Genomic DNA, 57,671 nt, shown 5'->3' with positions numbered 1-57,671 from the left:
GGTGAACAACAGATCATGCGCACGTAGCTTGGCAAGCCCGCCTTTCTGGCGCAACTGCGTATCGAAAGTCGGCCGCAGCCCCACCAGGGGATCGCCCTTTCGGCTACGATCGATGACCGGCATGGCCTTTGACGCGGAAGCCCGTCCACTCCGTTTCAGATCGGGGCGCGGCTCGATCTCATCGGCCCATTCGCTAAAATCCTGCTTCTCGCCCAATTCGAGGCTGACCTGCCGCAAAGCCGCGACCGCGGCGAAATTCCGCGATAGCCTCGGGGAAGCTGTCAATGAATCAAGCGGCAGATCCGGCACAAGCGTGGTGGGGCTGACAGCCGCCCGTTGGGACAAGGCCACGATGGACCCTCCCATGACGGCCTCCTGGCCAGCATCGGCACTGATCGAGACGAGCAAGCCCATGGCCAAGCACCATGGTGCGACGATTCCCATTGCCCATCCGACCTGCGACCCGCGCATTACCCATCCCAATTCGATCTTGTGGCGAGGCCACATCATCATCCGGAAATGGTTATCGCTATTTATGCTTGCGAAGCGGTTACAGAGGAAATTGCCGAGAGAGTTTCAAAACGAGACAGATAAGGATTTACGAAATGCGGTTGACACAGAAATCAACGACATCGTTCAGGGCGATTTTCCAGGGCGAGGCAGGAAAAAGCTCCAAAGCATCACGCGCCATGGCGCCATAGTGGCGGGCCCGTTCCACCGTATCCTCGATGGCGCGATGCTTGCGCATTGTAGCGATGGCTATATCGAGATCGCCTTCCTCAATTTCCCCCTTTTCGAGGGTGCGACGCCAGAAAATGCGCTCGTCCTGGGTCCCTCGCCGGAAGCAGAGGACGACCGGCAAGGTGATCTTACCCTCTCGAAAATCGTCGCCGACATTCTTGCCAAGCTTGGCGGAGGTCCCCCCATAGTCCAGCGCATCATCGATCAATTGAAAAGCAATGCCGAGATTGAGCCCGTAACTGCGACAGGCGGCGATTTCCGCCTTTGGCCGTTCCGCCAAAAGGGCGCCGACCTCAGCGGCAGCGCCGAACAGGGCTGCGGTCTTGGCGCGGATGACGGCGAGATAATCATCCTCACCCGTCTCAGTATCCTTGGCTGCCGCCAATTGCATGACCTCGCCCTCAGCGATTACCGCTGCCGCCGTGGACAGAACCTCGAGACAGGCGAGCGAGCCCACCTCAACCATCATCTTGAACGCCTGGCCGAGCAGGAAATCGCCAACGAGGACACTGGCTTCATTGCCCCAGAGCATGCGGGCTGCGAGCTTGCCCCGGCGCATATCGCTTTCATCGACCACATCGTCATGCAGAAGGGTCGCGGTATGCATAAATTCGACCGAGGCCGCGAGCTTGATATGCCCATTGCCGCCATAGCCGCAGAGGCCGGCCGCCGCCAATGTAAGCATGGGACGCAGCCTCTTGCCGCCCGAGGAAATCAGATGATTGGCGACTTCCGGAATCATCGTCACATCGGAGGCAGCCCGCGAAAGAATGGTCTGATTGACGCGCTCCATATCGGGCGTCACCAGGGCAAGGAGCCTTTCGATGCCGGACTCTTTTGCGTCTTCGAGAGGAATCACAATACCCAACTCAGATCTCCGATCGCGGCCCTATTCAAGATCTCAGACCCTCGGCAAAATCATAGAGCCGAGATCGAGATAGCCGATCCTGCCGAGGAAACTAGAACCGATCAATCCGGCCTGCAACCTGAGGATTTCACAATAGTCTGTTGCAGGACTGAGCCTGCCTTGCAACAGGTTTGAGACCGCCCCGGGCAAGGCCGAGGCAAGAGTGTGGCCTATTTACCGCACGTTTTCCGCCGAACGACCTCAATCATCCTTGTCTTGCGGCGAAGACCGGCAATCGGGTCGCTCCGCCGCGTCAGGCTCTACCAAACGCCAGTATTCTCCATCGAAGCCCAGGGCTCCTGACGCGGCAGGGGCTCGCCTTTTTGCAGGATTTCGATCGAAATATTGTCGGGGGAACGCACAAAGGCCATTTGCCCGTCGCGGGGTGGGCGGTTGATGACAACGCCCTTTTTCATCAGCCTGTCGCAGGTCGCGTAAATATCCTCGACGCTATAGGCAAGATGGCCGAAATTGCGCCCGCCGCCATAGGTTTCAGGATCCCAATTATAGGTGAGTTCAATCAGGGGCGCCTTGAACTTTATCGCCCGTTCCATGTCCCCCGGCGCGGAGAGGAAGACCAGAGTATAGCGGCCCTTCTGGCTCTCGACGCGCCGGACCTCGACGAGACCGAGCTTGTTGCAATAAAAGTCCAGCGATTGTTCCAGATCGGTCACCCGGATCATTGTGTGCAGATATTCCATGGCTGTCCCTTTTACGAATTCTTGCCGAAATACGCTTGCTGAAATTCCTTTGCCACGATCGTTGCCTGGCTGTCTCCGACTCTCCACCGCGAAATTGATCCGCCCCCGCAGACTTATGGCACAGCCCCCTGAATCCGGTCGCGTCAGCCATGCTATAAGTCTTTATAAAAGCATAAAATTTATCTTAAAAAGTATATCCACTCCGGTTCGAGGCTGTCGCTCGCCGTTGCGATATTAGACCAAAGATCATAAAAGATGCCCGTCGAACCCCTCGAAATCTTGCTAACCCTCTGAAAAACAAAAACTCGAGAAATAGACCGGGAATCGCCATCTGGCGCTTTCCGATACTATACCATGGGCACCAGAATTCGGCAGGCCGCGCACCGCGATCAACGATCACGGATCCGATATCAGGAGACTGAAACCGTCTCCTGGTTTCGTTCTTAATTGATTTTCCAAAGGTTGGAGAGAATGCGAGAGTGTCTGGACGGTCAGGTCTTGTGACCGATCCTGTGTGAGAAATCGCAGCCATTGAGCTCTTCGCCAAGCAGCCGCCCCTCACCCGCCTTTGCATGAAAAAGCCGCCAGCCAAGCGCCAACGTTATAAAATTTGCAATAACGATTACATAAAATGTCTCCTCCAAAACATGGACCTGTTTTGAGGAGACAGAGGAAACGCGACGGGGTGAGGCACCCTTTCCAACCTTATCTCATTCGAGGTTTCACATTATGCAGGCGAGCGAAGCCACGGTGCCGGCGGCGTCGAGCGATCATTTCAGGACCAAGGAACGCGCGGCCCTGATTTCGGTCGGCGTCAAATCCGCCATGACCATCGCCAAGTTCATTGCTGGCCTCGCCTCCGGCTCCTTGGCCCTGATGTCCGAGACCGCGAATAATTTCTCAGACATTCTGACCTCACTGATGACTTTCGTCGCTTTGCGCATCGCCCATCAGCCAGCCGACGAAACGCATCAATATGGACATGCCAAGGTCGAAGCGCTCGCGGCCCTGATCCAGATGAGCCTGTTGTTCGCCTTCGCGGCCTTCATTCTGATCGAAGCGGTCCGGCGCCTGCTCGATGGGGACGTGATCGTCAACCCGGGCCTTCTCGCCTTCAGTGTTCTGATCATTTCCCTGGTTGTCGACCTCTGGCGCTGGCGCTCCCTCCATACGCTCGCCAAAACCACGAAAAGTCATGCGCTCGCGGCCGAAGCGCTGAATTTTCTGGCTGATGCTGCGGCTTCCTGCATGGCCCTTCTCGGCCTTGGTCTGGCACGGGCGGGTTTCCCGGAGGGCGATGCGCTTGCGGCCTTGATGGTCGCGGGTTTCATCGGCTTCACCGGCTATCAATTGGGGCGCCGGACGATCGATACGCTGCTCGACGCGGCCCCCCAAGGCCTCGCTGAAAAGATTCGCGTCATCGTGGCCGGCGTGCCCGGCGTCATCAAGATCGGCAATCTACGGTTGCGACCGCTCGGTCACCAAGTCGTCGGTGACATGAATATTTTCATCGCCCGGACCCTGCCCCTCGAAAAGGCCGCCGCGATCAAAGCGAATGTTCTCGCCGCCGTCACCAAGGCCCATCCGGACGTCTCTCTCACCATGACCATGCAGCCGATTGCCCTGGGCGATGAAACGATGCTCGAGCGCATCCTCCTCATCGCCGCCAAACGGCATATTCCGATCCATCATGTGACTGTGCAGGAAATCGACGGCAAGACCTCGGTCGGTTTCGATGTCGAACTCGACGGTGCCATGGCGCATGGGACCGCCCATGAGATCGTTTCAGGCCTCGAGGGAGAGATTGCTCGCGAACTGGGCCCAGATATCGAGGTCGAAAGTCATATCGAACCGCTAATGCCGGCCGAACTACCGGGCCAGGATGCGCCGGCCGCCAAAATAGAAGATATCAAGGACCATTTGATCAAGAATGCACGTCTCGACGGCGCCATTTTCGAAATCCACAACGTCCGCGTCCGTGAGACACCGGCGGGCCTTGTCATCAATTATCATTGCCGCGTCGATCCCGATCTGCCCGTCGGTGAGGTCCACCGCCATGTCGATGAACTCGATCATGGCATGCGGAGCGATTTCGCGGATATTTCGCGCATTATCGGCCATGCCGAACCGCTCAAGGCCAGCCTTGGCCAGGCCGAATGGGAAAGTTGAAGGCAAAGATTCGATGATCTTCGGACTTTTGCGGCAGCGCCGCTTCGCCCCGTTGTTCTGGTGCCAGTTCTTTTCGGCCTTCAACGACAATTTCGTGCGCAACATGCTGGCCATGCTGGTCCTGTTCCGGCTTGGCGCCGCCGAGGCCGGGCCACTCGTCACACTGGCTGTCGCGATCTTTATTCTGCCTTCCCTTGTTCTGTCGGGGCTCGGCGGCGAATTGGCCGATGCCCATGACAAAGCGACCGTGACCAAATATCTGAAGGTGGCCGAACTGGGTGTGCAAGCCATGGCGGCGATCGGCTTCTGGTACGGCTCCCTGCCCTTGCTATTTGCCGCTTTGTTCGGACTCGGCACGATCGCGGCTTTGTTCGGCCCCATCAAATATGGCATTTTGCCAGATCTTCTCTCGCTGGAAGAATTGACGGCCGGCAATGCCTTGATCGAAGCGGCGACCTTTCTCGCCATCCTGCTCGGCCTGACCTTCGGCGGTTTTGCCGCCGCGCATGGCCGCGACCCTGAAACCATCGCCTTGCAATTGCTGGCGATAGCGACGGCCTGTTTCGTCACCAGCCTCTTTATCCCCTCGACCGGCGCGGCCGATCCCCATCTTACTATTCACCGCAATCCATTCGTCTCGACCAGAGCGCTGCTTGTTGTGCTGCGCGCCAGTCCCAAACTCTGGCTCGGTGGGCTGGCGATTTCCTGGTTCTGGGTCAATGCCGCTGTCGCCGTTTCCCTCGTGCCAACCATCATTCGGCATAAGCTCGGCGGGGGTCTCGACGTCGAGACGGCGATCACCGCTCTCTTTGCCTTAGGCATCGGCCTCGGCTCGATCTTCGCAGCACTGCTGGCCCATGGCAGGCCACCCTTGCGCTTCGTGGCGCCGGCGGCCTTCGGCATGGCGATCTTCCTCATCGATCTGGGTTTTGCCACTTTGAGCCTGCCCGCAACCGAGGAGACGATCAACCTTGTGGATTTTCTCGGTCAAGGTCTCGGCCTGCGTCTCGCCTTCGACGTCATCGCGCTTGCCCTCTCGGGCGGACTGTTCGTGGTCCCCCTCTTCGCCATGATTCAGGCCAATGCCGAAAAAGCCCTGCGCGCTAGGGCGATCGGCGGCGTCAATGTTGTGACTGCCCTCATGATCATCGGCGCGACTTTGAGCGCCTCCTTGCTGCAAAGCCCTTTGATCGGCCTCTCCGCCTCCCTCGTGCTGATCCTGTTTGGAGTGGCGACTTTGGGCGTAGGAGGCGTCATGGCCGCGAGGCTGAGACGCCGCCGTGCGGAGCAGGCCTCGCTCGAGAATTCAGACGGTCCCATCGAATCGCGTCCGATCCTTTAATCTGTTCTTGTCAGAGGATGTCGCCGACGCCGAAATTGTTCATTTCGAGATTTCACTCTTTTTCTTCACATTCTCGAGCCCGGCGCGATAGACCGCCGTCACCGCCTTGACCGCAGCGGCGTCATTGAACTCGGGCGGCGGCTCCTTTTCGGTGGAAGCACGTGCGAAAGCCCCCTCCCATTCCAGCTTGGTCTTGCCGCCAGCCTCAGGCGCCAGCACCGTGAGGGTCGATGTATAATGCGTGACCGGCAGGACCTTCGGATCGACTTGGACGATCCTGTAGGAATAGGTGAGCCCCGCGGCATTATAATGGGTCAGCTCTTCCTCGATCGTCGCGCCACTGCCAAATGCAAGGGTCCGTTTCGCCTCTTTGGGCGTATTACCGCCCGTTCCCGAGGTCTTGACCACTCCAGGCAGCCAACTCATATCGTGGAAAGTGCCGACGACGGACCACACCTTTTCGGGCGCGGCATCAATCTCGACGCTCTCGACGACTTTTTGAAGCGGCAATTCTTGCGCCGAGGCCGGCAATGGGAGACCCAATTCCAGCAATAAGATTCCGCACACGCGAATCAACCCTGGATATGCTCCAACCATGCTCGTCTCTCCCTTATTGCGATCATTCTTGCGAGTGGAGTTCGGAATCGAGTCCGTCAGACCTTTATCCCGAGAGGGTGATCAGGAGAAAGGCCAAGGTCAAGAGCAGGCTTTGACCAGGCGCGTCGAAAGCCTATGATCCACGCCACCCTGCCAATCTTGGCGCGTCCCGAGCGACTTGTTTCCCATCGAGGCCTTCATGCGTACAGACATCCCTCAACCCGTTCGCCTCGCCGATTATCGGCCCTCGGATTATCTGATCGATCGCGTCGAGCTCGATATCAAGCTGCATGCGACGGCCACGAGGGTGCAATCCAAGCTCTCTCTTCGTCCCAACCCGAAAGGCGTGCCTGGTGCTCCCCTCATTCTCGATGGCGATGATCTCAAAGCCAAATATGTCCTGCTGAATGGCGCGCAGATCGATTCCTCGGGTCTGTTCCTGACGCCCGATCAATTACGCCTTGAAACGCCGCCCCAGGAGCCCTTTCATCTCGAAATCGAGACGGAAATCGACCCAACCGCCAATACGAGGCTCATGGGCCTCTACCGCTCCGGCACCGCTTATTGCACCCAGTGCGAGGCGGAAGGTTTTCGGCGTATCACCTATTTCCTTGATCGCCCGGATGTTCTCAGTGTTTACACGACGCGCATTGAGGCCGATTTTCGCGAGGCGCAGGTCCTGCTCGGCAATGGCAACCGCATCGAAAGCGGCACGATCGAAGGAACCGGCCGCCATTTCGCCATCTGGCACGATCCCTTCCCAAAACCCTGCTATCTCTTCGCTTTGGTCGGCGGAATTTTAGGCTCGATCCACGATCGTTTCGTCACCCGCTCCGGCCGCGATGTCGCGCTCGGCATTTACGTAGAGCCCGGCAAAGAAACCTCCGCCACTTATGCCATGGATGCGCTGAAACGCTCGATGGCCTGGGACGAGGAGGTGTTCGGCCGCGAATATGATCTCGATGTTTTCAACATTGTCGCCGTGTCGGATTTCAACATGGGCGCGATGGAGAACAAAGGCCTCAATGTCTTCAATGACAAATATGTCCTGGCCTCACCCGCAACCGCGACCGATACGGATTATGCGCAGATAGAAGCCGTCATCGCGCATGAATATTTCCACAATTGGACCGGCAACCGCATCACCTGCCGCGACTGGTTCCAGCTCTGCCTGAAGGAAGGGCTCACCGTCTATCGCGATCATGAATTTTCCGCTGATATGCGCTCGCGCGCGGTGCGCCGCATCGCTGATGTCCGCACTTTGCGGTCACAGCAATTTCCCGAGGACGCGGGCCCGCTCGCCCATAATGTGCGGCCGGATACCTATCTCGAAATCAATAATTTCTACACCGCGACCGTCTATGAAAAAGGCGCGGAACTGATCCGCATGCTGAAAGTGCTGATTGGCGACGAAGCCTTCCACAAAGGCATGGATCTCTATTTCGCCCGCCACGACGGCACGGCCGCGACTATCGAGGAATTCATCGCCTGTTTCGCCGAGGCGGCAAAGCGCGATCTCACTCAATTTTCCCTTTGGTATCATCAATCAGGCACGCCGCACGTCGAGGTCGAATCCGCTTATGATAAGCAAGCCCAGACCCTGACGCTCGATTTCACGCAGAGCTGTAAGCCGACGCCCGGCCAAGACACCAAACAGCCTTTTCTCATTCCCATCGCCTTCGGTCTCATCGCGAGCGACGGCGCACCGATCGCGCTGCAAGCCGGCGGGTCTGATCAAGCCAGCGAGGACGAGCTCGCCCGCGGCGTCATCGAGCTCGCCACGACGCGCCGACGCGTCGTCTTCCAATCCGTTCCCACGCGCCCCGTCCCCTCGCTCCTGCGCGGTTTCTCGGCGCCGGTCCGTCTCGGCAATTCATCGAGCGAGGCCGATCTTCTAACCCTCGTCGCCCATGACACGGATTCGTTCAATCGCTGGCAGGCGGCGCAGACCTATGCCACGCGCCAATTGCTGCATGCGGTCGAAGTGGTGCGGTCCGGACGCAAACCCATCTATGACGAGGCCTTCATCGATGCCTTGCTGCGCGTGCTCGAACAAAGCTCCGACCCCGCCTTCATCGCACAGGTCATTACCTTGCCAGGGGAAGCCGATCTCGCGCGGGAAATCGGTGAGAATGTCGATCCGGACGCGATCCATGGCGCTCGCAAGGCCTTGCGTCAGGCCATTGGCGAAGGGTTGAAACCCAATCTGTTACAGACCTATCAGGCCCTGACGAGCAAGGACCCCTATTCCCCGGATGCCACGGCCGCCGGGCGGCGCGCCTTGCGCAATGCTGCGCTCGATCTCTTCTGTGCCGGAAACCCAGAGGAAGGCCTGCCGCTCGCGCTGCAGCAATTCGAAAGCGCGACGACAATGACCGACAAGATCGCCGCACTTTCGATTTTGACAGCCCATGCTGGCCCGGAACGGGAAAAGGCTCTCGAAGCCTTTTACGCCACCCATGCCAGCGAGGCCCTGGTCATCGACAAATGGTTTATCCTGCAGGCGACGATCCCCGAACCGGAAACGCTGGCGAGGGTCAAGAGCTTGATGCAGCATGCGGCTTTTTCGCTCCATAATCCCAACCGGACGCGCTCCTTGATCGGCGCATTTGCCACCGGCAACCAGACGCAATTCAATGCCGCCGACGGCAGCGGCTATGATTTCCTGGCCGGCATCGTCCTCGAACTCGATTCCATCAACCCACAAGTCGCCGCGCGGCTGCTCGCCGCCTTCCGGAGTTGGCGCTCGCTTGAAACCAAAAGGCAGGGTTTGGCGGAAGCTGCGCTGCGCCGGGTCGCCTCCGTCTCGGGTCTCTCACCAGACGTCAAGGATATTGCCGAGCGTTCACTCGGCTAATAGCAAGGGTCGCGAAATATGACGCAAGAATGGTCCATCGGTCATTGCCTATGACCGATGGATAAGATGACACATCAAAACATCATCACGCGAGACGGTCTTCTGGCGTCTCGCGTGATGATAGAGATGAACAAAACACCCTAGCGACTGTCCTTTGTCATGACCGCGTGCCCGCCACATCCAGACGCAATCGATTTATGGACTTGGTCGCTCGACATAGACTCAAAGGAACGCGCTCGCCTCTATGCTTTTCTCAGTGATGATGAAAAAGCCCGGGTCGAACGCTTCGTCCACGGACGCCACGCGAGACGGTTCATTACCGCGCGAGGGGGATTACGGGAGAGATTAGCCTCTTATACCCATGAAACGCCCGCCAGCCTTTGTTTTGCCTATGGCGCTCAAGGCAAACCAAGCCTTGCTGGACAAACAGCCAGCGGCCTTACTTTCAATCTCAGCCATTCGGAAGGCCTGGCGGCGCTTGGTGTAACAATCGGCCATGATATCGGCGTTGATATCGAATACATCCGTCCCCTGGAAGAAGATATCGCCGGACACTGTTTTTCACCGCGCGAATGCGCCGACCTTGCAGCCTTGCCACCCGCCGATCGCTCGCGCGCATTCTTTCAGGCCTGGACACGCAAGGAGGCTTTCGTCAAAGCGCTCGGCGGAGGGCTGTCCATCCCCCTCGATTCCTTCGATGTGTCCTTAAAGCCCGGGGAACCAGCCCAATTGCTGCGCTTGCGTGACGATGCGGAGGCCTCACGTCGCTGGCAGATTTTTCACTTTGAACCGAGTTCCGATTGTATTGGAGCGCTGGCGATCGCATCCCCCCACTGTCGATTATCCTTCAGAACCTCAACCTTCGGATAGGGTGAAGGATTCTGTGTCAGAAGCGGGGAAGGTGGTAATCCTTTCACTGTCGTATCGAAAAATGCGAGAAGATAGGCATCCTTGGCAGTTTTGATCCGCGTGGCCTCGCCTCGGAACCAGAAATGAGAGGATGCCTGTTTCAAAAGGCTATCATTAAAACTCTGGTGATCGCCGCCGTGAATCCAGAATCCATAATTGCCAGGCCGGTTCGTCAAAACCGCCTGCATATGCGCGAAATGGGCGTCGAGATCAGCCTGGTAATGAATGGCTGGATTAAGAGATGCCAAAGACTTTCGGAGCGCATTGGAATGCAGATCAACATCATCGGTTAGGAGAGCCATATAGGGCTTTTCTATTTTTCCATCAGCAGCGGGACCAAACAGCCAGCCGTCCAGATTGACTGCGGAGGCAATGCGCGGATCGTCGATGGCAGCTTGCGCGGCTGTGCTGCCGCCAAGAGAAAAGCCAAAGAAACCAATATGGTCGAAGGTAACCTGTCCTGCCCACTTTTCTCGTGCGCATTGAGTGAAACGATCGAGTGTTTGAAATGCAGCTTGTGCATCCCTCTGGGCTTTTTCTGCTCCAAGCCGGATCGTTTCACGCAGGCGTTCCGCCGAACCGAATTCCAGCGGGATGGCAGGACCATCCTCCAATGCGAGGATGAGATAACCATGACTGGCCAGGAATTCCGATGTAGCCCGGTTTTCCAATTTGTTACCGCCATTACCCGGCGCGTAGAGAAGCAGGCCGAAAGGAGACGGGGCGTCCGCGAGTGCCAAGGAACCGACGAGCTTTTCGCAGTCCTGTTCCACTGATAACGATACGTCTTTCACTGGCGGGTCAGGACTATCACCGCCCTTGGTCGGATACCACAATTGGGTCGTGATGATCCGCCCATCGGCTTCCTTCGATGCCATTTGGAACGTCACGGAGGCGACCGAAAAGGGACCCGTCACACCGTTCGGAAACTGATCACTGACATAAAGATAGGAGGCCTGCGCGAGACGTCGGAACGCATTATCAAAGAGGAGATTACCAACGACCAATGCGACCATAATAGCGATAAAAAAGGCTAGGAAACGCATGCTGGCTTTCCGGTTTAAAGAGCAGAGCCGAGCCCAAAGAATAATTTATGGGTTACTTCGATTGGATCTGAGCCTCTCCGGAACCAAGCGCGAGGCCTCTTCTTAGAACGATAAAAGTCGATACTTCTTTTAAATCAATCTTGCTTTCAAATGACTGAGGCATCGGACACGTTTTATCTTGGATGTCCAATGCTCTCGTCTTGTGCATATCGCCGCCTCACCTGCGGGGATATTTGCTATCCACATCGGCCAGAACCGGCCGCAAATGGTCCGCGATGAGACGCGCACCTTCATCATACAAGATCTCTTCATGGAGGCCAGGGATCCGCCAGACATCCAATTTTCCTTTGGCGACAGTATCCCAGCCCAACAATGGATCGGAAAAATAAGCCGCTGTCTCGTCGCTTTCCAATACGACGACATGATCATTCGTGCGAGGCGGCGTATAATAGGCACGCGCAGTCATCAAATGAGGATAGAAACTGAGATAGTTCTGTTCCAGCCGTTTCGCCGTTTCATCATCGGGTCTAGGCGGCAATTTCGGAATGAGCCGCAAGGCGGCAGCAAGATGCAGCAGCCCTGACTTACGGAGTTTCTGATATCTCACAAGAATTTGCGAAATATTCTCCTCACCCCGGCGCAACCGACCCCAATCCTCGAGCATGTAATTTATTTTAAATTCAAGCCCATAAAGGAAACGGGGCAAAAATTTCAGATGTGGCGTCACCCAATTGTCGACCATGATGACGAGCGGCACGGATTCGCCAGCTTGGCGAAGCTGATGCGCCACCTCATAGGCGATCGACCCGGACACACATAATCCCCCCAGAATATAGGGTCCATGCGGTCGCGCTGCTCTTATTGGAGCGATGTAATCCGAGGCAATATCGCTCAAACTGCGGCCGGACACAGGCCGCGAGCCAGTCATATCTTCTAATTGTATGCCAATCATCGGCCGATCACTGCCGATCATCCGCGCGAGATTGTAATATCGCATCGTATTATTGATGATGATGATCGGTATTTTATCGCCTTCAGGCTGAATCGAAACAATGGTCCAATGATCATCAGGCTTTTCAGGAAGCGATAAATGTTTGGCGAATTGGCGTATGGTCGGCGATTGGAACAAGGTCAATATATCGAGCTTTGTCCCAAATGTTTGTTCAACCTGGACCATCATCCGCACGGCAAGAAGACTGTGGCCGCCAAGCTCGAAGAAATTTGAATCCGGCCTGACATTTTTGACTTTCAAGACGTCTTCCCAGATCGAGGCGAGCTTGGCTTCGATCAGGCCCTGAGCACCGTCATATTCGGCTGCGTGAGAGACGGGTTCCACGGAAGCAGAAGCCGGAGACGGTTGCGGCAATGCCGCAAAATTCACCGACCCATCCGCCAATCGCGGCAAAGTCAGCAGAATACTGATGCCCTCCGGTTGTTCTATTCCCGGAAGCGTCCGCGCCACATAATCAAGAAGCTTTTTGGGAAGAGTTTCCAGAGGGGTGGGTGACCCCATGGAGGGCACGACATAGACATAGGCACGAGGGTTACCGGAGGCACTCGCATGCGGGACAACGACAACGTCACCAACATCTGAATGACGCAACAGCGCTTCGTTGAGATCGGTGAAACGCTCGTCGGCGGCCTGCAATATTTTCGCAGTCTCGCGCAAGGGTGGTTGCAGCACCGACAAATGATCTTGCGGACGCTGGATGATGAGCTCGAAAGTTTTGACCAGAAAATCTAACAGGCCCTGAGCTGTCGCACGATCGAACAGATCCTTGTTATATTCCACGGCCATGCGCCAGCCGCTCGGCCAATGAACAAGAAAGAAGTTGAAATCGTAAACTGTTCCTGCGGAAAGCGATGGCTGCCCTATTAATTCGAAATTGCCGTAACGCTTGCTTTCCATGACGTCAAACAAGACCGTAAAACTGACGGAGATGAGCGGCAAACGGCTCGGATCACGAGGTGGATTGAGAAGCTCGACAAGCTTATTAAACGGCATACGCCGGTGAATGAGAGAGTTTTGGACGACTTTGTTTACATTTCCAACGAATTCCCGAAACGTCGGATCGCCGCTCGTATTCAGACGCATCACAATATTATTGATAAAAATACCAATCATATTTTCGAGTTCTGGCTCGTCCCGATTGGCAATCTGCGTCGCGAAGATGACTTCGTTCTGCCCCGTGTAGCGATGCAGCGTCGCACCAATGATTGCACAGCCCAGACTGAACAGCGTCACATTATAGTTCCGCGCCGTTTCCTCGATTTTACTGCCGAGATCACCAGGAAGGACCGATGCTAAAATCTCGCAATTGGTCGTTGGCAGCGGTGGACGCTTATAATCGGACGGAATCTCGAAATAGCGCATTCCAGCAAGCTGCTTTTTCCAAAAAGCAGCTTCTGTCTCGAATCCTTCGCTAGAGAAATATTCTTTCTGCCAAAGGGAGAAATCGCCATATTGCAGCGGAAGTTCGGGAAGATCCGGCGTCTTATGCGCGTCAATCGCCTCGGCGAATGTCGCAAAATCATTGGCAAGGATGCGGATCGACGAACCATCAAACACGATTTGATGCATAGCCACCAGGATGATGGCATGCGTCGGCGAGAGCATGAGCAGACTTGCTCGAATGAGCGGCAAATTTGCGACATCGAAGGGCAGATGCGCTTCGCGAGCGCCAAGCGCCAGGGCTTCGTCAAGCCTTTTCTCTTCCGGATGGATGGTGAGATCAATGACCGTCAGCTTGAATTGATAATGAGGCGCGACTTCCTGAAAGAGCGCACCGTCTTTCACGAGAAAGCGGGTGCGCAGGATTTCATGCCGGTCAATGACTTTTTGAAAAGCCTGTTCGACAGTATCCCGGCTGAAACGGCCTTTGATCTCCCAACGCAGGGCGACGTTAAGCGCCGATGTCCCTGGGCTCAAGGCGTCTATAAACCAACATCTTTCTTGCGATGAAGAACATGGAAACAACAGCGGTTCTGATGGACCCTTGCCGTCCTCTTGCTTCAGTTCAGGAGACAGTGAAGTACTCATCGAGCAGCTCCAGCGGTATTATTATTTCCACGCCTGAAACTTGCCAAAGAGGGAGATTTCGGTTTCCCACTCACTGTCGTGTGAGCCGCGACTTCCGCCAGTTCCGCAATCGTCGGATGCTGCATCAGATCGGCCGCCGAGAGATTGATGTTCTCCTCACGCATACGCACGGCGATGCGGAAAATTCGAATGGAGTCGGCACCCAAGGCAAAGATATTATCGTGAATGCCAATCTCTTCATCCTTGAGGATTGCCTTCCAAATCGCGACGAGTTGCGTTTCGAGTGGCGTCGTCGGAGGTGTGATCACCCGGTTTTCCGTGTAAGTGCCGGCTTCGGGTTGGGGCAAGGCCTTTCGATCGAGTTTACCGCTCGGCGTCAGCGGAAATTTCTCGATCGCAATCCATAGGCTCGGCACCATATAGTCCGGAAGGTGGCCCCCCGCATAAGCGGTCAACTCTGACGTCGGAACCTTCTGCTGATCAACAGTCGGCACATAATAACCGACGAGACGCGGCAAACCATCCTTTGGTGTATAGACGGCCACGGCACAATCCTGGACACCAGGAGATTGCCGCATGACACTCTCGATTTCACCCAATTCGATACGATATCCCCGCAACTTGATCTGCTGATCGAGACGTCCGAGATATTCAATGCTTCCATCCGGCAAGCGGCGCACGGCATCGCCCGTGCGGTAGTAGCGCTGCGGCGCACCATCGCCCACCGCGAAGACCGAGAAGGCCTCGGCGTCTAGTTCTGGACGCTGAAAATAACCCCGCGCTAGTCCCATGCCTCCAATATACAATTGGCCTGTGACCCCGACGGGCACGAGCTCCCGATGACTATCCAGAACGTGCAATTGCGTATTATAGACAGGCTCACCAATGGAAACCGGTCCCGTCCCAGGGAAGATTCTGCCCGTCGACGCATAAACCGTCGCTTCGGTCGGTCCATAACCGTTCCAAAGCTCGCCTTGATTTTCAAGAAGCGCATTCGCAAGGTCGCGCGGCAAGGCTTCACCTCCGCACAGCACCTTCAAATCGGAACGTGGCGTCAGTCCTGCTTCCAGCAGCATCCGCGCCAAGGTCGGTGTCGCCTGAATGACCGTTGCGTGCGTCTTTTCGACGAGAGACACAAATCCGAAGCCACCTTTGATGTCATCACGGCTCGCGATGACGACGGTGCCACCGACGATCAACGGCACATAGAGTTCAAAAGCCGCAATATCAAAGGAAATCGTGGTGGCGGCAACGATCACATCACCCGCTTTGAAGCCAGGAGCCGCGACCATCGACCAGACCAGATTGGCCAGCGAGCGATGCGTGACTTCAACGCCCTTCGGTGTACCCGTGGAGCCAGAAGTGAACAGGATATAGCAGCTCGAATCCACATTCACTGGCGGCAGGTTCGCATCCATGACTGAAGGTCCGCGAGAAGCGTCAAGACGTATCACGGGTAAGGATCCCGCAAGCGTCGCAATGTGATCGTTTTCGCAGATCAGTGCGGATACATCGGCTTTATCCAGGATCAGCTGGAGACGCGCGGCCGGATGATGCGGATCGAGAGGCACATAAGCATGACCCGCTTTCATGATCGCAATCAAAGCCACCAACATATCGAGTGACCGCTCAACGGCGAGACCGATGCGGCGGCCCTCACCTGGCACTTGGGCGCGTACAATCCCCGCGAGCTGGTTCACCCTTTCATCAAGTTCCCGATAGGTCAGCGCAACATTGTTGAAAACAGCGGCGACCGCGTCTGGCGTCTTTGCCACCTGGGTGGCAATCAACTCGGGAACTGGACGTAAATCAGGTTCGGCCCTGGTCTCGTTCAAGGTCGTCACGAGCCAGTTGCGCTCCTCCAACGAGAGCAGCGAGACCTTGGCGAGCGTTTGCGTCAGATCACGCGTCATGGACACAAGCAGCGTCCGGAAATAGCCAACCCAACGCGCGATTGTCGCTTCATCGAAGAGATCAGTGCTGTAGTCACAATCGATCCGTAATCCTTTGTCGGATTCGATGACATTCATGAAGAGATCGAAATTGACGAAGGCTTTGGCATTCGGTGACATATTGGTGGAAAGACCGGGAAAATTCGCGTTTTCGCCGAGCTTTTCCACATTGAATTGAATCGAGGTCAGTGGCAGACGCCGCGGGTCGCGACGCAGGTTGAGCTTCCTGACCAGGGTGCCGAAAGTGAAATCCTGATGATCGAACGCCTCTCCCGTGACACGCCGAACATTTTGCAAATGATCGGCAATAGTCTTGCCATAATCGAGTGAGTCACGGATCGGCAGGAAATTCACGCAATGCCCGACAAGGATTTCATCATCCAGCAAGCTTTGCCCGGCAGTTGGGACACCGATCACAATTTCACTGTGGTCGGTCAGTTTGCCGATCAAAATTTGGAACGCGGCGAAAAGCGTCGTGAACAAAGTGCAGCCTTGTTTGGCACCAGCCTGCCGCACACCCCGATAGATGCTTTCCTCGATCGTATCGCTATAAGTCGCGCCCCTGAACGACTTCTGCGCCGGACGCGGCCGGTCGAATGGGAGATCCAACGCTTCGGGAATGGTTTTATATTGATCAAGCCAATAGGCCTCGGTTGCAGCCGACCCTTCTCTCTTCGCAGCTTCATTCAAGGCATAGCGTCTGAAGGGCATGGCAGCGGGCAAACCCACATCCAGACCTTCACTGCGCGCCGCATAAAAGGCCGCGAGATCATTGATGATCACATTCGCTGACCAGCCATCGCAAATGATGTGATGAGCCGTGAAAACCAAGACATGATGCTCGGCCGCAAGCTTGATCAGGCCAGTACGAACCAGGGGACCTTCCGCAAGGTCGAAAGGCGTATGCGCATCCTCGTCAATCCAATCATGCAAAGCCGACACAGGGTCCGGCTGTGCGCTGAAATCCAGATGCTGGAGGGGGATCACAAGCTGCGGCGCTATATGCAGATTTTCACCGGTCTTGCCAAAGGAGCCGCGCAAAGCCTCATGACGAGCAATGACATCGTCCAGCGATAGCGCCAAAGCTTTCTCGTTCAGAGGCCCTTTGAAATCGAGACTGACCGATTCATTGAAGGAGCAGGATGCTGCATCGCCTAACTGAGCAGCCAGCCAGATCTCTTTTTGCGGTTCCGTCAACGGCACGTCGGCCGGCAAAGCGGGCGCCGATAAGGCCGGTGACAGAGCCACCGCAGGCTTCGCGCTGGAACCAACCAGAATACCCGCCTTCTGCACAGCTTCCAGGCTCGCGCAGAAAGTCGTGAAAATATGTTCGATGTCGGCGTCGCTATGGGTTGTTGTCAGGAAGCCGGGGAAGCCATCAAGAATATGAACGCCAAGGAGCCGCATATGAATGAATAGCAGCGTGGCCAGATGGTCTTCCGAGCTGAAATTCATGTAGAAGAAGCTGCTGAATGTTTCGACCCGCGTGGCGATCCCGCGCCGTTCAAGTTCGGCATTCATGCGAGCCACAAGGTTGGCTGTACGCGCCGTCAGATTTTCCTGTAACTGCGGACCCGCCGCCTTGAGATGCAAGAGGACGGCTTTGGCGGCGGCCAAAACCAGCGGGTGGCGCACGAAAGTACCAGCGAAAAAGGTCGGCGCGACTTCAGGGAAGGAATCGTCGCCGTAGCGCCATTGCCCTCCATCGAGCGCATCCATGAACCGGGATTTACCAGCGAGGACTCCGATCGGCATGCCGCCGCCGACGACTTTGCCATAGGTCGCCATATCGGCACGAATACCAAAGAGGGCTTGCATTCCGCCGGGGTGAACGCGGAATCCGGTCACAACCTCATCGAAGACCAGCGCCGTTCCCGATTTTTCGGTAATTGCACGAATTTCCTCGATGAAGGCCTTGGGCTGGAAGGCGGGATGACGGCTCTGCACGGTCTCGATGACCACCGCCGCGAGATCATCCGCATTCTGCCGGATCCATTCGAGACTTTCCGGCGTCGCATAAGGCAAGACGACCATATTCTCGACGGAGCCTCGTGGAATGCCCGCAGCGACAGGCAAGGCGCGCGGCGACGCATTCCGGCTCGCACCTTTGACCAGAACCTCGTCGAATTGACCATGGTAGGCGCCGTTAAAAACGACGACCCGATCGCGTCCCGTCACAGCGCGCGCGACACGCATCGCCGCCATGACCGCTTCGGAACCGGTATTACAGAAAGTGACGCGTTCATTGCCGGTCATTTCCGTAAACAGCGTTGCCACTTCGCCGGCCAGCGGTGTCTGAGGACCAATCGCGAAACCAAGTTTCATCTGCTCGCTGACCGCATCGAGCACGAAATCAGGCGCGTGACCGAAAGCCGTCTGGCCAAAGCCATTGACGAGATCGACATATTCGTTGCCATCGACATCCCAGATCTTTGAACCCTTGGAACGGGCGCAAACGACCGGATAGACCATTTCCTTCCATTCCTGCCGAAAGCCGTTGGCGGCGCGAGGATCGGCAAGGACCGGACGATAGGCCTGCGTCATGTCCTTCGAACCGTGTGAACGGGCCGAATAGCGTTTGACGAGATCGTCAATGAAAGCTTTTTGTGTCGGAGTCAGATCGTCGGAATGTGTCGTCGTCCCAGGACGGTAGATTTTGAAGCGCGCAGATGTCTCGCCTTCCTCACTGACTTTGTCATCCTTTGACGCTTTCGACGCAGCTTTTGGGGAGACTGAAGGAATGGAGGAGCCCGCAGGGGCCAAAGAAACATTCGCAGAAACATTTGGCCCGGCTACGCCGAGCCCGCTCGCCGTTCCCCCTTGCAAGACCTGCAATTGCTGCGACAACAGCAATTGCATCGCATGCAATTGCTCCCGGAACAGACCTTCAAGACCCGCGGGAGTCTGCACGCTCTCCGTCTGCAAAGGTATGGGAGATGGACTCATTGGAGCCACCGAGGTCGCAGCAAGAATGGGACGAGGGGCTATCTGCTCAACGACGGGATCAGGAGGCACAATCTCATCAAGATGCGCGACAAGGCTTTGAACGGTAGGGAAATCATTCAGCAATTGCCGGAATGTGACCTTGATACCGAAGGTTTTCTGCACTTGCGTCGCGACTTGCGCCAAAAACAGACTATCATAACCAAGCTCGAGAAAGCTCGTGCCATAATCAGTCTCGCCGATCTGATCCCCGGAAAGGGCGTCAAAAATTTCAACGATCTTATCGGTAAGACGATGAATGCGCGAGGTGCCGTCAGCGCGCGGATTAGTCACCATATTCATCGTCGGCTCCGTGGAACTCTTCAAAATATTCTGAGAAGGCATAAAATCAGTATTTATCGGAATATGAGATTGTAAAGGATAGGAAGAAAGGGGGTATCCGGAAGGCTCAACCCCTTGCTCTTCAACCACCGGTGGCAGACCTTCGTGCATCCTATACTGAGATTGTGGCGCCTTAATCCAATGGCTTTTGCGTTCAAATGGATAAGTCGGCAAAGACACGCGCCGGCAAGGCCCAGCATTCACCGAGGCCCAATCGGGTTCGCACCCTTCCATCCACAGTTTGGCGACGGCTTCGGACAATGCCGTCACATCATCGACACCGCGCGATGCGTCTGGCAACGAAGAGATAGCACCGCGAAGAAGCGTCCCTTTTTGATCCTGCTCTTCCTTTTTCCGCTTGGCGGCAGCTTGATTGGCGAGCGTGGTCAAGGTTTGGCCCGTACCCACTTCAAGCAAAACCGGATTGCCTCTCTCCCGCATTGTCTGGAGAGCATCGGCAAAACGGACCGTACGCCGGCAATGCTCCGCCCAGTATAGGGGTGATGTCACGTCTTCAGTGGTTATCCATTGCCCACTGATACAAGACACATAGGCGATCTTAGGTTCTTGAAAGTGTATGCGTGACGCAGTGTCTTTCAGGGACGCCACGACCGGGTCCATCATGCGGGAATGAAACGCATGCGATGTGTGGAGTTGTCGCGCAACAATATCCCGTTGCGCCAGCAGCGTGGCAAAAGCATCGATTTCTGCAGTAGGACCAGAAACGACACAAAGCTCCGGTGCATTCACCGCGGCTATATCAAGTTCGCGCGGCAGAATCGCCTTCAAATCCATTTCCGGCAATCGCACACTCAGCATGGCGCCGGTGGGCATGCTTTGCATCAGGCGCGCCCGTTCCGCGATAAACCCGAGCGCCTCCTCGAATGTCAAAACCGACGCAAGAGTCGCGGCTACGAATTCACCAATACTATGGCCAATCATCACATTGGGTTGGAAGCCATAGCCTGTGAAGAGATGAGCCGTTGCATATTGAACAAGGAAAAGCGCCGGTTGGGCAAACAACGTCGAGCGGATCGGATGCGGATCTTCCTCATCCGCGGGTCGAGATCCATAAAGCACATCACGGAGATCAGCACCGAGAAGGGGAGCGAGAAAATCCGCGCCCTGATCAATGATTTCACGAAAACCCGGCTGACTATCGTAGAGAGCCTGGCCCATGCCCGCATATTGGGTCCCCTGCCCTGGAAACATGAATGCTAAGGAAGGATTTGGGACAGCAAGCGTTTCTTTTAGCGTTCCCCCCTTGGCCCGCAATTTCACTATGGCATCTGACAGATCGTGACAGACAAGGGCCGTGCGATGATCGAACCGACGCCGCCCAACCTGTAATGTATATGCGACATCATCAAGCGAGAGATCAGGAGCTGATTCCAAATGATCAGCAAGCCGAAGCTTCATCTGCTCGAGCGCCAGTGAACTCCGGGCGGACAGAGGCAGAGTGTAAACGCCATTCGTGACCGTTGCAGGGCTTTGGACCGGTAAAGGTGCTTCCTCAAGGATGACGTGAACATTGGTCCCGCCGACACCAAAGGCGCTCACGCCCGCCCGGCGTGGTTCGTCACCTTTCGGCCAAGCATAGGTTTCCTTGTTGATAAAAAAGGGACTGTCTGCGAGATCGATTTGCGGATTGGGAGCTGAAAAATGGAGAAGCGGCGGTATTGTGCTGTCGCGCAAGGTCATGACTGCCTTGATCAGACCGATAATCCCGGCTGCGGCATCGAGATGGCCAACATTCGCTTTCGCCGAACCGAGGGCACAAAACCCGCGATCTTCGGTCGTCAATCGAAAAGCCTTGACAAGCCCCTCAAATTCGATCGGGTCGCCAAGCGGTGTCGCAGTTCCATGACATTCCACATAACCGATCGACCGCGCATTAATCCCTGCAGTCGCATGAGCAGAAAGGATGACTCCGGCCTGGCCATCGATGCTCGGCGCCGTATAGCCAGCCTTTCCGCTCCCATCATTATTGACAGCGGCGGACCGTATTACAGCATAAATCTGATCGCCATCGGCAACCGCGTCTTCGAGCCGTTTCAACAAAACCACGCCGACGCCGCTACCAAACACTGTGCCTGCTGCGTTGATGTCGAAAGGACGGCAATATCCGTCCGGCGAGACCATGCCGCCTTCCTGATAAAGATAACCGCGCATTTGCGGAAAACTGATCGAAGACCCTCCCGCCAACATCATATCAGCTTGATATAAGAGGAGGCTTTGACAGGCCTGAGCGACAGCCGTCAGCGAGGTGGAACAAGCCGTGCCGATATTGACCGCAGGGCCGCGCAGATCAAGCTTATAAGCCACTTTCGTGGCCATAAACTCCTGGCCGGCCCCGACCATCATCGAATAATTTCCGAGCTGAAAATTATTGGTGAAATCCTCGATCACCTCCCGGTCAGCGCAGACATTGTTCAGGAAATAAGTATTCATGGTGCAACCGGCAAAAATACCGATCGGCTCAGGATAGGCTGACGGATCATAGCCGCCATCCTCCAAAGCTTCCCATACACATTCAAGAAACAGACGGTGCTGAGGATCTGTCAACGCCGCTTCACGCGGATGCATGCCGAAAAAACCAGCATCGAATAAATCGACATTATCGAGGACCGGCCGCGCCTTTACGAAATTGGCGTCCGCATGCACTTGCGCAGAAAATGTGTCATCAAGTTCATCGTCCCGAAAATGCGCAATGCAATCCCGCCCCTCTTTGATATTGCGCCAAAAACCTGCAACATCGGAAGCGCCTGGAAAACGGCCGGAAATCCCAATAATCGCAACTGCCCCTTCGGGGAGAACGGCTCCATCGAGGCGGTGGTCATCGTCTTGCGTCACTGCCTCACCTCCGGTGAGTCTTCAAAAAGGACCCAAATGATTTTATTGATAAGTTTCATTTTTACATAAAGTATCTGAAGTCAAAATATAAGTTTACTTGGAGAAAAGAGAAACTTCATTGCACGAGTCTTCCCGTTCCCCGCCATGACAGTGCTTTTCCTATATAAAGACATATCCTCGATAATTCCACTGGGATTCCCACCCGCTCTTCCATAGGATTTTGCAAAAATGTCCGGGAATTGTACGAAACAGCTCCCTTGCGGATATCTATGGTGTCTTCCTCCCCACTTTTTGCTGGAATCTGCCGAGACTCCGGCTCCGCTGCAAGGCACGCGCCCGGGCGGCGTCGATGGATGACGAAACCTCCTGCCCCTTGTTATCGAGAAAATGAGCCAGGTCCGTGATGGTCGAATGCTGAAAGAGCGTGACGAGAGGAAATTTGCGCTGCAACTTGGATTCGATTTGGGCGTGCACGGCAATGAGTTGCAAGGAATTTCCGCCAAGATCGAAAAAATTAACCTCGGCTGGAACCGCGTCGAGCCCCAAAACCTCGCGCCAGATTTCCACCAGAAGCTTCTGTGTGGATGACAGATTGGTGGCGAAACCCGCTGAAACAATAAGAGGTTTTGGCGCAGGTAACCGCTGGCGATCGACCTTGCCATTGACCGTTAAAGGCATTTTCTCAAGCACGACGATCCGTGCAGGCACCATATAATCGGGGAGAGAACTTTTCAGATGATTTCGAAGGCGGCTTTCGAGATCCCCCCGCTCATCCGCTCCCACCACATAGCCAATGAGTTGCTTGCCGCCGGCAGCATCACGCACGAGAACGATGGCCTCACGCACGCCCTCATAGCGCAGCAAGGCGGCCTCGATCTCGCCAAGCTCAATCCTGAATCCGCGGATCTTCACCTGATGGTCAACACGGCCAATATAGTCCACGTTACCATCGGACCGCCACCGCGCCAGGTCTCCGGTCCGGTACATCCGAGCCCCGGTCTCCTTCGCAAAAGGATTGGCGATAAAACGCTCCGCAGTCAGATCGGGACGCCCGTGATATCCGCGCCCGAGGCTGATACCCGCTATATACAATTCACCCGCAACACCAGCGGGAACAAGATTGAGATCAGCATCTAAAATATAGATTTGTATATTTGGAAGCGGCTTCCCCAGCGGAATATCGGTTTGTTCCGAACCCGCCGCGTTCAAATAAGATATGGCGACATCAGCACATTCCGTCGGCCCATACGAATTCATCAAGTCGATATTTTGTTTCGATAAATGCGCAGCTAAGGTTGCGTCAATAGGCTCCCCGCCGAGAACCACCAAGGAAAGCGTGTGTTCCGTCACATACTTTGAGATGACGTGATATGCTGAAGGTGTACAATTCAAGCGTGTCGGCTTAAACCGTGTTAACGCTGCGACGAAGTGGTCTGTATCCATCAACGTCCCTAATGGGACGATGAGTGTTCCGCCAGCGGCCAGCGTCCCCAACACATTTTTCTGCGTGAGATCGAAACTCAGTGAACTGGCAAGAATCACTCTTTCTTTTCGATGTGCCCTCTCGCTCTCACTGAAATACCAGCCAACGAGATTTACAAAACTTGCGTGGTAATTGTCTGCGCCTTTAGGCCTTCCTGTCGAGCCAGAAGTGTAGATGCAATAAATGAGATTTTGCGGATTGGTGATATTCGGCAAATCCTCCGTGGGATAGGCCGATACTTTGAGCCAATCACGGTCAAGGCAGAAAATCATCGGATTGGATCCGATGCCAGGCTTTGGTTCCCGACCCAGCCAGCCAAAGGCGCCCAGCAACGGTTCCTGAGTCAACAGCAGCCCGATCCCGCTGTTTTCGATCATATAAGCGAGGCGGTCCTCGGGATAGTTCGGATCAAGGGGCACATAAGCGCCGCCCGCTTTCAAAATCCCCACCAAGCCAATGACCATGTCAAGCGACGGCTCGACGGCAATCCCGACCAGAACATCGGGTCCCACGCCAAGCTCGCGCAGATGGTGCGCCAATTGATTGGCCTTGGCGTTCAATTCTCCATAGGTGAAGCTCTGACCCTCATAGAGGACCGCGACAGCATCGGGTTGCTCCCGCACCTGCGCCTCAATCAACTCATGCAGACATTTCCCGCTTTGCGGGACACTCTCCCCGCAGCCCCATTCTTCAAGAATTTGTCTGCGCTCATCCGCGTCCAGAATATCGACACTTCCGATCGTGCGATCCGGCGCATCCGCAAGCGCCTCAAGCACGTGTCGCCAATGCGATGCAAGACGTTCGATCGTCATCGCATCGAAGAGATCTTCCGCATAAGTCAAGCCGCAGGAAAGTCCTTCCTGCTCTCCGTTTCCCGTCGCGGTCTCGACAATATCGAGCGAGAGATCGACCCTTATCATCGTCTTCGCTTCTGCGACACCTTCGATCAAAAGATCAGACAGTTCAACGAGCTCGCCTGGAACCCTCCGCGAAACAGAATTGAATTGAACCTGGAACAAAGGACTATGACTGAGGCTTCGTTCCGGCTGCAAGGCCTGCACCAGCTGCTCGAATGGCAAATCCTGATAGTCCCGAGCCTCCAGCAAGGTGTCACGGACTGCCTCAATGAGGCGCGTAAAACTCCAATGACCATCAAGCTCCGTCCGCAGGACGAGCGTGTTCGCAAAACATCCAATCAGATCTTTCGTCTCGGGCCGATGGCGATTTGTCACCGGGACACCGACCCGGAGATCGCGCTGTCCTGTATAACGATAGAGCAGCCCATTGAACGCCGCCAGCAGCACCACCGACAGACTCGCATTTCGGCTTTGACCGATATGCCGCAATCGCTCAGTCAGATCACCATCAATCGCAAAGAGGTGGATAGCTCCGCGGCCGTTCTGCTCCGCAGGTCTTGGATGGTCCAAGGGGAGTTCCAGAAGCGGTTGCTCGTCTCCAAGCTTTCCGCGCCAATAAGCAAGCTGGCGATCGCCCTCCCCGGCTTCCAGCCATGCCCGTTGCCAAACAGCGTAATCGACATATTGGATCGACTGTTCGGGCAGCCTCGGCTCATGCCCCTGGATAGAGGCCGCGTAAAATACCGCAAATTCGTTGAACAGGATATCCAGCGATTGACGATCGGAGATAATGCGGTGCAACGTCACCAGAAGAATATGATCCTCATCCCCCAGCCGGAGCAGTTTCACCCGCAGCAAGGGACCTGTCGTAAGATCAAACGGCGCCGATGCATCGGCCGCCGCCAGCCGATGAGCCTCCGCCTCCCGATCCGCCTCGGATAATCCGCCGAGGTCGATGACTTCGAGCGGTATCGAAAATACAGCATGAATATGTTGCAAACCGCGTCCATCGGCACATTCGACAAATGTCGTCCGCAAGAGTTCATGCCGCGCAACCAGAGCATCAACGCTCTGCTGCACGGCAACCTCATTCAGACGCCCCTTCAGCCGAGCAGACCTCGACAGACCATAGGCACCGCTTTGCGGTTCCAGATGCCAAAAAAACCACAATCGTGCCTGCGCATTGGAAAGCGGAAAATCACCATCGCGCGCCACACGCGGGATCAGCGCAGAGTTTGAGGTCGGCATGGATCCCGAACACTCCTGCCCGAAAAGACCATCGAACATTCAGCACCCAAGAGCAAAAACCAACAAGATACCCAGCCTTTCCCATGCGACCAACCTAATGAGGGCGCTCCCAAGGCAAAATCCTGATAGGAGTGGCAGATCCTGCAGGGAAATGAGGAAAAGAATGATAAGCGCATAATATTAAACTTTAATTTTATGCCGAAGCGGAAATTTTATGCCATAAAAATATCACATTATATATACAGCATATATTACTTTATTTTCTTAAAAGCGGTCAAGTTTTAAGCAACAGAAATTAAACAATTTTTTATTTTGCTGAGCTAGCCACCCTTGTCAACAGCCCGCAGAACAATCTCAACCATCAACTTAACGTTATATAGTCCGACTGATCGCAACATCAAACATTGAAATCCATCCCCAACACTATCGAGGATGGTCAGATGCGGGTATTTCACCCACAAATTTCAGGATACGCCTGCCCACAAGATATTGATTTAGTGGAAAAAAGCCCACCCTAACATCTCAAATCTCTACCCTTCTCAAGATCGCTTAATGAAAATACGTCGCGACCGTGACAGGAACTAAACGAAATCGCATAAAGTTCCGAGTCTCAGCATTTAGACCGATCCCACACACGATCCATGATCATTAATCACTATCCATCCCTTTGTTTTGACAGATTTTAGCACCCTCTCGAATTGAGTGGACGTTTGGATCATTCGCTCCAACCATAATGGCTCGCCAACTCGCCAGACATATCGCTGTAAATGTCCATGAGCTCTCTCAAACTTTATCAGACGCAATATTTTTCTCTTATTAAATAAATACGAAAATATTTATCTGCATTTTTAATCATAACTTTTTGACAGTTCACTGATAACATATAATTCCAATCCGATCCACCCGTTGAACCGAACCTTCTACATATAATATATACTTATATTTATATCACAGAAACAGAACAAGATTTTATCATCGAATACATTATAAAGACGTTTATCTTTGTTCATACGTCCTATTAATCAAGGATATTATTGCCTGACCTCATCTTGCCAGGCGCTAATCTGTTTCCATGCCGAACGATGCAAGGCCAAGGCCGATAGGAGCCCCCTGAATCCTTCCGTTTTCAAATGATGAGCGCAGCTGTGCAATAAACTGATACCGAGAAATGCCAGCGCCTTAAGAGGCTTTCTCTGTGCACCGTAGTATTTCTTGAATGTCACATAGATGCGGGCTGATTCTGTATGCGGCTTATAGTAATCTCGGTTTGTCTCTGAGGGATAATGAAAATTGATCGCCTCCGGGCATAATAGAATTCTCCATCCCGCCGCACGCGCTCGTGACGCTATATCCACTTCATCATAACCATAAATCAAACGGGGATCGAACAGTAACGTCTTGCAAACTTCCGCTGGAAACAAAGCCGCATTGATGACGAGCGTGTTCAAAGGCTCATCAGCTTGATAAGGCCGCGATTGAAATCCCAGAAAATTCTGATCACGCGGAAAAATTTTCCCGCGTATTTGCTCCTCGATACCGGAATAAATGATCTTTTCTCCGGCATGGGCCGCAATCAAAGGCTCCAAAGTTTTCAGAAAATCGACGCCCAGTCGCGCATCATCATCCAGGAATAAGATCCAGTCACCATGCGCCGCGGCGATCGCGCTGTTGCGATTGGGACCAAGCCCTTTTCTCGGTCCCTCGACATAATCGACCTTTGGAAACTGTTCCCGCACCAAGTCGCGCGAGCGATGGTCCGTACTGTCATCTGAAACGACGATTTGTTTCAAAGGGATAGAGGAGCCACCAGCGACCCTCAAACATTCCGCCAGATCTTCTGGACGATTGCGGGTCGTAATACAAAGAGAAACATCCATCACCGACTCCCGCGCTCTAACTTCCGCGCCCTTCTTCGGTCATCACAGCATCAAGCCAAAAAAAGCCTATAGCCCCTCTCATGCGTCTGTATGAGTGAGGAATACTATAGGCAAGCTGCTTGATTCCGAGTGACACACACAGTCACAATCGTTTCATTGGAGGCTCGAATAAACGCAAACACCAACGGAACGCGAGCGCAAGCGTAATGATCGAAAATAACAATTGTGTCGAAACCAGCAAATATTCCGGAGACACTGGGAAGAGCTTCGAATAGACTTCCACAGCAACCACTCGACCCTTGTTTTCTTCCAGCCCTATCTTGAACTGAGCAACCTGGAACAATTTGCCGGCCCAAGGGAGGAACGAAACAAGAAAATCATAAATCACATCAACAAAATTCCTCGTAATAGCCAGCATCGGCGGAAAAACCATTATGAAATATTCTGGATTAACGTGATAGAATAATGACAGAAAGAGTGTCAGAGATGCCGTGACGGCGACAACAACATGTGTTTTATCCCAATCCCGCTCTGCCTTCACAAAGATAATGAAGGCTGGGATAAGAGAGGCGAGCCCCGCGAGTAAACCGGAATAAGGCCCATATTTCAACAAGCTCAGCCCGCCATAGGTTTCAAGCACAATCCAGAAATTCGTCCCGAAATAAGGGTCTGGATGGAAATCGGTCAATGGTAAGGGATATCCATGAAGCAAGCGGTGCAGCGATATCCCGCTGTAGACGATAGCGATTGGCAAGAGACCGATCACCGCGCCAGATACACGCTTGTCTTTCGGGCAAAAGGCGAGCAGCGTGCAATATTCCAGGATGATAAAAATCTTTGCGCTGACCACTCCTAATCCGCAAAACAGCAAAGCGCTCCGCGGCCGGCCGGACAGAAACAGAAGCAACGGCAGAAGAAAAGCAGCACTTGCGATCGTTTCATCTTGCGCCATGACAACGGAAACCATCCATCCCATGGGCAGTATCAGAAACCCCAACAGACAAAAACCGAGACGCTCTTGCTTGATGTGGAGTTCCGTAAGCAATCGGTAGAAAAGCAATCCAACAATCACTTCGTAGCAGATCATGACGAAGCGCAAACTTATAAAATCAGAGAAAAACAACTGAGCGGGATAGCCAAATAGAGCTTCCAGAAAGGGCAAAAAGGGAGGATTTTGTTCCCAGCCCGGATATTGATAGATCAATATGCACCAAGGTGACCGCAACATGGTCATATGCATATGTGTATCATTACTCAGCTCCTGGCCGCCGGTGATCCCGTAAAGCAGCACGAGCATGAGCAATCGGGACAGGAAAAGAACCAGGAGAAAACGCTTGACCGTCAGAAAGGCGGCAAGCGTAATGCCAAACTGCTTCATGAAACTCTGCCTATTGTGTTTGGCCTTACAGGATCTTCCTGTCAGCGGAAAGAATGAGGCGTTCACGCGTCCGCCAATTCGGTGGGTCGCGCAGCAAAGAAGAGGCCCCTATTCTCTTATTGTGCTCCTGGACTTCGATGGCGATGGCATAGGCGATACACATCCAAAGCATCAGCCCTTGTATGCCGACATTCATCGTAAACAGACTGGTCGCAGCGGAAGCAATCGCCCCGATGCTCAAAACCAAGGCTGTTTGTGATCCCGATCTCTTTGCGGCAATCGCACAGCGGGCAACGATCGCAGCGAGTCCAAAACCGTAGAAAGCCCCAAAGAACCAACCGAAGACGATAAACGGTGCAACAAGCCCCGAATCCATATCAACAAATTTCTTACCCGCTTCCGCACGCGCTCCCTTGCCGACGCTGCCAGTCCCCATGCCGAAGGGAATATTGGCAATAATGTTCGGTGTATTTTTGATCAGGTCTTTCCGCGCATTGGCGCTGCCATCATGCTCCAGATCCCCGACAGAGGCGAAACGCCTCGTCAATCTTGTTGCGAGGTCTTGGTCGAGGGAAGCGAAAAGTCCAAAGAAAACAAATAGGGCTGCAAAAATACCCAGAAGGGCTTGGACGAGACGACCACGCCCGAACGTCATAGCGAGGATCAAGCCGAAGACCAGAGCACCGACCGCTGATCGGACTTCCGTCATCACAAGCATCAAGAGTGCGGTGGGCAGGACAAAAAAGGCAATCCCACCGCCAAAGCCCAAGGATAGGAGAATGAGAAGCGCGACCCAAGTCGCGCAAATACCTGGGAAATTCAACGTGCTGAAAATTGGAATAGTCGTGAATTTTTCCTCTTCTCCCTTGAGAAAATTCCAATATTTCAGATCCCAGGCCGGTGGGAAATAATTCTGATAAATTCCGTACAGTGAGATGATCGCCAAGTTCAAGGGGATAAAGACATCGAAATAGGGTTTCAGTTCATCGATCGTTTCGGCGTTATCAATAATGAACCAGAAATAGATCAGGGGCGTGATCCAATCGATCGCGCCTACCATGCCGGGAAAAATGTCCGAAATGACAAAGCTGACGCAAAGCCCATAAATCGACGGCCCCAGCAGCAAAAGGCCGACTGCCGTTTCCTTCCGCTTCAGCAAGGTCCGGCTTGTCAGGAGGGACGGCAGCATGATCAGGGAAATAATATTGGGCGCGATCAGGACGATATTGAACCCGACGGGAGCGCTGTAATAATCGCAAATCCGCCTCATGAAAGGCGCGAGCGTCCAGATCCACAAGCTAAATGTCAAATATTGCCAAGGCGATCGCCGGATGTAGATGATGCTGAGGATGATCGATGCAAGGACAAAAAGAGGCCGTGCGACGATGGCCAAATGCGCCATGGAGATAATCCAGGTGACCGCGATCAAAGCAGTGACCATCAAAGCTTGTTTAAGCGCGATGACACTGTTTGGATGCAGCTTGCTCAACAGTCGCTGAGATGCCGATGCTTGACGTCGCATTGTTGCATCAACCTATATGCTGAAGAGCTTGGTCAATATCAGTGAGCATACGCTCCTTGGAAAATAAAGCCCGTGCTCGTTTCGAATTAGCCGCCACAAGGCTCTCCCTCTCTTCCGTATTAAGGGACTGAAGCGTCGCGATCTTCTTGGCGAGCGCCTCTGAGTCTCCTGGAGCGGCAAGATAAGGATAATCCTCTCCCAATAATTCCCGCGAAGCGCCACCATCAGCCGCGATAACGGGACGGCATGCCAACATTCCCTCGACGATGACGAGGCCATAAGGCTCGGGAGCGGTCGAGCAATGAACGATCATATCAACTGTTCGCATCAACAGGGGGATATCCTGACGAAAGCCCAACCAGTGAACCCGATCTGTCAAGCCATGAGTTGCCACCAAAGTCTGAAGCTCCTGTCGGTAGGCGTCCTCCCCAAACAAGGCATCGCCAACGATCAAGGCGTGGACATCCGGCAATCGTGTCAGGGCTTCGATCAGGACGTGTTGACCCTTCCACGGTGTTATCCGTCCAAATAGACCAACCAGGGGGTGGTTACCGACCCCCAAGGCCTGTTTGGCCGCGTTGATTTCTTTGTCCGAGATCATGTCGAACGGAGCCGCATCAACACCGCACGGAGCCACGGAAATATGGTTTGCCTTACCGCCACAGGCAATGAAAGCATCACGGCTGACCTGCGAATTGGTCAAGATCCAAGACGCCATATGATTAGCCAAGGTGACGACGAGGCGACGCTGCAAAGCGCTGAAATGAGCCGATGACAGAATATCATGGAGATACCAGACGACAGGCTTACGCAGGATCGCCCCTGTCAACATGGTAATGACTGCGGCCTTTTGCGAGTTGGGAAAGAGGATGTCGTAATGCCGCGCGACACGGGCCAGGCGCCATGCCAAAGCCAACGCGGCCGGCGCGGCGCGGATCACCTCCAGCCTGCCACCTTGGCGCGAGACCTTCAGCATGGAATCCCTGCCCGCGATGACATCGACGGATACGCCGCAATCGCTCAGTTTCTGGCGCAACGGACCATCGGCAAGCAAAATGACATGACAGCGGTCGCGATAATGTTGCGCCATGCTGAGGAGAACGACTTCCGCACCGCCTATCTGGCCGGTATGGCTGATGAAAAGAATTGTCTTTTGCATCAGATGCATTCCCGATAGACAGCAGCCGTCTCAGCCGCCATCCGCGGCAAACCGAAGCGTGCGGCATAGGCCTCGCAGGCCTCCACTGAAGGAAGCCGTATGCCCCCACGCAAGGCATCGATCAGCCCCCCGGCGAGATCCTCGACTTTGTTGGAGGCGAAGATCAAATCGGAAGACAGATCCGCGACAACTTCGGGCAAGCCACCGACTGGTGTGACCATTGAAGGCGTGCCGGCCGCGAGGGCTTCGGCCGCCGTGAGGCCGAAGCCTTCCAGGGCCGTCGAAGGCACAACATTGATATCAGCGGCCCGATAGGCCAGCGGCAATGTCGCATCCGGCATGAAGCCCAGGAAACGCACATGCGCTGTCAGACCCAAGGCCTCGGTTTGACGCTGCAATGTTTCAGCGAGAGGACCCTTGCCGCTCATCATCAACAAGACATCGGGTTGCGCTTTGACGATCTTTTGCAAAGCAAGAAGCAGATGATCAAGGCCCATGCGCTCAGTCAAGCGCCGCACGCTGAGCAGAATGGGTCGGTCTGTCGGCCAACCGAGTTTCTGACGCGCCGCCTGGCGTGTCAGTCTCATATGGAAATGATCAAGATCGACACCACCAGGAATAATCCTGATCCGATCCGGCATGACACCATAATTCTTGACCAGCACATCCCCGAAAGCATGTGATAGCACGACTAGCCGATCCGCGCGCCGATAGACATATTTTTCGATTAGGCGTTTCAGGAAAACACCCGTCCTGCCTTCCCCTTCGTACAAGGATTCATCCGCCCACGGTCCGTGGAAATGCATAATCAAGGGAATATGCCTCAAACGATCCAAGGCAGCGGCAATATGCAAGGAAAAATGCGCCGCGACGAGATCCGCTTCACCGCGCGAGAGGATCTCATCGACCTTGGCACGGACACCGAGCAGCCTTTGAACGAACTGAGCGTCTGGCGCGGCAAAGGGCTGGATCAGCCCTTTGGTCGTCACGGCGACATCGGCGGGTCCGACGACGAGACCACGCACGTTGATGCCTTGCGCCGGCAACGATTGAACGAGATCGTGGAAGACGCGATCAAGACCGCCTGCCGCCTGCCCTCGCCATTGTATGCCGATTTGCAAGCTCGTCAGAACGGCCTGTGGCGCGACATTGGCAATGCTGACCGGTGTATCCAGAACGAGGCTTTTAGCGTGCATGGACACGCACCTCGCGATCACGGACAGAGCGATCTTGGACCTCACGATAAAGATCTGTATAACGCACGGCAACGCCGGCATCGCTGAACATTTTAGCTCGGCTTATGCCAAGCGCGGCCAATTCCGCGCGCTGCGCGGAATCCGACAAGAGATCGAGGAGCTTTTGGCCAAATTCCGCTTCGCCGCAAATGATTCCGTAACGTCCGTTCTCCAGCACTTCCTCCGCGCCGGGATTACGTGTTGTCACGATTGCGGTGCCACTCGCCATCGCCTCGATATAGGGAATGCCAAAGCCTTCATATTGACTTGGGTAGCAAAACACCCAGGCCTCGGCTAGAAGCGCGCCGAGCGCCGCGTCATCGAGATAGCGATGCTCGACGACATTGGGATGCGGCTCGGCGTGATCACTCACCATATGCAATTGCGCATTGGGAAAGCGCGGCAGCACGGTCTTGCAAAAAGTTTCGAAAGCCAGCGCGCCACGCTTGCGCCCACCCCAAGTCCCAATGAACACCAGCAAGGGAGTCGCGGCCTTGGGACGCGGCACGAAACGGTTGAGATTCACGCCGTTGCCGATCAGTTCATCGCAACCATAAAGCTTCTGTGTATCAAGGCCTATAGCCACGGAACAGGTCGCCAACCGCACGGAGAGGCGTTCCAAAGGGTAAACCAGATATTGTATCAGCTTGCGTTTGAAGGATTTCGCCGTCTGCGCCTCGCGCAAGGCCGAGCCGTGCATGGTGCGAATGGTTGGCACGGATCGCTTGAACCAGAACCAATCGTCGCCATGCAGATGCACGATGTCATAGGCGCTGAAATCATAAAAATTCCAAAGGAAGGGGAGCACGAACAAACGAAACAATTGGCTCCGCATCGCTACGGGGTAGAGACGTTTGTGATGATACAGCGCGTCCGCGGGCTTCTCGTCGCAACTCAAAACGGTGACTTCGAGCGAGGAATCCGCTGCCAATGTATTGGCCAGCCGATGAACCGCCGCTTCGACACCACCGATCTTGCGCGACGGTGACGGCAAGGACGTATGAAAAATCGCGATCCGCAAGACCATTCGACGACACTCACAATTCGCCCGTTTCCCACTCCCGGTTTCATGCCCTTGATGAGGGAAGCCCTTTCGTCACGCGACGAGGTCCATCCTGGCGCCGGCGAAACAGCAAATCGGCAACGGCCGTGGCCTTGCCCTGCTGAGTAGCGAAGAACCGTTGCCATGAAGCGAGCCCAAAACGAGGCGTATAGCGGAGCGCCTGCAAAAGGCCCGGTTCGACGCCGGTCCCGATAAAAAACGACCATAGAAGAAAAACCAGCCGGCGGGCCGGCGACAAATGATCCCAGATCGCCAGCACCATATTGTAGGTGGCGTCGCGCAATTCGTCCGCCTTGACCGTTCGGCTGATCGCGCTATAGGCGCGCTGGTCGGCGCGGCCAGCATAATGATAGACGAGAACCGCCGGATCATAGAGAAGCGTCCAGCCTTTCGCGCCGACCTGGAGCGAGAAAGAAAGATCATCGTGCGGCTGTGTCGAGCGTCCGCGCAATCTCGTATCGAAGCCCAACCCCTGCAGAGCGCGGGCACGATAGCTCATGTTGGCGCCCTTGAGAATGTGGACAGGACGCGCCTCACCAAAACCAAGGTGATGATTGCCGATCACCCGGCCGAACCATTGGAGAATGCCAACGGGTGCCTTTTGCCTCTCGTCGAAACATTCCCCATCATGGACATGATCGCGCCCGCCAAGACCACCCAGATTGGGGTCGCGCGTGAAATGTTCTCCCACCCGTTCCAGCCATTCTGGACAGGGTACGACATCGTCATCGATGATCGCGAGAACATCGGTACGGCAAGCGGCCAGACCGGCATTGCGGGAATTGACGAGCCCTGCAGCAACGACAGGCACCATCCGGACGGGCACGAGGCTGGCTTCCGGTTTTTTCGGCCAATGCTCGGCCAGCCAATCGCATGTAGCCTTATCGCTCGTGCGACAAACGACGATCACATCATCGGGGCGTCGTGTTTGTTTGGCGAGGCCTTCGAGGCAACGTTCCAAACTTTCCGGTCGTTGATAGGTACTGATCAGGACTCCGAGAGACAATTGTCCATGCGTATTGGCCGCGACCTCTTGAGCAACGGTTCCAGACATCACTGCCTCAATCCACCCGTTCAGACCGTACCACCTGCTTGGACGGGCCATAATGATAATAACTGCGCGCATACGAACCGGCACCGGCCGCTTTCGTATATTTCTCCAGATCGACCTTGCCAAGAACGATCCCCCCCACTGGGGCATCATGGCGCCGAAGCATTTCGATCGCCTCACTGACCGCGTCACGCGGTGTCGTCCGCCAATCGACGAGGACGATGACTTCGTCGACGAGGTAAGACAGCGGCAGGGCATCGGATGCTGCCAGCAAAGGCGGCGTATCGATGAGAACGAGATCATAGGTACGGCGGAGGCCTTGCAGCATTTGCTTCATGGCCGGCGCTCCGATGATCACATGAGGGCTGCTGGCCTCCTTCTCGGCAAGAGGAATGATCTTCAATGCCGAATCGTGATCGGTCACAATCATATTCTGGTAATCAAGATAATTGGGGTCACGGCGATCACGTCCCGAAGCCAACGATGATCGCGGCTCGATATAACCACGCAATTTCTGAAGGACCGTGGGGCGCCGCAGATCGCAATCGATCAACATGGTCGAAAGACCCGCCCGGACGGCCGCGCGGCCGAGTGCGAGACTGAACGACGTCTTGCCTTCCCCAGGCAGAGCGGAGGTGATCAGGACAACCTTGGCAAGGCTACCGGTTTGTTCCGAGCGAGCCCGCAAAATATTGACCAGGATCTTTTGCAGACACTCCGCCTCGATCGACAAAGGCGCATCGAGCGCGACATCCTGAGGAAGGATGTGTGCCGGCGGCACCGCAAACACCCCAAGCATCGGCAATCCGGTCTCGAATTCGATATGCTTGGCATTGCGGAAGGAAAGCTGCCGCAAGCTCAACCCGAAAGCCGCTCCGGTACCAAGGCAGAGACCGGCGAGAAAAGCGCCAACCACCATCAAAGACTTGCGAGGATAGATGGGAAACGGCGGCGGGGTCGCTTCTGTCGCAAGTTGGGAGTCTGGCCGTGACACACCCTGCTCGACTTCAATTTCCTTCAGACGTGTCAAGGCGCTTTGATAAATATGCCGGCTCGTCTCGGCCGCACGCAGCAATTCCTGCAATTGCACGTCTTCATCGCCCTGCTGGCCAACGCGCGACTGCAAGCTCGAAAGTTGCGAGGTCAGCAACGTCCGGCGCGCCTGGAGGGCGGTGATTTCCTGCCCCAGCGTATCCATGGTCTTGGTGATTTCGGCCAGGATCTGACGATGCGTTTGAGCAAGCAATGCCCCCGTGGCGATGACCTGCGGATGGGCTTTGCCATATTGTGTCCGCAATTCGGCATCCCGGCTGGAAAGCGTAGCTTCCTTCTCGACAAGATTGCGAAGCAAAGGAGCATTGACCAGTGACGAATTGACGAGAGGCGCAATGGCCATGATATTGCCATTGCTCTTCATCACCGTTGTCATTTGCGACAACAGGCTTTGTTTCTGCGTGATCTCGCTTTCGACAGCAGACAATTGCCCATTGACATCGCCGAGATTTTGCGTTGCCAGGGTCTCTCCCCGCAAGGGGATCAGATGATGTTCGGAACGATATTGCGCGACGGCCGCATCCGCCTGAGCGGTTTGCCGGCCCAATCGATCAATATAACCGATCAACCACTGACGCGCCTTTTCGGCCAATTCCGTGTGCCGTTCAAAGCGGTCGGCCACAAAGGCATTGGCATAGGCATTGGCAATATTGGCCGCGACTTCCGGATCTCCCGCCTCGATTTGAATGCGGATAATATAGGACCGCCCTTCGTTCGTGGCGGTCACCATGCCGAGCAATTGTCTCGCCGCGTTTTCGACGCTCGTCTCACAAGCAACGGGAGCCCCAGATCCCGAGGCACGGTGCAGAATTTTGCTGAAAAGAGAATCCCTCACCTGCTCAAAAAATGACGGAGTGTCTGCGCAGAATTCGGGAAGCTTGTTCAAACCATTTTGGGTGACGACAGTTTTGGCGAGGGTCTTGGAATTGAAGACCTCCAGCATGCTGCGGATCTGCACCTCGTCGAGGGACTGCCCCGACACCAATTGATCATTGCTGATGAGCCGAAGTTGCCGTCCGTCGAGCATCACTGAGGCCGTCGCCGTATAGCGCGGCGGGATGAAAGAAACATAGAACGAGGCCAAGATCGCCATGCCGATTGCAAAGGCAAGAATCGACCATTTCCGCTGGACAATGACTTCCAATAGGGTCTGGCTACCCTCTTGCCCCTGGGAGGTCGATGGCACCACCGATCCTCGCGGCCGATTTTCATGGATGTCGTTTGCCACTAAGTTCATTACTCTTCTTCCACCCCCTCACGACACCTTCATGATCAATGGCTGCATGGTGGGGACGCCAAGGCAGCTAGAAGCTTGCGATCAAAACAAGCCTCTTAATTCCGGGAGGCGACGATTTGCGGCACCATGGAAGGCGCGGGACTCGCGAGAGAAGCCTCAAATTTCTCCCAACAATTGTCGACATAGCTCTTGAATGCCCGATCGAACCGATCTTCGCTGAAGCGTAACGCATTTCGGTGACAATTCACGGGCAGGAAATTCGCCTCCGCCTGAATGAACCGGTTGACGGCGACCGCGACCTGAGCGGGATCGGCTTCATCGAAGAATAAACCGGTCGGCGTCGGCCCTTCGGCAATGACGGTTTCGCGGGCGCCCCCCTTGCCCAAGGCGATGATCGGCGTTCCCTGGGCTTGAGCCTCGACGACCACAATGCCGAAATCTTCCTGAGCACCGAAGAGGAAAGCGCGGGCGGCCTGCATCAAATCCCGCAATTCGGAATCTTCAACAAACCCGAGAAACTGGACATTGCTGCCCGCAATGGCCTTCAAGGAAGGCAGTTCGGGACCACTCCCCACGACCACCAATTTTTCATCCGGCAGAAAGCGAAAGGCCTCCACCAGGGCGCGCGTGTTCTTATACGGCACGAGCCGCGAAGCGGTCAGGAAGAAACGCTCCTTGTTACGCGGCACGAAGGTCGTCGGCACGGTCACGGGCGGATTAATCACTTCCGCATCACGTCCATATAATTTGTGAATACGACGGGCGACGAACCGCGAATTAGCAATATAGGCGTCAACGCCATTGACCGTCCGCTGGTCCCATATCCGCATCCAATGCATCAGGACCCTGACAAAAACCGACTGAATTCCCTTCTCCAGCCGGGCTTCCTTGAGATAGGTTTGCTGCAAATCCCAGGCATAACGCATCGGCGAATGCACATAGCTGACATGCAACTGGTCCGGGCCGGTGATAATGCCCTTGGCAACCGCATAGCTGCTGGAAATAATCAGATCATAATTGCGCAGATCGGTTTGCTCGATCGCGATCGGCATCAGCGGCAGGTAGAACTGGTGATGACGGATGCCAGGCATTTTTTGCAGGAACGAGGTTTTGCTGACCTCATAACCGATTTTGCGACGATCGGCCGGCGGAAGCAGATCAAAGAGACAATGAACATCCGCTTGCGGATAACAACGCAGGATACCCTTGAGCACGCGCTCGGCGCCCCCGATCACGTAGAGCCAGTCATGAACCACCGCAACACGCATCGTCAATCACCACGTCAAAAGAGACAAACAACATTGGCGCCCTTTCGACACCGTGCAAAATCCACGGCAGCCAGTGGACCACCACAATCGATCACCAAAAGAAATTTTTTGAGAAAAAGAACGGCAGAAGTGAAAAAATTGGAAATACACTCGCGTTGAACGAGTCAACGTAACGATAATGCTTCAGCGGGAATTAAAAGCTTTCGAAATAAAGTAAAATGCATCACATGCGACGATTGCTAAAATTCATCGAATTGATAACATTTTAAAAATTTTATTCCTTCTAACATATGTGATCCTCCTCCCTTGTGCAATGTCCATCATTGTAAATTATGGTAACGAAAACCGCCTATTCGCGTTTCATTCCGTCGCGAAATTATCGATTCTGCTCAGGTCGATCGATCACACAGTTCAGGTGACGACCTGGAAGCGTCATGAATTGAAATCTCTGAGCGCATTGATCAGCTTGTATTTTCAGCATTATGGCAGTTCATCGTGAAGCCACTATAGCATCGGTCATGAATTGGATCTGAACGATGCAATAAGTCTTTGTAAACGCGCCAAATTCATTCTGAAATAGAGAGTCGGCCAACAACATATTGGTTTTGTGGATAAACTTGACCCAGTGAGCTCTCAATTATCGCTCTGGCCAGAGCTGAAGACCTCGTCTCAGCCTCACAAAAAGCCGGAAACGAGGCAAAATTTCTCAGAATTAGCCTTAAGGCGCCGCTCTTGGGCCTCGCTCATAGCAACAAAAGACCCAAGAGGCTCCTGTCTGAACGATGGCCGAGCCTTAGAGCGATGCGCTAGATTGGTCCAGCGGCTGTTCCCTGGCCTCTCAATTCAGGCGAAATATCCACCCGAAAAGGAGAATTCTTTCAAGACCAAGACTGAAGCGCCGGGCGCTATCTATTCGCCCAACCGAGCTCTAATCTATTCCCAAAAGGGAATACTTCCAAGATAAGGATTATGCGTTAGAACCAACGTTCATTCACAATAATCGTATCATTTGCCTCGACGATGTCGTCCAACGTAACCGGCGCTTCCAAAACCGTGCCATCGTTCAGGCGGCGCTTCACTTCAATCCGCCAGTCAGACCCGAGATCGCTGATACCTCCCCCAATCGCCAAGGCCTGCTGGACGCTCAGACCCGGCTTATAGGGATATTGTCCGGCCCGCCCCACAAAGCCATAGAGGAAATAAACAGGAGCCGCCTCGACAACAATGTTGTCATTATTAAAGACAGCTGGAGATTTGCGACCGGAGAGCACATCTTCCATGTCGTAGGTCAATACCGATACACCATAACCGGTCTGCCGCTGAATGGTGACCCGTGTACCAGCCGATTCACGGACGCCTCCGGCGCGCGCCAAGGCCTGAGCCAAGGTCAAGGGCCGATCAAGCACGAATTGCCCCGGCGCTCCGACGGCTCCCAGAACAGAAACCTGACCACCGAAGGTCGTGACCGAAACGATGACTTGCGGGTTCTTGATGACGTCGGCCTTGTCGAGAATCTTGGCAATGCGCTTGCCGAGTTCAGCTTCACTCAATCCCCGCACCGACAAACGGCCGGCATAGGGGAAATTGATCGTCCCATCCGTATCGACACGCGCTTGCGTATCAAGATCGGGTTGACCGATGACCCTGATCTGAAGGACATCCGAGGGCATCAACCGGCGTCCCGCAGCCGCCAGGGGATCATTGATCGACAAAAGGCATGCCATCCATGCAAGGGCGCCGACGATCTTGAAGCACTGGCGTCCAAATTCACGGATTCCCGGTATTCTCCACATCCCTTTGCCCCTCATCTACACCCCGGCTCGACGTCGGCATCGCCCCTCTCGTCAAACCATTTTATGAATTTCCGAAGTCATCCCGAAGACGGAGATCATCTAAACCAAAATGAATCAATCGATGACAGGACCGCTACCGCCGTTCACATAATAACCATTGCCATGGTAGGATAATCCTATCATGAAAACATTGGCTGTCGCCCTCACGCCCGTTATCAGATCTTGGCGGTCATTATAATAATAGGAGCCGGTGAAAGACAACAAAGGGCTGGCCCGGTAGGTCGCAAGTAGACCGGCCAGCAAAATTCTCTGGTTCTGAAACGCGATATTCGTATTGATTCCGCCATTCAGCGTCTGGTTACTCAAGTCCGTTCGGCCCAGTTGAGCAGAGAACGAGAGGCGAGGCGAAAACTGATACCCTATCGTCACCAATTGCGAGTTAACCGATTGCAGATCCGATGATAAACCCTGTGGCGCAATGATCGCGCGAGACAGATTGTAGCCCAGAGAAATTTTTGGAGTGAGGTTCCAAGAGAGGCTGACTGTATAAATCGGCCACGTATTGGAACTGGTGGAGACGGCCTGATGGCCCTGCACCTGAGTCACACCGGCAGAACCGGATACGTTGATTCGAGGCGTGATCGTGCGTTGAAAATTGAAAGTATAATTACGCTGATCAAGCGATTGCGACAGAGTCGGATCGACGACGGCTGGACGATCCGTGAAGACTCTGTGGATGAAAGTCGCGCGGACACCAAACTGATCCAGCGCTCCCCCTTCATAAGTAAGTCCTACTGATTCAAAGGTTTGATCACGATTGTTGCTTGTGAATTGGCTCAAGCTATTCGTATATTGACGCCAACCGCCACCTGCGACCGCATAAATACGGTCAGCGACATGGCATCGCGCTCCCGCCGTGGCCGACAAATTCGAAACGACATTGATCTGGTTGATGAGATCTTGCTGGTAGAATGGCGCTTGATAAGACGCCAGGGCCCCGATGATATCGCCGGTGCAATGGCTTCCAAGGCTCCAGGCCAAACCGCCATTCACATGATAATTATCTGAATTCAGCTGCGGATTTCGCGCATAGCGCACAAGGCCATAGCCGCCGTTCACAAAAAAGGTGTGCGGCCCTATGGGAAACTTCAGAGCACCGTTGAGATTCGTGGTGGAATAGAAGTCGGAACGACTGAACCCGGTGGGGGTGGCCGTATTATTCGGAATGAGCTGAATATTATCGTTATAAAAAACATTCTGATCGATCGCCAGCTTGAAGGGCAGACGATCGAGCGGACCGAGGTAATATAATAAAGTTCTTATATCTCGCTCGAGCGGGCCGGCGCGGGCGTCTTGGGGAGCATAAGCCGCGGTCTGAGACGCTGTCCCGGCCTGGCTGCTTGATAAAACCCGGACGTCCTGCGGAGAATAGGCCGCGATTTGCGGGGAGGCTTCCTGAGCATGAACCTCCGCACCGGTCAAAAGCGCCAGTAAAACGATGAAGGGAAGGGAAATCCTCGGCATCACTTTGGGTACAAAACCGTCATTTGAGCGCCAATTCGTCTCAGCCATCATGTCCTAGCCAATACACATCAAAACATGAACCGATGAGAATCGCACGAAATTTTCGATTCAGGCGCAGTATTAATGTTAAAATGACGAAGAGGTTTTCACAGCGATACCAAAATGAAACGATTTCTCCTAAATTAACCTTTAAAAATCATCATGAATCGGGAATAGCCGCTATACCTTGCAAGCCGCGCATGAAGCGACGGCAGCCTTGGCTCTGATTCGGCGAATCACCCGCCCCGTCACCCATCGGTTCCGATTTCTTTGCTCGGTTCCTCTGGGTGAGGATTGAAATGGTCATCGATTGGACGAACCGATCGAACCCTGGCGCTCCCTAGGGGACTCGAACCCCTGTTTTCGCCGTGAGAGGGCGACGTCCTAGACCGCTAGACGAAGGGAGCTTGTAGCGGGTCCGCAGGTTCTATTACGCCCTGCGATAAGTCGCAAGCCCGTTGCGTGCAGACTTTTTACTGGTGCCGCCTCTTTAGCGCGCACCAAACCGTCCACGCCTACATGGCATACGCGCCGGCGAACGATTATTTTCATCCTAGACGTGAAGATCCGCGACTCGCCCTGATCCTTGAGGCCCGCGAACTTCGAAGCATCCAAGCGATGATCTCGACCAGAAATAGATGATTTTTTAAGGAATGACCCCGACCTTATGGAAGTCACGCCGATGTTTGGCGATCGACCTCGCCCTGGGGGTTTTCCGTCCGCACCGATGAGGCAGAGGTTCCCGACTCATGCGACAGTCAATCAACCGCGCCACCCACACCCCTTCCGGCCAGGCATCGAAACCCCTTTATCCTCCAGCACCGCGGCCGCAAAAGGCCCCGCTCGGTCCCTTCACCATGCTCCGGCTGTTGCGGCGCAATCCGATCGAGACGTGGACGGAAGCTCATTTCCAATTGCCGATTCTCATCGGTCCAACGATTCTCGGCCAGGTTGCCGTCCTGAATGATCCGGCCGCGATTCGCCGTGTTTTTGTCGACAACGCCTCCAATTACCACAAGGATCGCCTGCAAAAGCGGATTCTCGGCCCTGGCCTCGGTCAAAGCGTTCTCATAGCGGAAGACGCTGATTGGCGCCTGCAGCGGCGTATTCTGGCTCCGCTCTTCACCCCTAAAACCGTGGCGACTTTTGCGAAGGCCACGCAAGAATGCGCGAGCGAAATGGTGGCGCGCTGGCAACGGCTCCCGGAAGAAAGCCCGCTCGACATCCACCAGGAAATGACCAAAATCACCCTGGAAATCCTGGGGCGCACTCTGTTCGCGGACGGGCTCGATCGGCGTCCGGAAGAAGTCACCGCCGCTATGACGCGCTATTTCGAGACCATCGGCAGTCTCGATCCCTTTGACCTGCTTGATTTGCCCAATTGGCTGCCGCGCTGGAACCAATGGCGAGCAAAATCGGCGCTGGATTTCCTCGGCGATACGGTGAGCGCGCTGATCTCGCGACGCAAGCGCCTTCTGGCCAGGGGTGTTCCCAATCTTCAGCGCGATCTCCTGACCCTGTTGCTGGAAGCCGAGGATCCCGAGACCGGTGTGGGCCTTACCGAAACCGAGGTCCAGGCCAATATTGTCGCCTTCATCGGCGCGGGCCATGAGACGACGGCCAATGCGCTCACCTGGTCGCTTTATCTCCTGTCCCTTTCGGAGGAATGGCGCGCGCGCCTCGCGGCGGAAGCCGATCGCGTTCTCGATATGCCCGTTGAAAGCCAGGCCGAGCATCTGATCGAGACGCGCGCCGTCATCGAGGAAGCGATGCGGCTTTATCCGCCTGTCGCCAGCCTGAGTCGGGAAGCCCTGGATTATGACGATCTCGCGGGGCGTCGTATTCGCAAAGGCACCGTGGTCATGGTCTCACAATGGGTCTTGCATCGCCATCGATTGCTCTGGGAGGATCCCGACCGTTTCGATCCCACCCGCTTTTTGCCGGGCCAGCGCGAAAAGATCGATCGCTTCGCTTATCTCCCCTTTGGCGCGGGTCCACGCGTCTGCATCGGCGCCGGCTTCGCCATGCAGGAGGCGACCCTCGTTCTGGCGCAGATCCTGCGCGCTGTTCGCCTGGAAACGAAGAAAGGCTTCAAGGCCGAGCCTGTCCAGCACATTACCCTGCGGCCACGAGGCGGCATGCCGATGATCCTGCACCATCGCCTCCAGCGCCACGGCAAGATACGTCATTGAGACCCCCTCAAGGAAAGATTCTTAAGGAGAGCGTCCTCAACCCAAGGGATAAGCCGCCTCGACCTGATAGGGACCACCGCCTGTCGAAGCCCGTGAGGAAAATAGCACGAAACGCCGCGCCTCGAAGTGCCGTGAGGCAAAAAAGCCACGTTCGGCCAAATAATGGGCGACGGCCGTAGCAGGGCTCGCACGCAGCCGCGCCAGCGTGACATGGGGCGTAAATTTGCGCGGCTCCGGCGGCAGGCCGATACGCCGCAGCAGCCGCTCCTGTTCGGCCTGAAGTTCATTCAGAAGCGGATTGCTCCGAGCCTTGGCGATAATCGCACGAGGTTTACCACCGCCGAATGAATCCAGACTTTCAAGCGTGACCTGGAAAGATGATTTCTGAATAAGGCCGAGCGTCGCCGTGACATCACGCGCCATGGCATCGTCGATATCGCCGATGAAACGCAAGGTGAGGTGATAATTTTCGGCATCGATCCAGCGGGCGCCGGACAGACCGCCGCGCAGCAGGGAGAGATCCTGAGCCAGTTCGGACGGGATTTCGAGGCCAGTGAACAGACGCGGCATGCCTCACCTCCCAATACGCGCAAACCAAGCCAAAGCCGAATCGAGCCGATCGAGAGCGCCAGGATCGGTTTCCGGCGGTCAACTTCCCAAGCTTTGCACGAAACGCTCAGCCAGGGGCAAAAATTTCTCGACGATCCGTTCCACGCCCTCTTGATTGGGATGCACGCGATCGGGCAGTTCCAGCGCTGGATTACCCGCCACGCCGTCCAGGAAAAACGGATAGAATGGTACATCGAACTGCTGTGCGAGAGCAGGATAAATCGCCTCGAATTGTTCCCGATAAAGGGCATCGAGATTGGGTGCCGCCCGCATGCCTGCGAGCAGGGCCTTGATTCGACGCTGCCGCAGCCTGGTCAGGATCTCGGCCAAGGTCGCGCGTGTCGACGCTGGATCGATCCCCCGCAACATATCATTGGCGCCCAGCTCGACAATCACGCCATCGACGCCCTCGCCAAGGCTCCAATCGAGGCGGGCAAGCCCGCCCGCCGCCGTATCGCCGGAGACACCGGCATTGATCAGCCGCACGTCATACCCTTGGTTCCGCAAGGCTTTTTCAAGCACCACCGGAAACGCCGCCTGGGCTGGCAAGAGATAGCCGGCGGTCAGACTATCACCCAGGGCGACGATTTTGAGCGGGTTTGTCGCGGCCCAGCCTTTTCCGCTCATGCCAAGGGCGATGGCTGCGAAAAGGCCCGCCGTGGATTGGAGAAAATGCCGTCGCTGCTTATATGCGGCAAAGGTGGCGTCGGCATCAGCCGCCTTGTTTGTCGCCTCATGGACTACCGTCCTCACCGCATCGGTCGCAATCTCGTTGGTTCGTTTCATCGGCTTGCTCCGATTACAGGATGTCCATTGATCTTCACACGAAAGTGTCGCGCCGTGGACCGAAAAGCCCGGCAGACTGAACCAGGGAAAACCATCCACCCCTCGCGCAAAGATCGAGACCTTGCTTCCAATCTAGAAAGCAAGGTCACGGAAACAAGGAGGTTTGGGCTTTTGGGGACCGGGCGATGACAAAGCAGCAAGCAGGCATAACCTTCCCCGTAATCGAACTCGATGACATTCATCTGAGCCTCGGTCAGGGGGCCGCTCGTGTCCATATTCTCAAGGGGATCAGCCTGACGATCTCGCGGGGCGAAACCATCGGCCTCGTCGGTCCCTCGGGCTCCGGCAAATCCACACTGCTCATGGCCATGGCAGGCTTGGAGCGGCCGGATAGCGGTCGGCTGCTGATTGATGGACAAAGACTCGATGGATTGGACGAAGACGCGCTCGCTCGATTTCGCGGCGCGCGGATCGGCATCGTCTTCCAGAGCTTTCATCTCATTCCGACCATGACCGCGCTCGAAAATGTCGCCATCCCGCTTGAACTGGCCGGCCAGCCCGATGCCTTCGAGCGTGCCGCAACCGAACTCGCCAGTGTCGGCCTCTCGCATCGCCATAATCATTATCCCGCGCAATTGTCGGGCGGCGAGCAGCAGCGTGTGGCCCTCGCCCGGGCCCTTGCCCCCGCGCCCTCGATCCTCATCGCCGATGAACCAACCGGCAATCTCGATGGAGCGACCGGCCAGGACATCATCGATCTCATGTTCGCCCTGCGGCGTGATCGCGGCACGACGCTGGTTCTCGTCACCCATGATCTCGCTCTGGCGGAGCGTTGCGACCGGATGATCAGGCTGCGCTCCGGCGAAATCGAAACCGATGCCATGCGATTACGCGCATGAAAACGACAGCCCAAAACCGCGCCACCGCACGTCCGCTCTCGCCACTGCTTCTCCTGCGCCTCGCTTTGCGCGATCTGCGCGGCGGACTGCATGGTTTCGGCATTTTCCTCGCCTGTATCGCGCTTGGCGTCGCCGCCATCACCGGCGTTGCTTCGCTGTCCCGCTCGCTCGAGGCCGGCCTTGCCGCACAAGGCCGCGTCATTCTGGGAGGCGATGTGGCCTTCGAAACGGTCCAGAGCGAATGGACCGCGCCCGAGGAAAAATTTCTGCGCGCGCATGGCCAGCTATCCAAGGCGGCAACCCTGCGGGCCATGGCCCGCGTTGCCGATGGCAAGAAAGGGAATGGTGGCGAGGCCACGCTCATCGAGATCAAGGCTGTCGATGGGGCCTATCCCTTGGTGGGCGATGTTACCATTGCGCCGGAGCAACCCTTGTCGGAGGCTTTCTCCGAGCGCGATGGCTTTGCAGGAATCGTTGCCGATACCGAACTTTTGACCCGGCTTGGACTCGCGATCGGCGATCCCGTGCGGATCGGCGACAAGCTCTTCATCTTGCGCGGAACGCTCTCGCATGAACCCGACCACCTCGCTGGCGGCCTTGGCTTCGGTCCGCGCGTGCTGATGAGCGAGGCGGCCTTGCGTTCAACATCCCTCCTCGCGCCGGGCGCACTCGTTCATTGGCTATATCGGCTCGCGCTTTCACCCAGCGGTTCTGGCCCGAACACATCCGTCGTCGATAGCCGGGACCTCGACCAATTTGTCGCGGAAACCCGCGCGGCCTTTCCGCAAGCCGGCTGGGAAATTCGGACACGGGACAATATTTCCCCGCAGTTCAGCCGCAACCTCGAACGTTTCACGCAATTCCTGACCCTTGTCGGCCTCACATCGCTGCTCATCGGCGGCGTTGGCGTCGCCAATGCGATTCATGGTTTCGTCGCCCGCAAAAAGCCGGTCATCGCCACCTTGAAAGCCTTGGGCGCGCCAGGCTCCGCTGTGTTCACGCTCATGTTGATCGAAGTGATGTTGATCACGCTCTTGGGCACTATGATCGGTGGTTTGGCAGGATCGGCCCTGCCTTTCGCAGCCCCCGCCGTCGCCACGCTGCTGCCCTTCCCCATCGAGCCCGGCTTTTACCCCGCCGCTTTGGGTGGTGGGATGGTCTATGGCCTTTTGACAGCCCTCATCTTTTCGCTCGGGCCGCTCGGGCGCGCTCATGATGTGCCCGTAGCAGCCCTTTTTCGGGACACCATCGACACCCGGCCCTCCTGGCCGCGTCCGCGTTATCTCCTCTTCACCAGCGTCGCCGCCGCTATCCTGATCAGTCTGCTCTTCCTCTTTTCGCCCGACCGGCGGGTGACCTTGCTATTCCTAACGGCGATGCTTGGGTCCTTTCTCCTGTTGCGCGGCGTCGCTCTTCTCATCATGATCGCGACGCGGCGCCTCCCCCATTCCCGCCGCCTCACTGGACGTCTGGCGCTCGCCAATATCGGCAGGCCAGGCGCGCCGACACCGTCCATTGTCCTGTCCCTGGGGCTCGGCCTGACTTTGCTGGTCGCCTTGACCCTGATCGATGGCAATCTCCATGACGCCCTCGAACATGGGGTGCCGCGACAGGCTCCGAGCCTGTTCTTCATTGGCATCCAGCATAATGAGGCAGCGGCCTTCGAACAGTTTCTCCACAAGGAAGCGCCGAACGGCAAGGTCGAACTCGTCCCCATGTTGCGTGGACGGATCGTCAGCCTCAACGGCCGGCCGGCCGAGAGCGTCACACCGACGCCGGAAACGGCCTGGGCGCTGCAAGGCGATCGTGGCATCACTTTCGCGGATGCAACACCACCGGGATCCTCGCTCGTCGCGGGCGCATGGTGGCCGCATGATTATCAGGGACCGCCGCTCGTTTCCATGGAGGCGGAGATCGCGCAAGGGCTCGGTCTGAGCCTCGGCGACAGGCTCACGGTCAATGTCCTTGGACGCGAAATCGAGGCGAAAATCGCCAATCTGCGAAAAGTGAACTGGCAGAATTTCGGCATTAACTTCGTACTGGTCTTTTCACCGGCGACCTTCGCCGGCGCGCCGGCGACCGATCTTGCGACCTTGACCCTGCCGGGCGGCGTGGCCGACCCTCAAAGTCCCCTGCTGACACGGGAATTGGCCCGCCAGTTTCCCGGAGTCACCAGCCTCCGCGTGAAGGACGCGCTCGATGCGATCAACAATGCGGTCTCGCAATTGGCCATCGCCATTCGCGGCATGTCGGCCATCGCTTTGCTCGCCGCCATCCTGGTGCTCTCGGGCGCGCTTGCCGCCGGACAGCAGGCTCGGCTGCGCCACGCTGTCATCTTGAAAGTACTCGGAGCGACACGCAGCAGGCTTTTGGTAATTTTGTTGCTCGAATATGGCTTTCTTGGCCTGGCGACAGCCCTTTTTGGCATTCTTGCCGGGAGCCTTGCCGCCTCTTTGATCGTCACCAAGCTCATGCATCTGTCTTTTGTTTGGATCTGGCAGCGTGCGCTTGCCGCCGCGGGCGTGGCCCTCGCCCTGACCCTTATTCTCGGGTTGCTCGGGACTTGGCGTATTCTTGGGCAAAAACCGGCTCCCTTCCTGCGGGATCTTTAAGATCAGACCAACGGTCATAATCAATGACCGTTGGACCACTCTTGAATTGTCGCTCTCGCTTTGAAAAAGCGAAAATTCAAGAAAGGAACCAAAGGTCGTTCTTGACGACCTTTGGTATCAGACCAAGTAAAGCCCCCCAAGGTTAAGAGGAGTTCATGGAAGACGCTCTTGTGCCGGCAAGGGTTTGCGCCATATTATTGTCGATGTCCCCCACTCGGGCGGCATATTGAAGGCATTCGCCTCTCCAACTATCGAGGAAATCATGTCTGATTTCGACCGCAACGTTAGCGCCCGCTGGGGGCAGGGCCTGGCAGGGGCCGGTCGCACCACAATCGATCAGGGCCTGCGCGCCTATATGCTGGGCGTTTACAATCATATGGTCATCGGCCTCGCCATTACAGGCCTTGTTGCGCTTGGCACGAATATGCTTGCCGTCGTGCATGACGCCAACGGCCATATCGCCGGTCTCACCGCTTTCGGCCAGGCCCTTTACTTGTCGCCCCTGAAATGGGTCGCCATGCTGGCCCCCCTGGGCTTTGTCCTGTTCATCTCCCTCCGCATCGAACAGATGGCGGCCTCCACGGCAAGAACCCTTTTCTTCGCCTTTGCCGCGACGATGGGTCTCTCACTTTCGACACTCCTGCTCGTCTATACGGGCACGTCCGTGGCGCGGGCCTTCTTCATCACGGCGGCGGCCTTCGCTGGTCTCAGCCTCTATGGCTATACGACCAAGCGCGACCTCTCCCCGATCGGCTCCTTCCTGGTCATGGGCCTGATCGGTCTCGTCATCGCGAGCCTGGTCAATCTCTTCGTGCAGAGCACCGCGTTCCAGTTTGGCCTGTCGATCCTGTCGGTCCTGATCTTCTCTGGCCTCACGGCCTGGGATACGCAGGCCATCAAGGCGATGTATTATGAAAGCGATGGCTACGAAGTCGCGACCAAGAAATCGGTGAATGGCGCTTTGATGCTCTATCTCGATTTCATCAATATCTTCCAGTCGCTGCTGATGCTCACTGGCTCGCGCAACGACTGATTAGTCTAGCGTCCGACATTCAAGAAAAGGCCCTCCGGGGCCTTTTCGCGTTTTCAAGAACTGTCACGGCCCAAACGGACTCACCCCGAGACCAGCTTCAGCTTACGGTCCAAAACCTCGATCACCCGTTTCAATTCATGGCCGCGTTTCAGAATAAGGCCGGTCTGGGTGATCACACTGAAAGCGCCTTGTTTACGCGCGAGTTTCGGATTCTTTTCGATCCGGTAGAGAGGCATTTCAGACGTGCGGCGAAAGATGGAAAACACCGCCTTTTGTGGCATCAGGTCCAAGGCATAATCGCGCCATTCGCCCTCTGCCACTTTGCGGCCGTAAAGGTTCAAGATCTCGCGCAATTCCATCCGGTCAAAGGAGACCACCTCGCCTTGAAGGGGGTTGCCTCCGGGTGCAGGGACGTGAGACGAAGGCTCCAATTTTCGCCGATTGAAACCAAGGGCCTTAAAATCTTCCCCCTCCGTTATCTCATCCATCGGCTCTGTCCTTTTTCTCGGTCCGCTAGAGCATCTTCAAGCGAAACCGACCTGCTCCGCGTCAAGAAGATACGCCAAAACAAAGACCTAAAGCTTTTTCATGATTTACGGGATTATGAAAAGCGCCTCATCATGACGATCACGGCTCTCATGCTCAAGGGGAATGAACCCAGTCTGATAGAATAGTGTCATCTTATCGCGGCACCAAACGGACATTTGCCGAATCTTGGGCGCGAAGCTTCCAAAAAGGGGTGAAAACGCCTTGAAGATAAGCTTCACGCCAGGAAACTGGGGTTCAATCCATCAATTTCCATCTTGAATCTGGTCTCTCGCAAGGCAATATCTAGGCAATAAGGAACCACTCATAATGGCGACACGATAGGGAGCCGGTGGCCGATGCCAGCCGGCAATCCAGGAACGCATCCGGATTGTCGGTCTCATCCTTCCCAATCGTCCGCTGGAGCTGGCTTTAGACTTTTCATCCCCTCTCATCCGTTTCAATCCCATCCCGAGGGAGACGCTCGACCATGACCGAGGCCACGGAGCACAAGAGCTCTGGAGAATCGCAAGTTTTTCAGGCAGATGTCGCCAAGCTTTTGCACCTTATGGTGCATTCCATCTATTCCGATCGCGATATTTTCCTGCGTGAGCTTCTTTCGAACGGCGCCGACGCCTGTGAAAAGCTACGTTATGAAGCCCTGGCCCATCCAGAACTGGCTCCCTCTCCCTTCGCCATCAAAATCAGGATCGACAAGGAAGGCCGACGGCTGATCATCGAGGATAATGGCGTTGGCATGTCGCGCGCCGATCTCGCCGATTCGCTCGGCACGATCGCCCGTTCCGGCACCAAGGCCTTTCTCGAAGCCTTGGGTGAGCAAGGCCAAAACACAAAAGCCGAGGATCAGGAGACCGAGACGGAAGCCGACAAGCCGCAAAAGGCTGGACCTGGCACCGATCTCATCGGCCAGTTCGGCATTGGCTTCTATTCGGCCTTCATGGTCGCCGATCACGTCGACGTCACGAGCCGCCGCGCCGGCTCGAACGAGGCTTTTAACTGGAGTTCCGACGGCAAGGGCACCTTCACCATCGTTCCTGTCCCGGTCGAGGATGCGCCCGCGCCCGGCACGCGCGTCATGCTGCACATCAACGAAGCCTCGCAAACCTATCTCGAACCCTATGAAATCGAACGCATCGTGCGCGAACATTCGAGCGCGCTCGCCGTACCAATCGAAATCATCGAGAAAAATCAGGAAGGCGTAGAGGAACCCCGCCGCCTGACCGATGGCGCCGCCCTCTGGACCAAGCCCAAAAGCGCGATCACGCCGGAAGAATATACGGAATTCTACCGCGACGTCGCCGGCCAATATGACGAGCCGGCCCTCACCATCCATTGGCGGGCTGAGGGACGGCACGAATATACGGTGCTCGCCTTCATCCCGAATTCGCGGCCCTTCGACCTTTTCGATCCCGCCCGCAAGGGACGCGGCCGGCTTTATGTCCGTCGCGTGCTGATCACCCAGGATGCCGAACTGGTACCGCACTGGCTGCGTTTCGTCCGGCTGGTGGTCGATTCAGCCGATCTGCCGCTAAATGTCTCACGCGAGATGATTCAGGAAAGCCCCGTCTTCGCGGCGATCAAGAAAGGCGTCACCAATCGCATCCTGCAAGAATTGACCAAGCTCGCCGACAGTGAGCCGGAGAAATTCGCCAAGATCTGGGAGCATTTCGGCGCGGTCATCAAGGAAGGCCTTTACGAGGACGCTGAGCGCCGCGACAGCCTTTTCAAAATCGCGCGCTTTGCCACCTCGTCCCATGCCGAGGGTGGCCGTACCTTGAAGGATTATGTCGCCGGTCTGCGCGAGAATCAGACGGCCATCTATTATCTTCTCGGCGATGATCTGAAGCGCCTCGCCGTGAGCCCGCAGCTCGAAGGCTTCCGCAAGCGCGGGATCGAAGTTCTGCTGCTTGCCGACCATGTCGATGCTTTCTGGGTGTCAACCGCCGTTGGCTTCGACGGCAAGCCGTTTAAATCGATCACGCAGGGCGCGGCCGATATCAAGAACGTGCCCTCGCTCGAGAATGAGGAGGACAAGGCGGCGGAGCCACCTCCCGGCGGCCTCGCGGCTTTATTTGCCTTCATGAAGCAAACGCTTGGCGATATGGTCGAGGATGTACGCGCTTCCGATCGTCTGTCGGAAAGCCCAGCCTGTCTCATCGCCTCGGACCTTGGTCCCGACCGGCAGTTGGAACGCATGCTCGCCGAACATGGTCAGCTCGGGCGTCTCGCCAAGCCGGTCCTCGAAATCAACCCGACGCATCCATTGATCAAGGCCCTGAACGAGGATCTCACCAGTCCCGACAAGGAAAAGCTCGAGGATATCGTCTGGCTTCTGCTCGATGAGGCCCGTCTGATGGAAGGCGACCAGCCGGCGGACGCGCCCCATTTCGCAAGCCGTCTCACCCGCATCCTCCTAAAGGCTGCACAAAAGGCCTCGGCATGACAAAACAATGGGGAGCGCCCGAGACGGCGCTTCCTCCCATACTGTCTCAGGGGGATTTTCCGGCGGGGCTCCGGCGCGATGAAGCCCAACGCCACCTGACAGCCTTCTTCTCGGCTGCGGGTCTCGAGACGCCGGGGCTCGACGCGCGCCTGCTGCTCTGTGCCGCGCTCGGCATCGATCACGCTGGACTGATTCGTGATCCTGCTGAACCAATCGGCGACAAGGCCAAGGTGCTCGATGCCTTTTGCCGGCGCCGGCTGGCGCGCGAGCCGGTCTCGCGCATTATCGGCGAGCGGGAATTCTGGAGCCTCGACCTCAAACTCGATCCGGCGGTGCTCGATCCGCGCCCCGATACGGAAACCTTGATCGATTTAGTCCTGCGCGAGGTCGGAAAACGGGCTTGCCCGCCGCAAAGAGTTCTCGATCTTGGAACTGGCTCCGGCGCCATTCTCGCCGCCTTGTTGACGGAATGGCCCGAAGCGTTCGGCGTGGGTGTCGATCTTTCGCCCCGCACCTGCGCCATTGCCGCAGGCAATTTCGCCCGGCTCGGGCTCGGCGATCGCGCCGCCGTGTTTTGTGGCCGTTGGAGTGCTGCGCTCAGCGGCCGTTTCGATCTGATTGTTTCCAATCCGCCCTATATCGTTTTGGATGAGATCGACACTCTCGCGCCGGAAGTCAGCCTGTATGATCCGCGTCTCGCCCTAGATGGCGGGCCGGACGGTTTTGACGCCTATCGCGCTCTCCTGCCGCCCCTCGCCTCCCTTCTCGCTGAGGGAGGTTTGGTCGCGCTGGAATGCGGCGCGGGGCAAAGCCCCATCTTGCAAGATCTTTTGAGAGCAGCGCAGCTCGAACCGATGAGCATAGGACTTGACTTGTCTGGGCATGAGCGCGTAGTTCTGGCGAAATCCTTTTCTTGATCTGGAATTCCGTCCCGGCGGTCAAGCGCCCCGCGAAGGATAAGTACATAACGGACAAGAAAGAGAATTTTGACTGTGGGGTCTTGGCGTTTTCTCTGAAAGAGGCTAGCTTGCCGACGTGAGGAATAGCTTGAGGCCACTGCTCCACCATGAAGGTGTCGAGATCCTCAAAGAGACTAGAGTTTTTGGCTGATCCAAAATCCTCTGGCACGGATATTGAGTGATTTCCGTCGGCGATGAAAGTGAATCGCTCACATGCGTGGCAAAAGCTTTAGTCCTTAGAATTCGGATGTTCTCGAAAGGGTCGAAATTTTCATATCACGACCGGCCAATTTATCGCCAAAGCTCTGGCGTGTCCGGCGCGAAAGCCTTGACCTGAGAGCTTTTCTTGCGCGTTTCGCCTGAGAAAATCTCGCATGGGATTCTCTATGAGGATCTCGCATGAGAACTTCGTCACCCGCGCACCCTTGTTTTTCCGCCCCGTGCGATCCTCGGACACACGGACAGGAAAAGACTAACGGGCGCTGTTGAAAGGCTGCGATTACGATGCCAATCAAGGATCATCGATGAGACCAGGTCAGAATAAACGTATGCGTGGTCGTCCGAACAATCGGAAAGGCCCCAATCCGCTCACACGTTCCTACGAGTCGAACGGACCCGACGTGAAGATTCGCGGCACGGCTCATCATATTGGCGAAAAATATCTGCAACTGGCGCGCGATGCGCAATCCGCCGGCGATCCGGTCATGGCGGAGAGCTATCTTCAACACGCCGAACATTATTTCCGCCTGATCGCAGCGGCGCAGCAAGCCCAGCAACAAGCTGCCAATGGCTATCAACGCGCAGCCGGCGAAAGCGATGTCGAGGAAACCGAAGAGGATGAGGACGATTTCGGCGGCGTGCCGGATCGTTTCGCCTCGCCTCTGGAACGTTTCCCGGCGGCAACTTCGGGCGGCTCCAACGCACAGCCTTATGCAGACCGTTCCTTTTATAGCAATAATGGCGGGGACAGGCCGAATTACGAACGGCCCGAGCGGAGCCAACGTCAGGAAACCCGCCAGGAGCGGTCCTATCAGGATCGTTCATTCCAAGAACGCTCGCATCAGGAGCGCCCACATCAAGAACGGCAAGAACGGTCCTATCAGGAACGCTCTTCCTATCAGGAACGCCGCGAACGCAATAACGAGGAGCGCGGCCAGCAAGAGCATCAACAACCTCGCGAACAGACACATCGTTCGCGCGGGCGCGGTAACCGCGATTATCATGGCGAAGGCCAATCACGCGGCGAGCGTTTTTCACAGCGCGAGGACACCCGTCAACCCGCCACCGAGCCGCTGGATACGCAAGGCGCCCTGCCCGCTTTCATCACCGCGCCCGTCCGCCTGCAACCTTCTCAGGAAACGCGCAATCAGGAACCGCGTCATCAAGACCCGGGACTCGACACGCTTCCTGGTATCGTCAGCAACACATCCGAAAGCAACAATGAGGAAGTGACGGGTTTCCACCTGCGCCCCCGCCGCCGCCGTCGCACCAAGGCGGAAATGGCTGTCGAGCAGGGTTTCTCCAATGATACGGCCAATGCCACGGATCCCGTCGGCGATTGAAACCGGCTCGTCCATAGCAATTTTAGGAAATGGAAGAAACCTCGCTTCGGCGGGGTTTCTTTTTAAGCATGAGCGGCGCTTTTTCTTGGGCATGTCCTTGGTCGGAGGGAATTCCCTTCGCGTCAAGAAAATGCGTTTTATCAAAACCTTATAGCTTTTTCGTGATACGGAAATCGCGAAAGGGCTCTTAAATATGCTCAGCCGCGACTTTCCGCCACTTGGCGAAAATAAGGCCGCTTCCTACATGCCTCTCATACTGGCGACCATGATCATGACCGCCGGTTTCAATGGTCGCCGTAAGGGGCCAAGGTCTAGTTCGTCACGAATGATCGCTACGGGATCGTTTCAGACGCTGGAGGAGAAGTATGAATTTCGAAAAATATACCGACCGCACTCGTGGTTTCATTCAGAGCGCGCAGTCGCTTGCCCAGCGCGAAAACCACCAGCAATTTACCCCAGAACATTTATTGAAGGTCCTGCTTGACGATCCCGAGGGGCTGGCCGCCGGCTTGATCGACCGCGCGGGCGGACGTTCGCGTGACGCCCTCACGCAGACCGAACTGGCGCTGGCCAAATTGCCGAAGGTGCAAGGCTCGGGTGCCGGTCAGGTCTATCTGGCGCCGACCACCGCCCGCATTTTCGAAAATGCTGAAAAGATCGCCCAGAAAGCCGGTGATTCCTTCGTCACGGTCGAACGGCTCCTGCTCGCTCTGGCCATGGAGAAGAGCGCGGAAGCTGGCAAGATTTTGGAAAAGGCCGGCGTTACGCCGCAGAGCCTGGGTGCCGCCATCGAACAATTGCGTAAGGGCCGCACTGCCGATAGCGCGACAGCGGAAAATGCCTATGATGCCTTGAAGAAATATGCTCGCGACCTGACCGAGGCCGCGCGTTCCGGCGCGCTTGATCCGGTCATCGGCCGCGACGAGGAAATCCGCCGTACCATCCAGGTCCTGTCCCGCCGTACAAAGAACAATCCGGTTCTGATCGGTGAGCCTGGCGTTGGCAAGACCGCCATCGTCGAAGGCCTGGCTTTGCGCATCGTCAATGGTGACGTGCCGGAAAGCCTGCGCGACAAACGCCTGCTCGCCCTCGACATGGGTTCGCTGATCGCCGGCGCAAAATATCGCGGTGAATTCGAGGAACGGCTGAAAGCCATTCTCAACGAAGTCCAGGCGGCCGAAGGCGGCATCATCCTGTTCATCGATGAAATGCATACGCTGGTCGGCGCGGGCAAAACGGAGGGGGCGATGGATGCCTCGAACCTCCTGAAACCGGCCCTGGCGCGTGGCGAATTGCATTGCGTCGGCGCGACGACGCTCGATGAATATCGCAAACATGTCGAAAAGGACGCGGCGCTCGCCCGGCGTTTCCAGCCGGTCTTCGTCACCGAGCCGACTGTCGCCGATACGATTTCGATCCTGCGCGGCCTGAAAGAAAAATACGAACTGCATCATGGCGTGCGGATCACCGACGCGGCGATTGTCGCGGCGGCGACTTTGTCCAACCGCTATATCACCGACCGTTTCCTTCCAGACAAAGCCATCGATCTCATCGACGAGGCTGGCTCGCGGTTGCGCATGCAGGTCGATTCGAAGCCCGAGGAACTTGACGAACTCGATCGCCGGATCATCCAGCTCAAAATCGAGCAGGAAGCCTTGAAAAAGGAAAGCGACCCGGCCTCGAAGGATCGGCTGATCCGGCTCGAAAGCGAATTGGCGGAATTGCAGGAGCGTTCCGACGCGCTGAACACGCGCTGGCATGCTGAAAAGGACAAGCTTGGTTCCGAACAAAAGCTCAAGGAGCAA

34 protein-coding genes and 1 tRNA gene (2 of these 35 running past the window's edge) are annotated in these 57,671 nt (G+C 55.8%); 12 read left to right on the top strand and 23 right to left on the bottom strand.

The window, feature by feature from the left end:
- From BIND_RS04355 to BIND_RS04345, 3 genes are all read right to left on the bottom strand, one after another.
- Positions 1-444 carry the 5' end (the start) of a cell wall hydrolase gene (locus BIND_RS04355; RefSeq protein ID WP_012383863.1) on the bottom strand. 789 nt of this gene lie to the left of the window's left edge, so 444 of the gene's 1,233 nt are visible here — the first part of the coding sequence; its start codon is at positions 442-444; the stop codon falls past the left edge of the window.
- A 154-nt stretch (positions 445-598) separates the two neighbouring features.
- Positions 599-1,609 (bottom strand): polyprenyl synthetase family protein, encoded by a 1,011-nt coding sequence (locus tag BIND_RS04350; RefSeq protein WP_012383862.1) that lies wholly within the window; start codon positions 1,607-1,609, stop codon positions 599-601.
- 299 nt (positions 1,610-1,908) lie between these two features.
- A complete protein-coding gene (locus tag BIND_RS04345; RefSeq protein WP_012383861.1) occupies positions 1,909-2,349 on the bottom strand; it encodes a VOC family protein in 441 nt (146 codons plus the stop codon).
- A gap of 729 nt (positions 2,350-3,078) precedes the next feature.
- Between BIND_RS04345 and BIND_RS04340 the strand changes: the two genes are divergently transcribed.
- Both BIND_RS04340 and BIND_RS04335 read left to right on the top strand, forming a co-directional pair.
- A complete protein-coding gene (locus BIND_RS04340; RefSeq protein WP_012383860.1) occupies positions 3,079-4,518 on the top strand; it encodes a cation diffusion facilitator family transporter in 1,440 nt (479 codons plus the stop codon).
- Between the two features lie 13 nt (positions 4,519-4,531).
- Positions 4,532-5,860, top strand: a complete 1,329-nt coding sequence (locus BIND_RS04335; protein WP_012383859.1) for an MFS transporter — start codon at positions 4,532-4,534, stop codon at positions 5,858-5,860.
- A gap of 39 nt (positions 5,861-5,899) precedes the next feature.
- On the opposite strand, the gene BIND_RS04330 is transcribed toward BIND_RS04335, so the two are convergent.
- Positions 5,900-6,457, bottom strand: coding sequence for an SRPBCC family protein (locus BIND_RS04330; RefSeq protein ID WP_012383858.1), 558 nt, complete (start codon positions 6,455-6,457; stop codon positions 5,900-5,902).
- A gap of 199 nt (positions 6,458-6,656) precedes the next feature.
- On the opposite strand from BIND_RS04330, the gene pepN reads away from it, so the two are divergent.
- Positions 6,657-9,314, top strand: coding sequence for an aminopeptidase N (gene pepN / locus BIND_RS04325; RefSeq protein ID WP_012383857.1), 2,658 nt, complete (start codon positions 6,657-6,659; stop codon positions 9,312-9,314).
- Between the two features lie 159 nt (positions 9,315-9,473).
- Positions 9,474-10,184 carry a 4'-phosphopantetheinyl transferase family protein gene (locus BIND_RS20475; RefSeq protein ID WP_012383856.1) on the top strand — a complete coding sequence of 237 codons (711 nt, stop codon included), beginning with the start codon at positions 9,474-9,476 and terminating at the stop codon, positions 10,182-10,184.
- Here the strand turns inward: BIND_RS20475 and BIND_RS04315 are convergent.
- From BIND_RS04315 to BIND_RS04235, 16 genes are all read right to left on the bottom strand, one after another.
- Positions 10,094-11,269 carry an alpha/beta hydrolase gene (locus tag BIND_RS04315; RefSeq protein WP_012383855.1) on the bottom strand — a complete coding sequence of 392 codons (1,176 nt, stop codon included), beginning with the start codon at positions 11,267-11,269 and terminating at the stop codon, positions 10,094-10,096. The two genes, BIND_RS20475 and BIND_RS04315, sit on opposite strands and share 91 nt — an antisense overlap.
- 217 nt (positions 11,270-11,486) lie before the next feature.
- Positions 11,487-14,309 carry a condensation domain-containing protein gene (locus BIND_RS04310; RefSeq protein ID WP_012383854.1) on the bottom strand — a complete coding sequence of 941 codons (2,823 nt, stop codon included), beginning with the start codon at positions 14,307-14,309 and terminating at the stop codon, positions 11,487-11,489.
- A complete protein-coding gene (locus BIND_RS04305) occupies positions 14,306-22,438 on the bottom strand; it encodes a hybrid non-ribosomal peptide synthetase/type I polyketide synthase (protein ID WP_012383853.1) in 8,133 nt (2,710 codons plus the stop codon). Before BIND_RS04305 ends, BIND_RS04310 begins: the two co-directional genes overlap by 4 nt.
- Before the next feature lie 267 nt (positions 22,439-22,705).
- Positions 22,706-26,026 carry a non-ribosomal peptide synthetase gene (locus BIND_RS04300; protein WP_050763902.1) on the bottom strand — a complete coding sequence of 1,107 codons (3,321 nt, stop codon included), beginning with the start codon at positions 26,024-26,026 and terminating at the stop codon, positions 22,706-22,708.
- Between the two features lie 1,031 nt (positions 26,027-27,057).
- Positions 27,058-27,903: a glycosyltransferase family 2 protein gene (locus BIND_RS04295; protein ID WP_012383851.1), complete on the bottom strand. Its 846-nt coding sequence runs from the start codon at positions 27,901-27,903 to the stop codon at positions 27,058-27,060.
- Positions 27,904-28,045: 142 nt separating this feature from the next.
- Positions 28,046-29,281 (bottom strand): hypothetical protein, encoded by a 1,236-nt coding sequence (locus BIND_RS04290; protein ID WP_012383850.1) that lies wholly within the window; start codon positions 29,279-29,281, stop codon positions 28,046-28,048.
- A 25-nt stretch (positions 29,282-29,306) separates the two neighbouring features.
- A complete protein-coding gene (locus tag BIND_RS04285; RefSeq protein WP_158304354.1) occupies positions 29,307-30,683 on the bottom strand; it encodes an O-antigen ligase family protein in 1,377 nt (458 codons plus the stop codon).
- A gap of 127 nt (positions 30,684-30,810) precedes the next feature.
- A complete protein-coding gene (locus BIND_RS04280; protein ID WP_012383848.1) occupies positions 30,811-31,962 on the bottom strand; it encodes a glycosyltransferase family 4 protein in 1,152 nt (383 codons plus the stop codon).
- Entirely contained in the window at positions 31,962-33,158 is a 1,197-nt protein-coding gene (locus BIND_RS04275; RefSeq protein ID WP_012383847.1) for a glycosyltransferase family 4 protein, read from the bottom strand. Before BIND_RS04275 ends, BIND_RS04280 begins: the two co-directional genes overlap by 1 nt.
- Complete coding sequence (locus tag BIND_RS04270) at positions 33,148-34,224, bottom strand: glycosyltransferase family 4 protein (protein ID WP_012383846.1); 1,077 nt, start codon at positions 34,222-34,224, stop codon at positions 33,148-33,150. The genes BIND_RS04275 and BIND_RS04270 overlap by 11 nt, the downstream gene beginning before the upstream one ends.
- Before the next feature lie 40 nt (positions 34,225-34,264).
- Positions 34,265-35,314 (bottom strand): glycosyltransferase family 2 protein, encoded by a 1,050-nt coding sequence (locus tag BIND_RS04265; protein WP_012383845.1) that lies wholly within the window; start codon positions 35,312-35,314, stop codon positions 34,265-34,267.
- Positions 35,315-35,321: 7 nt separating this feature from the next.
- A complete protein-coding gene (locus tag BIND_RS04260) occupies positions 35,322-37,550 on the bottom strand; it encodes a GumC family protein (RefSeq protein ID WP_158304353.1) in 2,229 nt (742 codons plus the stop codon).
- A gap of 146 nt (positions 37,551-37,696) precedes the next feature.
- Positions 37,697-38,869, bottom strand: coding sequence for a glycosyltransferase (locus BIND_RS04255; protein WP_012383843.1), 1,173 nt, complete (start codon positions 38,867-38,869; stop codon positions 37,697-37,699).
- Positions 38,870-39,843: 974 nt separating this feature from the next.
- The gene (locus tag BIND_RS04245; RefSeq protein WP_012383842.1) at positions 39,844-40,662 is read right to left on the bottom strand and encodes a polysaccharide biosynthesis/export family protein; all 819 of its coding nucleotides are present in this window, start codon (positions 40,660-40,662) and stop codon (positions 39,844-39,846) included.
- Between the two features lie 114 nt (positions 40,663-40,776).
- Positions 40,777-42,237, bottom strand: coding sequence for a porin family protein (locus BIND_RS04240; protein ID WP_041777915.1), 1,461 nt, complete (start codon positions 42,235-42,237; stop codon positions 40,777-40,779).
- A 319-nt stretch (positions 42,238-42,556) separates the two neighbouring features.
- A tRNA-Glu gene (locus BIND_RS04235) sits at positions 42,557-42,632 on the bottom strand.
- A gap of 342 nt (positions 42,633-42,974) precedes the next feature.
- Between BIND_RS04235 and BIND_RS04230 the strand changes: the two genes are divergently transcribed.
- Entirely contained in the window at positions 42,975-44,417 is a 1,443-nt protein-coding gene (locus tag BIND_RS04230) for a cytochrome P450 (protein WP_012383840.1), read from the top strand.
- Positions 44,418-44,453: 36 nt separating this feature from the next.
- On the opposite strand, the gene thpR is transcribed toward BIND_RS04230, so the two are convergent.
- Together thpR and BIND_RS04220 are read right to left on the bottom strand one after the other, a co-directional pair.
- Complete coding sequence (gene thpR, locus BIND_RS04225; RefSeq protein WP_012383839.1) at positions 44,454-44,987, bottom strand: RNA 2',3'-cyclic phosphodiesterase; 534 nt, start codon at positions 44,985-44,987, stop codon at positions 44,454-44,456.
- Between the two features lie 78 nt (positions 44,988-45,065).
- Complete coding sequence (locus tag BIND_RS04220) at positions 45,066-45,812, bottom strand: arylesterase (RefSeq protein WP_012383838.1); 747 nt, start codon at positions 45,810-45,812, stop codon at positions 45,066-45,068.
- Positions 45,813-45,997: 185 nt separating this feature from the next.
- Between BIND_RS04220 and BIND_RS04215 the strand changes: the two genes are divergently transcribed.
- The 3 genes from BIND_RS04215 to BIND_RS04205 all read left to right on the top strand — a co-directional run bounded on the left by BIND_RS04215 (position 45,998) and on the right by BIND_RS04205 (position 50,356).
- Complete coding sequence (locus BIND_RS04215) at positions 45,998-46,711, top strand: ABC transporter ATP-binding protein (protein WP_012383837.1); 714 nt, start codon at positions 45,998-46,000, stop codon at positions 46,709-46,711.
- Positions 46,708-49,323 (top strand): ABC transporter permease, encoded by a 2,616-nt coding sequence (locus tag BIND_RS04210; RefSeq protein ID WP_012383836.1) that lies wholly within the window; start codon positions 46,708-46,710, stop codon positions 49,321-49,323. Before BIND_RS04215 ends, BIND_RS04210 begins: the two co-directional genes overlap by 4 nt.
- 262 nt (positions 49,324-49,585) lie before the next feature.
- Positions 49,586-50,356, top strand: coding sequence for a Bax inhibitor-1/YccA family protein (locus BIND_RS04205; RefSeq protein ID WP_012383835.1), 771 nt, complete (start codon positions 49,586-49,588; stop codon positions 50,354-50,356).
- Between the two features lie 80 nt (positions 50,357-50,436).
- Here BIND_RS04205 and BIND_RS04200 read toward each other — a convergent pair whose 3' ends face one another.
- Positions 50,437-50,844: a DUF2794 domain-containing protein gene (locus BIND_RS04200; protein WP_012383834.1), complete on the bottom strand. Its 408-nt coding sequence runs from the start codon at positions 50,842-50,844 to the stop codon at positions 50,437-50,439.
- Positions 50,845-51,371: 527 nt separating this feature from the next.
- Between BIND_RS04200 and htpG the strand changes: the two genes are divergently transcribed.
- The 4 genes from htpG to clpB all read left to right on the top strand — a co-directional run.
- Positions 51,372-53,345 (top strand): molecular chaperone HtpG, encoded by a 1,974-nt coding sequence (gene htpG / locus BIND_RS04195; RefSeq protein WP_012383833.1) that lies wholly within the window; start codon positions 51,372-51,374, stop codon positions 53,343-53,345.
- Complete coding sequence (gene prmC, locus BIND_RS04190) at positions 53,342-54,262, top strand: peptide chain release factor N(5)-glutamine methyltransferase (RefSeq protein ID WP_012383832.1); 921 nt, start codon at positions 53,342-53,344, stop codon at positions 54,260-54,262. The genes htpG and prmC overlap by 4 nt, the downstream gene beginning before the upstream one ends.
- A 590-nt stretch (positions 54,263-54,852) precedes the next feature.
- Positions 54,853-55,866 carry a DUF4167 domain-containing protein gene (locus BIND_RS20470; RefSeq protein ID WP_244395959.1) on the top strand — a complete coding sequence of 338 codons (1,014 nt, stop codon included), beginning with the start codon at positions 54,853-54,855 and terminating at the stop codon, positions 55,864-55,866.
- Between the two features lie 365 nt (positions 55,867-56,231).
- Positions 56,232-57,671 carry the 5' portion of an ATP-dependent chaperone ClpB gene (gene clpB, locus BIND_RS04180; RefSeq protein ID WP_012383830.1) on the top strand. It continues 1,158 nt past the right edge of the window, so only the first 1,440 of its 2,598 coding nucleotides appear in the window; its start codon is at positions 56,232-56,234; the stop codon falls past the right edge of the window.

Origin of the sequence: Beijerinckia indica subsp. indica ATCC 9039 (assembly GCF_000019845.1) — a bacterium.
Classification (GTDB): Bacteria; Pseudomonadota; Alphaproteobacteria; order Rhizobiales; family Beijerinckiaceae; genus Beijerinckia; species Beijerinckia indica.
This window is presented reverse-complemented; position numbering and strand designations above follow the sequence as displayed.

Excerpts from the sequence above, each read along its gene's own strand:
- BIND_RS04255 (WP_012383843.1), bottom strand. The coding sequence starts at position 38,869 with ATGCGTGTTGCGGTGGTTCATGACTGGCTCTACGTGATCGGGGGCGCC.
- pepN (WP_012383857.1), top strand. The coding sequence starts at position 6,657 with ATGCGTACAGACATCCCTCAACCCGTTCGCCTCGCCGATTATCGGCCC.
- BIND_RS04200 (WP_012383834.1), bottom strand. The coding sequence starts at position 50,844 with ATGGATGAGATAACGGAGGGGGAAGATTTTAAGGCCCTTGGTTTCAAT.
- BIND_RS04275 (WP_012383847.1), bottom strand. The coding sequence starts at position 33,158 with ATGCACGCTAAAAGCCTCGTTCTGGATACACCGGTCAGCATTGCCAAT.
- htpG (WP_012383833.1), top strand. The coding sequence starts at position 51,372 with ATGACCGAGGCCACGGAGCACAAGAGCTCTGGAGAATCGCAAGTTTTT.
- BIND_RS04330 (WP_012383858.1), bottom strand. The coding sequence starts at position 6,457 with ATGGTTGGAGCATATCCAGGGTTGATTCGCGTGTGCGGAATCTTATTG.
- BIND_RS20475 (WP_012383856.1), top strand. The coding sequence starts at position 9,474 with ATGACCGCGTGCCCGCCACATCCAGACGCAATCGATTTATGGACTTGG.
- thpR (WP_012383839.1), bottom strand. The coding sequence starts at position 44,987 with ATGCCGCGTCTGTTCACTGGCCTCGAAATCCCGTCCGAACTGGCTCAG.
- BIND_RS04270 (WP_012383846.1), bottom strand. The coding sequence starts at position 34,224 with ATGGTCTTGCGGATCGCGATTTTTCATACGTCCTTGCCGTCACCGTCG.
- BIND_RS04280 (WP_012383848.1), bottom strand. The coding sequence starts at position 31,962 with ATGCAAAAGACAATTCTTTTCATCAGCCATACCGGCCAGATAGGCGGT.
- BIND_RS04285 (WP_158304354.1), bottom strand. The coding sequence starts at position 30,683 with ATGGCGCATTTGGCCATCGTCGCACGGCCTCTTTTTGTCCTTGCATCG.
- BIND_RS04300 (WP_050763902.1), bottom strand. The coding sequence starts at position 26,026 with ATGCCGACCTCAAACTCTGCGCTGATCCCGCGTGTGGCGCGCGATGGT.
- BIND_RS04205 (WP_012383835.1), top strand. The coding sequence starts at position 49,586 with ATGTCTGATTTCGACCGCAACGTTAGCGCCCGCTGGGGGCAGGGCCTG.
- BIND_RS04340 (WP_012383860.1), top strand. The coding sequence starts at position 3,079 with ATGCAGGCGAGCGAAGCCACGGTGCCGGCGGCGTCGAGCGATCATTTC.
- prmC (WP_012383832.1), top strand. The coding sequence starts at position 53,342 with ATGACAAAACAATGGGGAGCGCCCGAGACGGCGCTTCCTCCCATACTG.
- BIND_RS04215 (WP_012383837.1), top strand. The coding sequence starts at position 45,998 with ATGACAAAGCAGCAAGCAGGCATAACCTTCCCCGTAATCGAACTCGAT.
- BIND_RS04230 (WP_012383840.1), top strand. The coding sequence starts at position 42,975 with ATGCGACAGTCAATCAACCGCGCCACCCACACCCCTTCCGGCCAGGCA.
- BIND_RS04295 (WP_012383851.1), bottom strand. The coding sequence starts at position 27,903 with ATGGATGTTTCTCTTTGTATTACGACCCGCAATCGTCCAGAAGATCTG.
- BIND_RS04245 (WP_012383842.1), bottom strand. The coding sequence starts at position 40,662 with ATGTGGAGAATACCGGGAATCCGTGAATTTGGACGCCAGTGCTTCAAG.
- BIND_RS04220 (WP_012383838.1), bottom strand. The coding sequence starts at position 45,812 with ATGAAACGAACCAACGAGATTGCGACCGATGCGGTGAGGACGGTAGTC.
- BIND_RS04290 (WP_012383850.1), bottom strand. The coding sequence starts at position 29,281 with ATGAAGCAGTTTGGCATTACGCTTGCCGCCTTTCTGACGGTCAAGCGT.
- BIND_RS04315 (WP_012383855.1), bottom strand. The coding sequence starts at position 11,269 with ATGCGTTTCCTAGCCTTTTTTATCGCTATTATGGTCGCATTGGTCGTT.
- BIND_RS20470 (WP_244395959.1), top strand. The coding sequence starts at position 54,853 with ATGCGTGGTCGTCCGAACAATCGGAAAGGCCCCAATCCGCTCACACGT.
- BIND_RS04240 (WP_041777915.1), bottom strand. The coding sequence starts at position 42,237 with ATGATGGCTGAGACGAATTGGCGCTCAAATGACGGTTTTGTACCCAAA.
- BIND_RS04310 (WP_012383854.1), bottom strand. The coding sequence starts at position 14,309 with ATGAGTACTTCACTGTCTCCTGAACTGAAGCAAGAGGACGGCAAGGGT.
- BIND_RS04335 (WP_012383859.1), top strand. The coding sequence starts at position 4,532 with ATGATCTTCGGACTTTTGCGGCAGCGCCGCTTCGCCCCGTTGTTCTGG.
- BIND_RS04210 (WP_012383836.1), top strand. The coding sequence starts at position 46,708 with ATGAAAACGACAGCCCAAAACCGCGCCACCGCACGTCCGCTCTCGCCA.
- BIND_RS04265 (WP_012383845.1), bottom strand. The coding sequence starts at position 35,314 with ATGTCTGGAACCGTTGCTCAAGAGGTCGCGGCCAATACGCATGGACAA.
- BIND_RS04345 (WP_012383861.1), bottom strand. The coding sequence starts at position 2,349 with ATGGAATATCTGCACACAATGATCCGGGTGACCGATCTGGAACAATCG.